This is a genomic window from Stenotrophomonas sp. STEN033, from assembly GCF_056856655.1.
Genome location: NZ_JBXFWM010000034.1, coordinates 1 through 42,982 on the forward strand (window position 1 = coordinate 1; position 42,982 = coordinate 42,982).

At 64.2% G+C, this 42,982-nt stretch carries 36 protein-coding genes and 1 pseudogene; 22 read left to right on the forward strand and 15 right to left on the reverse strand.

Going from position 1 to position 42,982, the window contains the following annotated elements; translation table 11 throughout:
• Positions 1 to 149 precede the first annotated feature (149 nt).
• The 3 genes from AC1VXC_RS12545 to AC1VXC_RS12555 form a co-directional block, all read right to left on the reverse strand.
• Positions 150 to 542: a DUF3037 domain-containing protein gene (locus tag AC1VXC_RS12545; protein WP_313494494.1), complete on the reverse strand. Its 393-nt coding sequence runs from the start codon at positions 540 to 542 to the stop codon at positions 150 to 152.
• Positions 520 to 1,296 (reverse strand): HipA family kinase, encoded by a 777-nt coding sequence (locus tag AC1VXC_RS12550; protein ID WP_481539713.1) that lies wholly within the window; start codon positions 1,294 to 1,296, stop codon positions 520 to 522. The genes AC1VXC_RS12545 and AC1VXC_RS12550 overlap by 23 nt, the downstream gene beginning before the upstream one ends.
• A gap of 146 nt (positions 1,297 to 1,442) precedes the next feature.
• Positions 1,443 to 2,636 carry a GGDEF domain-containing protein gene (locus tag AC1VXC_RS12555; RefSeq protein ID WP_481539714.1) on the reverse strand — a complete coding sequence of 398 codons (1,194 nt, stop codon included), beginning with the start codon at positions 2,634 to 2,636 and terminating at the stop codon, positions 1,443 to 1,445.
• Between the two features lie 125 nt (positions 2,637 to 2,761).
• Here AC1VXC_RS12555 and AC1VXC_RS12560 point away from each other — a divergent pair, with 125 nt between their 5' ends.
• Positions 2,762 to 3,835, forward strand: coding sequence for a DUF1615 domain-containing protein (locus AC1VXC_RS12560; RefSeq protein ID WP_482995052.1), 1,074 nt, complete (start codon positions 2,762 to 2,764; stop codon positions 3,833 to 3,835).
• Between the two features lie 358 nt (positions 3,836 to 4,193).
• Here AC1VXC_RS12560 and fabR read toward each other — a convergent pair whose 3' ends face one another.
• The gene (gene fabR / locus AC1VXC_RS12565; protein ID WP_481539716.1) at positions 4,194 to 4,856 is read right to left on the reverse strand and encodes an HTH-type transcriptional repressor FabR; all 663 of its coding nucleotides are present in this window, start codon (positions 4,854 to 4,856) and stop codon (positions 4,194 to 4,196) included.
• Between the two features lie 93 nt (positions 4,857 to 4,949).
• On the opposite strand from fabR, the gene AC1VXC_RS12570 reads away from it, so the two are divergent.
• Together AC1VXC_RS12570 and AC1VXC_RS12575 are read left to right on the forward strand one after the other, a co-directional pair.
• Complete coding sequence (locus AC1VXC_RS12570; protein WP_313170008.1) at positions 4,950 to 6,002, forward strand: ferredoxin reductase; 1,053 nt, start codon at positions 4,950 to 4,952, stop codon at positions 6,000 to 6,002.
• Between the two features lie 3 nt (positions 6,003 to 6,005).
• Positions 6,006 to 7,133: a fatty acid desaturase family protein gene (locus AC1VXC_RS12575; protein WP_481539717.1), complete on the forward strand. Its 1,128-nt coding sequence runs from the start codon at positions 6,006 to 6,008 to the stop codon at positions 7,131 to 7,133.
• Between the two features lie 59 nt (positions 7,134 to 7,192).
• Here AC1VXC_RS12575 and AC1VXC_RS12580 read toward each other — a convergent pair whose 3' ends face one another.
• Positions 7,193 to 8,386, reverse strand: coding sequence for an acyltransferase family protein (locus AC1VXC_RS12580; RefSeq protein WP_481539718.1), 1,194 nt, complete (start codon positions 8,384 to 8,386; stop codon positions 7,193 to 7,195).
• A 154-nt stretch (positions 8,387 to 8,540) separates the two neighbouring features.
• On the opposite strand from AC1VXC_RS12580, the gene AC1VXC_RS12585 reads away from it, so the two are divergent.
• Both AC1VXC_RS12585 and AC1VXC_RS12590 read left to right on the forward strand, forming a co-directional pair.
• Positions 8,541 to 9,446 carry a LytTR family DNA-binding domain-containing protein gene (locus AC1VXC_RS12585; RefSeq protein ID WP_481539719.1) on the forward strand — a complete coding sequence of 302 codons (906 nt, stop codon included), beginning with the start codon at positions 8,541 to 8,543 and terminating at the stop codon, positions 9,444 to 9,446.
• 266 nt (positions 9,447 to 9,712) lie between these two features.
• The gene (locus AC1VXC_RS12590; protein WP_481539720.1) at positions 9,713 to 12,598 is read left to right on the forward strand and encodes a VIT domain-containing protein; all 2,886 of its coding nucleotides are present in this window, start codon (positions 9,713 to 9,715) and stop codon (positions 12,596 to 12,598) included.
• A 175-nt stretch (positions 12,599 to 12,773) separates the two neighbouring features.
• Here the strand turns inward: AC1VXC_RS12590 and AC1VXC_RS12595 are convergent, their stop codons facing one another.
• On the reverse strand, positions 12,774 to 14,120 hold the full coding sequence (locus AC1VXC_RS12595) for an ABC transporter substrate-binding protein (RefSeq protein ID WP_313170018.1): 1,347 nt from the start codon (positions 14,118 to 14,120) through the stop codon (positions 12,774 to 12,776).
• 110 nt (positions 14,121 to 14,230) lie between these two features.
• The gene (locus AC1VXC_RS12600; protein WP_313170020.1) at positions 14,231 to 15,412 is read right to left on the reverse strand and encodes a pre-peptidase C-terminal domain-containing protein; all 1,182 of its coding nucleotides are present in this window, start codon (positions 15,410 to 15,412) and stop codon (positions 14,231 to 14,233) included.
• Between the two features lie 158 nt (positions 15,413 to 15,570).
• Here AC1VXC_RS12600 and prfB point away from each other — a divergent pair.
• Both prfB and lysS read left to right on the forward strand, forming a co-directional pair.
• A protein-coding gene (prfB, locus tag AC1VXC_RS12605) for a peptide chain release factor 2 (protein ID WP_481539095.1) occupies positions 15,571 to 16,696 on the forward strand; the annotation gives its coding sequence in 2 pieces (ribosomal slippage) (positions 15,571 to 15,645 and positions 15,647 to 16,696; 1,125 coding nt in all).
• Positions 16,697 to 16,796: 100 nt separating this feature from the next.
• Complete coding sequence (lysS, locus tag AC1VXC_RS12610; protein WP_481539096.1) at positions 16,797 to 18,317, forward strand: lysine--tRNA ligase; 1,521 nt, start codon at positions 16,797 to 16,799, stop codon at positions 18,315 to 18,317.
• A gap of 325 nt (positions 18,318 to 18,642) precedes the next feature.
• Here the strand turns inward: lysS and AC1VXC_RS12615 are convergent, their stop codons facing one another.
• Positions 18,643 to 19,671, reverse strand: coding sequence for a YeiH family protein (locus AC1VXC_RS12615; protein ID WP_481539097.1), 1,029 nt, complete (start codon positions 19,669 to 19,671; stop codon positions 18,643 to 18,645).
• Positions 19,672 to 19,798: 127 nt separating this feature from the next.
• On the opposite strand from AC1VXC_RS12615, the gene AC1VXC_RS12620 reads away from it, so the two are divergent.
• The 4 genes from AC1VXC_RS12620 (at position 19,799) to AC1VXC_RS12635 (ending at position 24,256) form a co-directional block, all read left to right on the forward strand.
• A complete protein-coding gene (locus AC1VXC_RS12620) occupies positions 19,799 to 20,704 on the forward strand; it encodes a LysR family transcriptional regulator (protein ID WP_313170028.1) in 906 nt (301 codons plus the stop codon).
• A 35-nt stretch (positions 20,705 to 20,739) separates the two neighbouring features.
• Positions 20,740 to 22,635 carry an ATP-binding cassette domain-containing protein gene (locus AC1VXC_RS12625; RefSeq protein ID WP_481539098.1) on the forward strand — a complete coding sequence of 632 codons (1,896 nt, stop codon included), beginning with the start codon at positions 20,740 to 20,742 and terminating at the stop codon, positions 22,633 to 22,635.
• An 85-nt stretch (positions 22,636 to 22,720) separates the two neighbouring features.
• Complete coding sequence (locus AC1VXC_RS12630) at positions 22,721 to 23,149, forward strand: VOC family protein (RefSeq protein ID WP_481539099.1); 429 nt, start codon at positions 22,721 to 22,723, stop codon at positions 23,147 to 23,149.
• A 579-nt stretch (positions 23,150 to 23,728) separates the two neighbouring features.
• Entirely contained in the window at positions 23,729 to 24,256 is a 528-nt protein-coding gene (locus tag AC1VXC_RS12635; RefSeq protein ID WP_481539100.1) for an SRPBCC family protein, read from the forward strand.
• 3 nt (positions 24,257 to 24,259) lie between these two features.
• Here AC1VXC_RS12635 and AC1VXC_RS12640 read toward each other — a convergent pair whose 3' ends face one another.
• Both AC1VXC_RS12640 and AC1VXC_RS12645 read right to left on the reverse strand, forming a co-directional pair.
• On the reverse strand, positions 24,260 to 24,706 hold the full coding sequence (locus AC1VXC_RS12640) for a barstar family protein (RefSeq protein ID WP_313170036.1): 447 nt from the start codon (positions 24,704 to 24,706) through the stop codon (positions 24,260 to 24,262).
• Positions 24,703 to 25,176 (reverse strand): guanyl-specific ribonuclease, encoded by a 474-nt coding sequence (locus tag AC1VXC_RS12645; protein ID WP_313170038.1) that lies wholly within the window; start codon positions 25,174 to 25,176, stop codon positions 24,703 to 24,705. Before AC1VXC_RS12645 ends, AC1VXC_RS12640 begins: the two co-directional genes overlap by 4 nt.
• A 279-nt stretch (positions 25,177 to 25,455) precedes the next feature.
• Here AC1VXC_RS12645 and AC1VXC_RS12650 point away from each other — a divergent pair, with 279 nt between their 5' ends.
• Positions 25,456 to 26,067 carry a superoxide dismutase gene (locus AC1VXC_RS12650; RefSeq protein ID WP_313170040.1) on the forward strand — a complete coding sequence of 204 codons (612 nt, stop codon included), beginning with the start codon at positions 25,456 to 25,458 and terminating at the stop codon, positions 26,065 to 26,067.
• 226 nt (positions 26,068 to 26,293) lie between these two features.
• On the opposite strand, the gene AC1VXC_RS12655 is transcribed toward AC1VXC_RS12650, so the two are convergent.
• Positions 26,294 to 27,103: an endonuclease/exonuclease/phosphatase family protein gene (locus AC1VXC_RS12655; RefSeq protein ID WP_481539101.1), complete on the reverse strand. Its 810-nt coding sequence runs from the start codon at positions 27,101 to 27,103 to the stop codon at positions 26,294 to 26,296.
• 151 nt (positions 27,104 to 27,254) lie between these two features.
• Between AC1VXC_RS12655 and AC1VXC_RS12660 the strand changes: the two are divergent.
• A pseudogene (locus AC1VXC_RS12660) lies at positions 27,255 to 28,856 on the forward strand (POT-type proton-dependent oligopeptide transporter); the annotation flags it as partial.
• 2 nt (positions 28,857 to 28,858) lie between these two features.
• On the forward strand, positions 28,859 to 29,479 hold the full coding sequence (locus AC1VXC_RS12665; protein ID WP_313170046.1) for a rhomboid family intramembrane serine protease: 621 nt from the start codon (positions 28,859 to 28,861) through the stop codon (positions 29,477 to 29,479).
• Positions 29,480 to 29,601: 122 nt separating this feature from the next.
• On the opposite strand, the gene AC1VXC_RS12670 is transcribed toward AC1VXC_RS12665, so the two are convergent.
• Entirely contained in the window at positions 29,602 to 29,766 is a 165-nt protein-coding gene (locus AC1VXC_RS12670; protein WP_313170047.1) for a hypothetical protein, read from the reverse strand.
• Between the two features lie 197 nt (positions 29,767 to 29,963).
• On the opposite strand from AC1VXC_RS12670, the gene AC1VXC_RS12675 reads away from it, so the two are divergent.
• From AC1VXC_RS12675 to AC1VXC_RS12705, 7 genes are all read left to right on the forward strand, one after another.
• Complete coding sequence (locus AC1VXC_RS12675) at positions 29,964 to 30,257, forward strand: GNAT family N-acetyltransferase (protein ID WP_481539102.1); 294 nt, start codon at positions 29,964 to 29,966, stop codon at positions 30,255 to 30,257.
• 60 nt (positions 30,258 to 30,317) lie between these two features.
• The gene (locus AC1VXC_RS12680) at positions 30,318 to 31,145 is read left to right on the forward strand and encodes a DUF3298 and DUF4163 domain-containing protein (protein WP_313170051.1); all 828 of its coding nucleotides are present in this window, start codon (positions 30,318 to 30,320) and stop codon (positions 31,143 to 31,145) included.
• Between the two features lie 17 nt (positions 31,146 to 31,162).
• Positions 31,163 to 32,278: a cyclopropane fatty acyl phospholipid synthase gene (gene cfa, locus AC1VXC_RS12685; RefSeq protein WP_481539103.1), complete on the forward strand. Its 1,116-nt coding sequence runs from the start codon at positions 31,163 to 31,165 to the stop codon at positions 32,276 to 32,278.
• A gap of 90 nt (positions 32,279 to 32,368) precedes the next feature.
• Complete coding sequence (locus tag AC1VXC_RS12690) at positions 32,369 to 32,863, forward strand: MarR family winged helix-turn-helix transcriptional regulator (protein ID WP_293717323.1); 495 nt, start codon at positions 32,369 to 32,371, stop codon at positions 32,861 to 32,863.
• A 64-nt stretch (positions 32,864 to 32,927) separates the two neighbouring features.
• Positions 32,928 to 35,015, forward strand: coding sequence for an FUSC family protein (locus tag AC1VXC_RS12695; protein ID WP_481539104.1), 2,088 nt, complete (start codon positions 32,928 to 32,930; stop codon positions 35,013 to 35,015).
• Entirely contained in the window at positions 35,005 to 35,202 is a 198-nt protein-coding gene (locus tag AC1VXC_RS12700) for a DUF1656 domain-containing protein (RefSeq protein ID WP_313170057.1), read from the forward strand. The genes AC1VXC_RS12695 and AC1VXC_RS12700 overlap by 11 nt, the downstream gene beginning before the upstream one ends.
• Positions 35,203 to 35,211: 9 nt before the next feature.
• Positions 35,212 to 36,213 (forward strand): HlyD family secretion protein, encoded by a 1,002-nt coding sequence (locus tag AC1VXC_RS12705; RefSeq protein WP_481539105.1) that lies wholly within the window; start codon positions 35,212 to 35,214, stop codon positions 36,211 to 36,213.
• A gap of 418 nt (positions 36,214 to 36,631) precedes the next feature.
• On the opposite strand, the gene AC1VXC_RS12710 is transcribed toward AC1VXC_RS12705, so the two are convergent.
• Positions 36,632 to 38,803: a M3 family metallopeptidase gene (locus AC1VXC_RS12710; protein WP_481539106.1), complete on the reverse strand. Its 2,172-nt coding sequence runs from the start codon at positions 38,801 to 38,803 to the stop codon at positions 36,632 to 36,634.
• 155 nt (positions 38,804 to 38,958) lie between these two features.
• Here AC1VXC_RS12710 and AC1VXC_RS12715 point away from each other — a divergent pair, with 155 nt between their 5' ends.
• Entirely contained in the window at positions 38,959 to 39,441 is a 483-nt protein-coding gene (locus tag AC1VXC_RS12715) for a glutathione peroxidase (RefSeq protein ID WP_313494847.1), read from the forward strand.
• A gap of 22 nt (positions 39,442 to 39,463) precedes the next feature.
• On the opposite strand, the gene AC1VXC_RS12720 is transcribed toward AC1VXC_RS12715, so the two are convergent.
• Together AC1VXC_RS12720 and AC1VXC_RS12725 are read right to left on the reverse strand one after the other, a co-directional pair.
• Positions 39,464 to 41,872 (reverse strand): AAA family ATPase, encoded by a 2,409-nt coding sequence (locus AC1VXC_RS12720; protein ID WP_481539107.1) that lies wholly within the window; start codon positions 41,870 to 41,872, stop codon positions 39,464 to 39,466.
• Between the two features lie 112 nt (positions 41,873 to 41,984).
• Entirely contained in the window at positions 41,985 to 42,767 is a 783-nt protein-coding gene (locus tag AC1VXC_RS12725) for a ferredoxin--NADP reductase (protein ID WP_313170066.1), read from the reverse strand.
• Positions 42,768 to 42,982: the final 215 nt, after the last annotated feature.

Here is a 42,982-nt window from a genome sequence, read left to right on the forward strand (position 1 = left end):
GTGGCCGCGGCGGCGCGCCCCCGCGGGGCGCCCCCGCCCGCCCCCCCCCCCCCCCCCCCCCCCCCCCCCCCCCCCCACTACAGGGGGCGCGTCAGCCGAGCATGGTTCGGCTCTACAGGTTCGATTGGCCTCGCATCCCGCCCGCTGGCTCAGCGCGGCGTACGCACCATGCGTTCGAGCAGGTGCTCGACGATGCCGGCAGGGTTGGCGGTGCGGCCGACATGGGTAACCGAAGTCTGCACCACCGAGCTGCGCTTGGCAGTCAGGAAATGGAAGCGGGCGCGCGGCGGCAATTGTGCGATCGGTCCGGCACCCGGCTCGCCACGGCAGATCGCGACGATGGCATCCAGCCACGGCTGCACGGCAGCGAGATCCAGTTGCGGCGCAAATGCCTGCAAACGCGCTATATCAATCTCGATGGCCGCCTGCAGATGGCCTGCGCTGGGGCAGGAGACGATCACGCCAACGTTGATGAATTCCTCGCGTTCCACCCGCGGTACGATGCGGATGATGGCGTAATCATAGGTATGCAGCGTGGGCACGGATGGCCTCCTGTACGAAGGCTTCACGCAATTGCAGGCGGCGCTTCAGATAGCTGGCGTAAGCGGACCGGTAGGCGCTCGCATCGTCAAAAAAGGGCTCGGTCTGCAGCCAGCTTTCTGGAATCTGCGCGACGATGCCGTCGATGACTGCGTCGGTCAGCAAGGGGGCCAGCGCCGCGTCGGCTTCGGCGATGCGGCTGGCGAACGGCAGCAACACGTGGTCCTTGATCAACGCGAAAGGCTTGCCGCAGGCCTCGCCGGCGTTCTCCCAGTCGTGGTGGAAGTACAGCGCCGCGCCGTGATCGATCAGATAGAGCTGGCGATGCCAGACCATCAGGTTGGGGTTGCGCGCGGTGCGATCCACGTTGCTGGTGTAGGCATCAAACCAGGCGATGCGCGAGGCCAGCTCGGCGTCGGGTTGCATCGCCGCAGGATCGTAGTTGATCGCGCCGGGCAGGTAGTCGCTGCCCAGGTTGGTGCCCTCGCTGGCGCGGATCAGGTCCTGGATCTCCGGGTCGGGCTCGGTACGCGCGAACTCGCGGTCCAGTTCGACCAGGACGATGTCCGGCATCGGCAGGCCCAGCGCCTGTGCAAGCCGCCCAACCACCAGTTCGGCGATCAGGGCCTTGGGCCCTTGCCCGGCACCGCGGAACTTGATGACGTACATGCCATCGTCGTCGGTTTCGATCACCGCCGGCAGTGAACCGCCTTCGCGCAGCGGCGTGATGTAGCGGGTGGCGTGAACTGTTTTCACGGGAATGCACAGTCAGGAAGAAACGCAAGCCTAGCGTAAAGCGGGTGTATCCGGTGGTGCGGCCCTATGCCGATCTCGCGTTGCGCAGCGGGCATGCCGTGTGCAGGCATGCCCGCTGCGGAGTGATCCGCGGCATGGGCTACGAATCAAGGTGTGGCTTGCTGGTCCGGGAGCATGCAGTCGGTGCCGTCCTGCGATGGGCTGAGGATCAAGCGGTTGCGTCCTTCGTGCTTGGCTTGATAGACAGCGAGGTCGGCGCGTTCCAGCGCGCTTTCCAGATCCTGCGCTGTTGCCACCATGGTGACGCCGAAACTGGCAGTGATGGATTGCTTTGCCTGTGAGCAGTGCATCTGGCTGAGGCCGACGCGGATGCGTTCGGCGATGCGCGCAGCGGTGGGCAGGTCATGGCAGTGCACCAGCAGCACGAATTCCTCACCGCCGAAGCGGGCAACCAGATCATCCGGGCGTGTCATCTGCTGCAACAGCACGCCTACCTGGCGCAGGACGTTGTCGCCGGCCGCATGGCCCCAGGTGTCATTGACCTGCTTGAAGTGGTCCACATCGCAGGCGAGCAGGGCCCAGGGCCGGGCGGGATCGTGCTGCAGCCGGTGGTTGGCGATCTCGAAGAAGGCGCGGCGGTTCAGCAACTGGGTGAGCGAATCGTGGTTGCGCTCATGGCGCAGTTCTCCCATCAGCTGCTGGGCCAGCCCGCCCAGCAGCAGAAACAGCAGCCACAGATTGAGCAACAGGTTGAAGGCCAGCATCCACAGCCAAAGACCGGAGCGCGGCAGACCACTGCTGGTGAACCAGCCGGCCAGCAACCAGGCCAGCAGCGGGCGCAGGATCGCGTATGCCACCAGTAGCAGATACGTCCTGCGCAGCAGGCGTTCGAAGAGCGTGTCCGCTTGCTCGCGGCCAAACAGCGCTGGCAACGCCAACGCGAGCAGCAGCCCCATGCCGAGGTTGAGGAAGACGATGCGCGCGCCCAGCACATCATCGAGCCTGGAGAAGCAGAACAGTGCCAACAGCGTAATCAGGCTGATGGCCAGTGCGGCCGGCTCTGACACCCTGCCGCCGGATCTGAGTGCGAAACCCTGCGCCGTGGCCCAGCTGCCCGCGCAGTACATCGCGCCGGTCAGTACTGACCAGGTCGCCATCCGGGCGTTGTCCATCAGGATCTGCGCGGCCAGCGGAAAAGCGGTGCAGATGTAGCCACCGGCCAGCCACAACAGGTAGCGGTGGTCGCGTAATGAACGCCAGCCAGCCAACAGCGCCAGCCCCAGCAGCAGGGAGGTGGCGGGAACCACAAGCGGGAAGTACTGTTCAGCGGTGGCGCTCAAGGGTCAAGCCACGTTCGATGATTTGGACAGACGAGGGTGCGAAGTATATGGGCAGGCTGGCGACTTGCGATGGTTGGAGCAGCGCTGCCCGCGTTTTTCCTGGCGATGCCGGGGACGCGCCGCGGCTGCTGGCGAGCCTGTTGTTGGCAGCGACGCTGGCCGCGTGCAGCACGGTCCCAGCGCCCGCGCCGGGTCCGACGACGGCAACGGTGCAGGATGAAATCGCGCGCCGTATTCCAGCGACGGTCGCTGATCGTACAGGCTGGGCGACGGATATCCGTATGGCGTTGACCGCGCAAGGCATCGAGCCTTCGCGCGAGAATATCTGCGCGGTGCTGGCGGTGATCGAGCAGGAGTCCGGTTATCGCGCCAATCCCGAGGTGCCCAATCTGCCGCGGATTGCCCGCGGCGAAATAGATCGCCGCGCCGCCGCCGTGCATATACCGAAGCTGCTGGTGGACGCGGGCCTGAAGGTGAAGGGGAGTGATGGTCGCAGTTACGGCGAGCAGTTGGCGCGGGTACGCAGCGAACGGGACCTGAGTGAGTTGTACGAGGAAATCATTGGTCGCGTGCCGATGGGGCAACGTTTGTTTGCCGGGAAAAATCCTGTGCAGACTGGCGGCGCGATGCAGGTCAGCATTCCTTTTGCGCAGGCAAATGCGCAGGACTACCCGTACCCTGTGGCGCGCAGTATCCGTGATGAGGTGTTCACCCGGCGCGGCGGCGTGTACTTCGGTGTCGGCCATCTGCTCGACTACCAGACGCCCTATACACAGAAGGTGCATCGCTTCGCCGACTACAACGCGGGCCGCTACGCCAGCCGCAATGCTGCATTCCAGAGTGCGGTGAGCCTGCTGACAGGTGTTTCGCTGGCGCTGGATGGTGATCTGCTGGTGCCGGATGCGCCAATCGACAAGCCGGGCCAGACCGAACTGGCGGTGCGCAGGCTGGCGCCGCGACTAGGCATGGACGACCGTGAGATACGGCGTGCGCTTGCGCAGTCTGATCGCCTGGAGTTCAGTGACAGCGCGCTGCATTCGCAGGTGTTCGCCATGGCGGATGCGCGCGCAGGGAAGGTGTTGCCGCGCGCATTGATTCCCGGCATCCGCCTGGACAGCCCCAAGATCACCCGCGAACTGACTACCGAGTGGTTCGCCAACCGGGTAGACAGCCGCTACCGCCAGTGCCTGCAAAGGTAGTGCCGAGCCGTGCTCGGCAGGGGCTTTACCGATACACAGTCTGTAGGAACGGCGTAATCCGCGAAGCCGGCACCAATGAAGTGCAGGGAGAGCTGCGATCTGGCGGATCATCAGCTTCGCGGCTTACGCCGCTCCCACAACCTCCTGATCCGTGCGTCAGCTCGATGGCCACTAAGGCCAAGGGCGCAGCGTAGTGCCGAGCCATGCTCGGCAGGGGCTTTACCGATAGACAGTTGGTGGGAGCGGCGTAAGCCGCGAAGCTGGCACCAATGAAGTTCAGGGAACGCTGTGATCTGGGCGATCATCGGCCTCGCGGCGCACGCCGCTCCCGCCACCGCGCAACATCGTTTGGCTTGCTTCAGGCCTTTACCGGATGCCGCGCCAGCGCGCGGGCGCCGGTGATGATCATGCGGATCATCTGCGACATCTGTTCGATCAGCTCGGGATCCCGTTCCTCGGGCAGGTCGATCGCGCTGCCGCCCATGGCGAATACCAGCCGGGTGATTGCCTTGGCGGCGAGGGCGGGCTCGTACAGGCTCGCGCCATCGAGCGCGGCCAGGCGCACAAGATCAGCCTTCAGCTCTTCCTCGAAGTAACCCAGTTCGCGGTCCACCGCCTGCTTGAACGCGTCCGAGCCGGCAGTGCCTTCGCGCAGCAGTACATGCATCAGGCGGTCGTCGGCACGCAGTTGTTCCATGAACGTTTCCACCGACAACCGGATCACGCCGCGGTTGCTGTCGGCAGCACGCAACCGGGCCTGGCCGATGATGGTGCGCAACGAGCGCCCGGCCAGATCGATCAACGCTACCGTCAGTTCGTCCATGTCGCGGAACTGGCGATAGAACGAGTTCGGCGCGATTCCGGCTTCACGCGCGACCTCGCGCAGGCTCAGCGTGGATACGCTGCGGTGCGGGCCGATCAGGGCCAGTGCGGCGGCCAGCAGGTCGTCACGCGAGATGGAAGCCTTGCGCGCCGGGTGCAGGTCATCGTTTGCGGGCAGGGGCTGTTCGCGTGCTGTCATGGGGCTCGGGCCGGTCAGGTGCGTGAATCATAGCCTGTACTGCGAATATACAAGTGTATACACAAATGTATGCTCGGCCGTATAGTGCGCAACATGAGTGCTGTCTACCGCAATGCCGCGCCGCCGCCGATCCCCTGGCTGAGCGAAGGTTTCTTTGATTTCTGGTCTACCCGGGTGCATCCACTGTGGACGCTGCGGCGCCCCTTGGCCCGGCTGCTGGCGCGCCATCAGGCCAGCGCCGATGCCGTCACCCTCGAATTGCAGCCCAATCGTCACTTCCGTGGCATGCAGGCCGGCCAGCACATCAATCTTGGGGTGGAACTGGATGGGCGCCTGACCACCCGCAGCTATAGCCCTGCCGCGCTTGAGAACGGGCGTTTGGCGGTCACGGTCAAACGTATTGCCGGTGGCAAGCTCAGCCAGTACCTGTGTGAACACGCGGCCGTGGGCGAGGTGTTCGCGCTGGGGCAGGCGTTCGGTGAAATGCTGCTCCCCGCGGTGCTGCCGCCGAAGCTGGTGATGCTGGCTGCCGGCAGTGGCATCACTCCGCTGCGCGCCTTGCTGCGCCAGTTGGATGTGCAGGGGATGCCGGGCCCGGTCGATCTGGTTTACTGGGCGCGTCAACGCGAGCAGTTGTGCTTCGTCGACGAATTCAAGGCCATCGCCGGCCGCCATCCCGCGTTCCGCCTGCATCTGGCAGTAACCGGCGAGGGTGCGGCGCGCGTGGGAAGCTACGCGCTCGGCAGTCTTGGGGATCTGGCTCCGGCGCATGTGCTGGCGTGTGGGCCTGGCGGCTTTGTGGATGCTGCGCGCAGCCGCCTGCAGGCACGGGTTGCGCACTTCGATTCGGAGGCGTTCAGCGCCCCGCAGCTGGCTGAGGTGGAGCAGGGCAGTGTGCAGATCCAGCTGCTCAGGACTGGCCGCACGCTCAGTGTGCCGCGCGGGGTCGCCTTGTTGCCGGCGCTGGAGGCAGCCGGGATTCAGCCTGCCAGCGGTTGCCGGATGGGCATCTGCAACACCTGTGTCTGCGGGAAAACCTCGGGCATTACCCGCCACACCTTGACCGGTGAATACATCAGCGAGCCGTCCGTGCCGCTCAAGCTGTGCGTCAGCAGCGCCAGCACCGATTTGACCTTGGAGCTGTAACTCATGTCTTCCGTGCACAACCGCGTGCTGTCAGCTGCCGAACTGCAGCGCTTCGGTGACGAACTCGACGCCGTCAAGGCACGCCACCAGGCCTTGTTGGGCGCAAGTGACGCGCGCTACATCCGTCGGATCGTGGCAGCGGTGCGCTGGACCGGCGTGGCAGGGCGGGCGCTGCTGTTCCTCGGAGCCTTCGTGCACAGCCTGTTGGTGCCGGCGTGGATCGCCGGCGTGCTGCTGTTGGGCTTGTCCAAGATCCTGGAGAACATGGAGCTGGCGCACAACGTCATCCACGGCCAGTACGACTGGATGGGCGATCCGCAGCTGCAGGGCAAGACCTACGAATGGGATATCGCCGGTACTTCGGAAAACTGGCGCAAGACCCATAATTTCCGCCACCACACCTATACCAACGTGCGCGGGCTGGACGATGACATCGGCTACGGCCTGCTGCGGATCTTCCCCGAGCAGCGCTGGCACCCGTTCTTCCTGGCCCAGCCGTTCGTGGCGGTGGTGTTCGCGCTGCTGTTCGAGTGGGGCATCGCCATACAGGACCTGCGCATCGGCCGTGTGTTGGTCGGCAAGATGACCCTCAAGCAGCTTTGGAACCAGGCGCGTCCGGTCGGCCGCAAGGCGCTGCTGCAGGTGCTGAAGGACTACGTGCTGTTCCCGGCATTGGCGGGACCGTTCTTCCTGCCAGTGCTGCTGGGCAATGTGGCGGCCAACATTCTCCGCAACGTATGGACCTATTTGGTGATCTTCTGCGGTCACTTCACCGCAGATGCCGAGACCTTCCCCAAGGAGTGCGTCCGCAATGAAGGCCGCGGTCATTGGTATCTGCGCCAGCTGCGTGGCTCGTCCAACCTGACCGGCGGCAAGTGGATGGATGTGATGACCGGCAATCTCAGCCATCAGATCGAACACCACTTCTACCCCGATATCCCCGCCAACCGCTACGCGGCAATGGCGGTGGAGGTAAAGGCCATCTGCGCGCGTTACGGCCAGCACTACAACACCGGCTCACTGCCGCGCCAGTTCGGGCAGGTAATGTGGCGCATCCTGCGTCACGCGTTCCCGAGCAAGCCGGCGCCCGCGCGGCCACTGGTGGCTGCATCCCAGGCCGAGCCGGGCTGAGCAGGCTACGACGGGCGCAGGGCAGGTTTGCAAAGAGCTGTGCTGCGCGATGGTTGGCATCAATCGGTCACGGCGTTCGCCGACGCTGTGCGAGGGGTAATTGCCGGTTCGCGCTGCAGCCCAAACAAGGGTCGCAGCGGCGGGCAGCGCCGGATCAGTGCATAGGCGCCAAGGCACAAGGTCAGGGTTGCCGCGATCAACAGGCCAGCCTCGATGGCGGGCGTCAGCCGCAGCGGTTTGAGCATATGTGCCAGTACCACGATCACGGTCTGGTGCAGGATATAGAGCGGGAACACCGCCAGGGTGAGATAGCGCAGCAGCGGGCTGTCGGCATTGCGCCAGCGGTAGGCGAAACCCAACAAGGCAGCGATCGCGCACCACTGGTTCAGCGCCCAGGCAAGTCGGAGCAACAGGCGCAACTCCACGGGCGGCGGTTGTGCATCGTTGTAGCCGGAGAAGTACCAGACATGGATCAGTCCGGCATAGCAGCCAGCCGCCACAATCAGCGACAGCCAGCGCAAGCGCTGCAATGATTCCCAGAAGCGGGGGCTGAATGCGCCGAGGAAGCCGATCATGAAGACGCTGGCGTACTGGGCATGGTTGTACCAGTCATCGATCAGCGCATGGGTCTGCTCGAAGCGATTGACCAGCAGCAGGCGTGCGACAGCCAGAATCGCTGCCGGGACGACCAAAGCCCCCCAGTGGCCTAGCAGGAAGCCGGTCCATTGGCGCAGGCGCTGCAATGCGGACGTAGGCAGCAGCCGCCACAGCAGCCAGGCCAGAACGGTGTAGCTCCACAGATAGGGCAGAAACCAGAGATGGTTCCAGGTCGGGACGCGCAGGCAGCCGTCGCTGTCACAGAAACCCTGGTAACCGCTGAGATATTTGCCATAGAACGCCCAGTAGGACTCGCTGTATCCGCCGGGTAGTTGCTCGACCACCTGATAGTAGGCCTGCGGCGGCACGATCACCGCCATCCCGAACAGCAATGGCAGCAGCAGTTGCCAGGAGCGGCGGCGCAGCAGCCCAGCGGGGCGGCGTTCGAACATGAAGGCGGTGGCGACGCCCGAGATCAGGAACAGCAGCGACATCCGCCATGGCGAGCTCAGCAGCATGAACGGCTCCTGCGCAATGCTCGCGGCCGGACTTTTGACATGCCAGTCCCAGCTCACGTAGTACATGCCGACGTGGTAAATCACCAACAAGCCGAAGGCGATCGCCCGCAGCCAATCCAGGTCGTGGCGTCTGTGCATTGCGTGTCCAGCTTATGGAGAAGGGCGTCATTGCAACCCGGGACGCGCTCCCGCGGTGCCGGAAGGGCCGATCTGCGGGCGTTTGGGGACGAGTGGCGGGCATCCGGGGATGGGCAGCGAGGGCTGCGGCCTTCGCGCCGTCTAGAATGCGCGGATGAGCCAAGCCGCATCGCCGACCCTGTTGAATCGCTCCACTCCATGGCGGCAAAGCATGGAGCTTCTGTTCTGGTTGCTGCTGGTGTTGATCAACTGCAGCGGCAATGCGATCACCACCTGGATGGATGCCAACCATTCCGGTGCACCCTCCATGGAATGGTGGGAGCCCTGGGTCTGGGAGTTCTCCAGCGGACTGGTCTGGTTGCTGTTGTTGGTGCCAGCCATCGTTTGGTTCAGCAGACGATGGCCGCTGCATCTGGACAACTGGCGCCGACGCTTGCCCTGGTACCTGCTGGCCAGCGTGCCGATCTCCCTGCTGCACGTGCTGGCAATGTTCGGGCTGAGGATGCTCGCCTATGCCGTGGTGGGGGAGCGCTATCAGGTTGGCTCCTGGCCGGAAGAGCTGCTGTACGAATACCTCAAGGACGTGCGCACCTACGCCGCCATCCTGTTCTGCATCGATGGCTACCGCTTCCTGCGTCGGCGCCTGCAGGGCGAGGCGCAGTTGCTGGCCGAGCCGGATGAAGGGCCGCCGGTGGAGCCCATCGATCATCCCGAGCGTCTGCTGGTCCGCAAGCTGGGCCGGGACTTTCTGATCGCAACGGCCGATATCGAATGGGCACAGGCCGCCGGCAACTACGTCAACCTGCACCTGCGCGGGCACGACTACCCGTTGCGGATCACCATGGCTGCACTGGAACAGAAACTGGATGCGACATGTTTCGTCCGCGTCCACCGCAGCTGGCTGATCAATCTGGCACAGCTGGTGTCGATCGAGCCGCTCGACGGTGGCGAGGCCCTGTTGCATATGGCCGACGGCAAGGAGGTCGCCTGCAGTCGGCGATACCTGCCGGCGCTGAAGTCGAAGCTGAGCAACAACATGGAAGCGACTGCCTCGGCCTGAGGCCGATCAGCGTCGGTTTGTTATTCGTTTTGGCTGTTTCAGCCGGTCAAATTCAGGAGGGCGGGCTTCCGCAGGGTGGCGCTCCGGATACGTCCAGGGCTCGCCTCTTGGGGTGCCGAAACACGGCACAATGCCCTTGGGCCGGCGGGCTTGAGTTGGGCTGTCCGATGAAAAGGGGCGCCGATCAGGAAGGGAATGATTGATCCGCCAACCCCGTTCTGGCTGATGGTGCGTTTGATCTCCCAACCCTTGGACGGAGTGCTGTGATGAGCCTGGCTAGCTGGCGGCGTTGTTGGATGGTTTTGCTGATGGCGGGCGTGGCAGCGACGCCGGTCGCCGCGCAGCAGAGCAGGGGGCTGATCCAGCCGCCGGTGCTGATTGCCGTTTCCAAGGACGAGCAGCCAATCGAGCTGCGACGGGCAACCATCGACGGCGAGGTGCAGGCAGGTATCGCCCAGACCCGGATCGAGCTGGTGTTCCACAATCCCAACCGGCGGGTGATGGAAGGCGAGCTGCAGTTCCCCTTGGCCGATGGTCAGCAGATCAGTGGCTTCGCCCTGGATATTGATGGGCAGCTGCGTGACGCGGTGCCGGTGCCGAAGGAGCGTGGGCGGCAGGTATTCGAGGCGATCACCCGACAGGGGCAGGACCCGGCGCTGCTGGAGCAGACTGCAGGCAATCAATTCCGTCTTCGTGTGTATCCCTTGCCCGCGGAGGGCAGCCGCCGGGTGCAGTTGACCATCCGTGAGGCGATGCCCTTGTCCGGCGCAGGCTGGCAGTGGCGTTTGCCATTGCAGTTTGCGGCAGCGGCCGACGAGGTCAGCCTTCGCCTGCGTGCGAGTGGCGCTGACAAGCTTGGCCAGGCACCGTTCCGGTTGATGGCGGGTGCGCTGGATTGGCAGGGCAACGGTCGGCAGTTGCCGGCGCAGCTGCAATGGCAGCTGCCAGCCAAGCCGCAGCCGGCGCTGCAGTCCGCGCGTTACGACGGGCAACAGTATCTGCTTGCACAGCTGCCGGCAGCTACGCCGGTTGCGCGCAGTTTGCCTGCAAAGATCGGCCTGCTATGGGATGCATCAGGCTCGGCGGGTACGCGCAACCGCGCGCGTGAGTTCGCATTGCTGGATCGCTATTTCGCGGTGATGGGTGAGGGCAGCGTTGTATTGACGGTGCTGCGCGACAAGCCGGAAGCGGAGCGTCGTTTCAGTATCCGCAAGGGCGACTGGAGTGGGTTGCGCCGTGTGTTGGAGCAGACCCCCAACGATGGCGCCAGCGCCTTGGCTTCGTGGACGCCCAAGGCAGAGCTTGGTGAATACCTGCTGCTCAGTGATGGCCTGTCCAATTGGGGCGCATCGGCATTGCCTGCCCTGGCGGCAGGTCAGCGCCTGTATGCGATCAATAGTGCGGCGGCGGGGGCCGATACGGCGCGCCTGCGCGGCTGGAGCGAAGCCAACGGCGGCAGTCTTGTGCAGCTGGACTCCGATGACGTGGCTGCGGCGGCAACTCGGCTGCTGGCGACACCTGCCACGGTGGAAGTTGCGCCAGCTGCAGGGCTGCACGATGTAGTGATTGATCGCCGCAGTCTGGAGCAGGGCTGGTTGTGGCTGTACGCACGTACCGATGCGGCGCCGGCCGAGCTGCGCTTGCGCATCAATGGTGGTCAGTGGCAAACGCTGAACATCGTGCCCGGCAGTACCGATGGCGGTTTGATGGCAGGGCTGTGGGCGCAGGCGCGCTTGCAGCAGCTGGCGGTGGACCCGCGTGGCAACCGCGAGGCGATGCAGCGGCTGTCGCAGCAGTTCGGCATGGTCAGTGAGGGCAGTTCCTTGCTGGTGCTGGATACGTTGGATGACTACCTGCGCTATGCGATCCGGCCACCGGCGGCGTTGCGGGCCGAATACGACCGTCGTTTTGCCCGCCAGGTTGCCGACCGTGAGGCCGCGCGCAAGACCCATCTTGATGAGGTGGCCGAGCAATGGCGGCAGCGCCAGGCGTGGTGGGAAAAACCTTGGCCCAAGGACGCGCCGCTGAACGTGGCGCAGGGCTCCGGGTTGGCAAGGCAGCGTTCGAGTGGCGCGCCAGTAGCGGCAATGGCGATGGCGCCACCTCCGCCCGCACCTGCACCTGCTGCAGCGGCGGTTTCGGCCGAGTCCTCGGCGTTGGACAGGGTCGTGGTCACCGGCAGCAGCAATGATGCCGTGGCCGAGGTGGCGGCAGCTGCAGACGGTGCGTCGGTCAACTCCGGCGCGGTGCAGATCCAGCTTGCCGCATGGGAGCCGGACTCAGCCGTTGCGCAGCGCCTGCGCAAGGCCCCGGTTGCTGAGTTGTATGCGTGGTACCTGGATGAGCGTGAAGCCAACGCCAACAGCAGCGCGTTCTTCCTGGATGTGGCCGACATATTGTTTGCCGCCGGACAGCGCGAGCTGGCGCTGCGGGTGCTGTCCAACCTGGCCGAGATGGAGCTCGATAACCGGCACCTGCTGCGCGTGTTGGGGTATCGCTTGATGCAGGCCAATGCACCCGCGCTTGCGGTGCCGGTGTTCGAGCAGGTGCTGCTGATGGCGCAGGATGAGCCGCAGAGCTTCCGCGATCTGGGGCTGGCGCTGGCAGCGGCAGGGCATCCTCAGCAGGCGATTGGTCCGCTCTACCAGGTGGTGCAGCGGCAATGGGATGGTCGCTTTGATGGCGTTGCACTGATCGCGCTGGATGAGCTGACCAACCTGCTTGCGCGCGGTGGCCAGTCGCTGGATGCCACGCAGGTTGACCCGCGCCTGCGCAAGGCGATGCCGCTGGATCTGCGCGTGGTGTTGGCCTGGGACGCGGACAATAGCGACATGGACCTGTGGGTCACTGATCCCGACGGCGAACGCGCGTACTACGGCAATCGTTTGACCCGCCAAGGCGGGCAGATGTCGCAGGACTTCACCGGGGGCTACGGTCCGGAGCAGTTCTCGCTACGCGATGCCAAGCCGGGGATCTACAAGGTGGAGGCCAATTACTTTGGCAGCCGGCAGCAGCTGGTCACCGGTGCGACCACCTTGATGCTCAGGTTGAGTACGCATTGGGGCACGCCGCAGCAGCAGGACAAAGCGGTGACCCTGCGTTTGCAGGACGCCAGCGATACCGTGCTGGTGGGTGAGTTCGAGGTGCGCTGAGCAGCTTGCTGGCTATCTGCCATATGCCATCTGTTTGTGGGAGGGGCGTACGCCGCGAAGCAATGTATGCGTCTGGGCGTGTGTTTGGCAGTGCTGGCTTCGGGGCTTACGCCGCTCCTGCAAAAAGAAAAGGCCGATGCCAGTGAGCCGGCATCGGCCTTTCGGTGCCGCTTGCTTACTTGCGACGTGCCAGCAGGCGGTAGCTGCCGGTGGCGTTCGGATCGAAGCTGTGTGCGAGCACGATGTAACGACCGGCTTCCAGGTCGATCTCCAGATTCGGATCGAGGCTGGAGTCGCTGTCATCCTGCTGGGCAACTTCTTCGCCATTGCGCATCAGGGTGATCATGCCATCCAGGCTGGAGGAGCCTGCGGTCATGCTGATCACGTACTTGCCCTTGCGCGGAATCTCAAGGGTGTACAGGTCACGGTTGCCTGCGCGCAGCTGGCCGGTGACTTCGCGGCCAAGCTTGAGCTCGGGACGGGTCGGGCCATCCGGCGCGGCTGCGGTGGCGGTGGCGAGCTGGAACACACCGCCGCGGCTGTTCACCGAGCGCACCGACACGTTGTATTCACCGGCATCCAGCACCTGGCTGATGCGCGAATTGACACCGCCGCCGCCGTCGTCATCGCTGAGGGTGATATCGCCACCCTGGATGGTGAGCATGGTGTCCAGTTCCTTGCCGCTGGCATCGAGCTGTACGCGACGGCGTTCCGGCAGGTTCAGTACGAAGCTGCGGGTGTCGTCGGCGCCAATGAAGCCGCTGACGGTGCCTTCCAACGGCAGGTTGGTGCCGTCATTGAAGACCAGGCCTTCCGGGAAATCCGACTGTTCGACGCCCAGATAGAACGCGCCGGAAGCCTCACCCAGGCCGCCGGCGGTCAGGGTGTAGCGGCCCGGCTGCAGCGGAGCGACCAGGCGCGAGTTGAGGTTGCTGCCGCCGTCATCGTCTTCCAGATTGAGGCCGTTGCCGCTCAGTTCGAGGCGGGCATCGAACTCGTTCGACTCCAGGTTGATGGTGTACAGGCCCGGCTTGTCGACCTGCAGGACAAAGGTCTTGTCACCATTGCTCAGCCAGTCGGTGACCCGGCGGCCAGCCGTCAACGGCTTGCCGTCATAGGCAACGATGGGTTCGGCGGACAGCTGGAACGGGCCGAAGGCACGTGCATCGGCGCCGCTGACGGCGACCAGGTACTGGCCGGCCTTGTCGGCACGCATGCTCAGCGTGGTGCTGCCTTCGCCACCGCCGTCGGTGCGGGACACCAGCACGTCACGATTGAATACGGCCAGCGCACCCTTGAGTGCGCCTTCCAGCTTCAGCGATACCGCCTGGCCGGCGCCCATCTGCAACGAGAACAGCTGGCTGCGGGTGCCGTCGCTGTAGTTGACCGGGCTGGAAGAGGTGATTTCACCAGAGACGTCGCCGTCGATGGCGAGCGCGCGGGCCGGGCCGGCGGCATACGCGGGGGCGTGCACGGCGGCGGCAATGGCAAGGGACAGCAGTCCGGCTGCAAATCGCTTCACTTGAACTCCTTGATGTGGGAAGCAGGGGTAAAAAGCAGCCACGCTGCCTGCGGGGGCAGGCAGCGTGGCGGTGGGCCCATCACGCCCGCGGGCGCGGTGGGCGGTGTGGCTTAGTGGATGACGGCGGCAGCTGCGTCGGCGGCAGCGGCAGCGGCTTCCTCGGCAGCATCCTTGCGGTTGCTGTTGGCCGGCGCAGCGACATCGCCACCGCCAAGATCGGTGGTTTCCAGTTCGAACACGCCTTGCTGGCTGCCCAGGCTGCTGACCGCAACGATGTAACGGCCGGCGCGCAGGTTCAGGATCAGCTGCGCGTTGGTGCCGTTGCCGCCGTCGTCGTTCTCTTCGTCAACGCCGGGGCCGGTGATCTTCAGTACCGAGTCGAAGTTGTCGGCGATGGCGTCGAACTGGATCTGCTTGGGCGCATCCAGGTTGAGCACGAAGGTGCGACGGCCACGCGAGTCCATCATCGACTGCGCGGTCTGGCCGACGGTCAGGGAGGTGCCATCGCGGGTGACCAGGCCATTGGGCGTCGGCGTCAGCTTGACGCTGAGCTTGAAGGAGCCGGTGCTGCCGTTCACCGAGGAGGCGGCGATGGTGTAGTCACCCGGCTCCAGGTAGGTCTGGATGCGGGCATTGAGGCTGCCGCCGCTGTCGTCGTCTTCCAGTTCGACGTTACGGCCGTTCAAGCGCAGGTAGGAGTCGAACGCGCTGGAGTCGGCGGTGATGGAGTACAGGCCGGCCTTGTCGATCTTGAGCTTGTATTCCTGCTTGTCGCCCATCAGCCAGTCGGTTGCCTCGCTGTCGGCGGCCAACGGCTTGCCGTCGTAGGGCACGACCTTGGCGGCCTTGAGCTTGAACGGGCCGAAGGCGTCGGCGCTGGCGCTGTTGACCGCGACCAGGTAGGTGCCGTCCTTCGGCGCGCGGAAAGCAAGATTGACCGCGCTGGCCGTGGAGTCGCCTTCGCTCATTCCGGAGGAGGACGCGTTGGCGATCATGTTCTGGCCATCGAATACCGCCAACTGGCCGCTGAGCGAGCCGCCCAGTTCCAGCGAGACGGCTTCGCCGCTCTTCATGGTGACTTTGTAGCTCTGGTGACGGCTGCCGTCGTTGTAGTTCAGGGTGCTGGAGGAGGTGATCTCACCGGAGACCGTTTCCCCGACGGTCAGGCTGGGCGCCTTGTCGGCGCCGCTGGCGGCAATCCCGCCCAGCTTCTGGCAGGCGGTAAGTGCCAAGGTCATGGTGATAGCAGCAAAGAGGCGAGCGTGGCTGGCGTTCAAGCTTAGGTCCTTCATGGTCAGTTATGTCTCCTTTCCCCGTCTTCGCGGGTCAGGCGGCGATTCTAACGTTAAGTTGTGTCTATTCAGCGAGAAAGGGTTCCGCGCCGGGGTGACCGATACAGGGCCCGGCGGGGTGCTAGAATTGACAGCTTGTCTGCCTTATTAGACCGACCATGATCGAACTGAATCCCATCCGCCAGCGAATCACCGATCTGACTGATCGCGTGGTATCGCTCAGGGGGTATCTTTGACTACGACGTCAAGAAAGAACGTCTCGAAGAATTAACCCGCGAACTCGAAAATCCGGACATCTGGAACAATCCCGAGTATGCCCAGACCTTGGGCCGCGAGCGCTCAGTGCTGGACAAGACCGTCACCGGCATTGCCGATGTACTGGATGGCCTGTCCGAAGCCACCGAATTGCTGGAGCTTGCCGAGAGCGAACAGGACGAGGACACCGCGCTGGCCGTGGTGGCTGACCTGGACAAGTACCAGTCGCACATCGAGAAGCTCGAGTTCCAGCGCATGTTCTCGGGCGAAATGGACAGCTGCAACGCCTTCGTCGACATCCAGGCCGGTGCCGGCGGTACCGAAGCCCAGGACTGGGCGGAAATGATGCTGCGCATGTACCTGCGCTGGTGCGAATCGCGCGGCTGGAAGACCGAGCTGATGGAAGTGTCCGGCGGCGACGTCGCTGGCATCAAGTCGGCTACGTTCCGGGTGGAGGGCGAGTTCGCCTACGGCTGGCTGAAGACCGAGATCGGCGTGCACCGGCTGGTGCGCAAGTCGCCATTCGACTCGGACAACCGCCGTCACACCAGCTTTACCTCGGTATTCGTGTCGCCGGAAGTCGATGACAACATCGAGATCGACATCAACCCGGCCGACCTGCGCACCGACGTGTACCGTTCCTCCGGTGCCGGTGGTCAGCACGTCAACAAGACCGAGTCGGCGGTGCGTATCACCCACATCCCGACCAATACCGTGGTCGCCTGCCAGACCGGCCGCAGCCAGCACCAGAACCGCGATACCGCGATGAAGATGCTGGCTGCCAAGCTTTATGAGCTGGAAGTGCAGAAGCGCAACAGCGAGCGTGATGCGCTGGAAGCCACCAAGTCGGACATCGGCTGGGGCAGCCAGATCCGCAACTACGTGCTCGACCAGAGCCGTATCAAGGACCTGCGCACCGGCGTTGAGCGTACCGATACGCAGAAGGTGCTGGACGGCGACCTGGATGAGTTCATCGAGGCCAGTCTCAAGTCGGGCCTGGAAGCCGGCGCCAAACGCAGCGACGCGTGATCCGGAATGGCCCTGCGCGGGCCATTCCCTTGTTGTACGGTGCGGTTTCACCCGGCGGTGGCCGCACCTTGGTTAACTCCCCCAAATAGAAATCAAAGCCATGACCGAACAGACCCCTGAAACGCAGCAGCCCCCCGTCGACGAGAACAGCCTCATCGCCGAGCGCCGCGCGAAACTCACGGCACTGCGCGGGCAGGGCATCGCCTACCCGAACGACTTCCGTCGCGAAGACTTCGCCGGCAAGTTGCAGGCAGAGTACGAGGATGCCCAGACCTGGACCAGCGAAGCGCTGGAAGCCACTGGCCGCACGGTGAAGATGGCTGGGCGCTTGATGGCCAAGCGCATCATGGGCAAGGCCAGCTTCGCCCAGATCCAGGACGAGAGCGGCCGCATCCAGCTGTTCCTGCAGGCCACCGCGCTGGGCGACATCTATGCCGCGTTCAAGGGCTGGGACGTGGGTGACATCATCGCCGTCGAGGGTGGCCTGACCCGTACCAAGACCGGCGAGCTGTCGGTCAAGGCGACCAGCATCCGCCTGCTGACCAAGTCGCTGCGCCCGCTGCCGGACAAGTGGCACGGCCTGGCCGACGTCGAGCAGCGCTATCGCCAGCGTTACGTCGACCTGATCGTCACCCCGGAATCGCGCGAGGTCTTCATCAAGCGCTCGAAGATCATCGGTGAGATGCGCAAGTGGTTGGAAGAGCGCGGATTCCTCGAAGTCGAGACGCCGATGATGCATTACATCCCCGGCGGCGCCACGGCCAAGCCGTTCACCACGCACCACAATGCGCTGGACCTGGACCTTTACCTGCGCGTTGCGCCGGAGCTGTACCTGAAGCGCCTGGTGGTTGGCGGGCTTGAGCGCGTCTACGAAATCAACCGCAACTTCCGCAACGAAGGCGTCAGTACCCGCCACAATCCGGAATTCACTATGATGGAGCTGTACGAGGCTTACGCCACGTACAACGAAGTGATGGACCTGACCGAAGGCGTGATCCGCGACGTCGCGCAGAGCGTGCTGGGCACCACCGTTGTTGAATGGGATGGCGCGCAGATCGACCTGGCCCCGGCGTTCCGTCGCTGGCGCATGGACGAAGCCGTGCGTCACCACAACCCGGAGATCTCGGCCGCCGACTGCACTGATCGTGATGCGCTGCTGCGCCATTGCGAACGCCTGAAGATCCGCGTCAAGCCGAGCTACGGCTGGGGCAAGCTGCTGCTGGAGATCTTCGAGGCCACGGTCGAGCACACCTTGATCCAGCCGACCTTCATCACCGATCACCCGGTCGAGGTCTCGCCGCTGGCCCGCGCCAGCGATACCGATGCTGGTTACACCGACCGCTTCGAGTTGTTCGTCAACGGCAAGGAGCTGGCCAATGGCTTCTCCGAGTTGAACGATCCGGAAGACCAGGCCGCACGTTTCCAGGCTCAGGTCGAAGCCAAGGACGGTGGTGACGACGAAGCCATGCATTACGACGCCGACTACATCCGTGCGCTGGAATACGGCATGGCACCGACCGGCGGCCTGGGCATCGGCATCGACCGCTTGGTGATGATGCTGACCGGCCGCGCCTCGATCCGTGACGTGCTGCTGTTCCCGTACATGCGCCCGGAAGCCTGATCGAGCTGCAAGCGAAAGTGCAAAGGCCTTCCCGTAACCGGGAAGGCCTTTTTTGTTTCTGAAATGTAGTGCCGAGCCATGCTCGGCAGAGGCGTTACCAGCGAAAAGCGCCCCTCACCCCAACCCCTCTCCCGCACGCGGGAGAGGGGCTAAAGCCACCGCGGCCCCAATCCTGTAGTGCCGAGCCATGCTCGGCAGGGGCTTTACCAGCGAACAGCTGGCCTCACCCCAACCCTCTCCCGCATGCGGGAGAGGGGCTAAAGCTGTCGCGGCCCCAATCCTGTAGTGCCGAGCCATGCTCGGCAGCGGCCTTACCAATAGCGCCTCAGCCCAGCACAGCCCGCACTCCAAGATTGATCAGCATGCCGCCAGCCAACAACCAGACGAACAACAACAAAGCCAACAACATCGGCTTGGCACCGGCCTGACGCAGCGCCGAAGCATGCGTGGTCAGGCCAAGCGCAGCCATCGCCATGGCCAGCAGCACGGTGTCCAGATCGATCAATACCTTCACCACCTCGGCCGGCAACAGCTGCAGCGAGTTGAAGCCGACCATGGCGATGAAGCCAAACGCGAACCACGGAATGGTGATCTTCGAGCGCTCGCCATTGCTGCTGTTCTGGCCGCGGGCCAGCAAGGCAGACAGGCCAACCAGGAACGGTGCCAACATCATCACCCGCACCATCTTGGTGATGACGGCCGCATCGGCGGCAGGTTCGCTGACCGCACGGCCAGCCGCCACTACCTGCGCGACCTCATGCACGGTGGAGCCGGTAAATACGCCGAACGCGGTCTCATCCAGCGGCATCCAGCCCGCCGACACGCCCCACTGGTACAGCAGCGGGTACAGGAACATCGCGATCGTGCCGAACACCACCACCGTGGCCACGGCAACGGCGACCTGTTCGGCGCGGCCCTTGATCACCGGTTCGGCTGCCATTACCGCGGCAGCGCCACAGATCGAGCTGCCAGCGCCGATCAGCAGGGCCGAGTTGCGGTCCATGCCCAGCAGCCTGGTGCCCAGCCACCAGGCCAGGCCGAAGGTGGAACACAGCACCAGCGCATCGATCGCCACGCCGGCAACGCCAACCTGGCCGATATCCTGCAGGGTAAGACGCAGGCCGTAAAGAATGATGCCGGCACGCAGCAAGGTCGCCTTGGAGAAAACAACGCCTGCATCGGCGCGCGTCGCCAGGCTGCGGTAAACCGTGTTACCCAGCACGATGCCGATGACGATGGCCAGGGTCAGCGCGCTGATGCCGTGGTTCTGCATCCACGGCAAGGTGCCCAGCCAGATTGACAGGCCGGCGACGGCGGCCGTCAGCAACAGGCCGGGGAGGCGGGAAAGGGGCATCGAGGTCAGCCCTTGGGTCGAGGTGTTCATAACATTGGGTTATTAGAAGATAGCCCATGCTGCACCCCTGGTTATTACCTGTAAAACGGATAATATTGGTTGAATCAACCTATTTGTGAGATAGGTCATGCATCTATCGCTGCGTCAGCTGCAGATCTTTTCTGGCATTGCCGAAGCCGGTACCACTACAGCGGCAGGTGAGTTGCTGGGCCTGTCGCAATCAGCGGTCAGTGCTGCCCTGGTCGAACTGGAGAACCTGCTCGGGCTGGCCTTGTTTGACCGGATAGGCCGTCGACTGGTGCTCAACGGCCACGGCCGGGCCCTGTTACCGCAAGCGCGCGCCTTGCTGGCGGGTATGACCGATATCGAGCGCCGGTTCCGTGCCGACAGCCAGACCGGTGCCGCGGTGCGTTGGCAGGTCGGCGCCAGCACCACCATTGGCAACTACCTGATGCCGGCACGTATCGCCGACCTGCAGGCCTCCAATCCACACGCCCATGTCGAGCTGGTGATCGGCAATACCCGCGAGGTCACGACTGCCGTGCAGCGGCTGGAGGTGGATGTCGGCTTGATTGAAGGGCCCAGCCACGAGCCGGGGCTGGAAGTGGCGCACTGGCAGCAGGATGAACTGGTGGTGGTGTTTGGCGAACGCCATCCGCTGGCGACGCAGTTCAGCAAGGGAGCGGACCTGGCGATGTTGCGGCAAGCGCGCTGGCTGTTGCGCGAACCCGGTTCAGGCACGCGCGAGGCGGCCGAGCAAGCGTTGTTGCCGCATCTCCATGGCTTCGCGGAAGTGCTGCAGTTGGGCGGCACCGAAGCGATCAAGCAGGGGGCGGTCGCCGGGTTGGGTCTGGCCTGCCTGTCACGGCATGCGGTGGCTGACCTGGTGACGCTGGGCAAGCTGCAGGTGTTGGCGACGCCCTTGCCGCCTTTGCAGCGTCAGCTATGGGCCGTGCGCCATCCCGGCAAACGCATCCCGGCCAGCCTGCGCCAGTTGCTGGGCCTGCCGGCGGACGTGTTTAGCGACGATTGAGCGCGGTCGACCGCCAGAGCCCGTACAATACGCCCATGCCTTTGATTACCTTGCAGAACGTCGACTACAGCGTCGGCGGCCCGTTGTTGCTGGAAAAAGCCGAACTGTCGATCGAGACTGGCGAGCGCATCGCCCTGATCGGCCGCAACGGCGCCGGCAAATCCACTCTCATGAAGCTGATGGCTGGCGAGCTCAAGCCCGATGACGGCGAGGTGCGCGTGCAGCAGGGCGTGCGCGTCACCCGGCTCGAGCAGGAAGTGCCGCACGGCGCTGCCGGCAGCGTGTTCGACGTGGTCGCCGATGGCCTCGGCGAGCTTGGCCACTGGTTGGCCGAGTTCCACCGCCTGAGCCACGCCGAGGTCTTCGATGGCGAGGCCATGGGCAATGTGCAGGCCAAGATCGACGCCGCCGATGGCTGGGGTCTGGACCAGCGCGTCGAGGAAACCCTGACCAAGCTCGACCTGGATGGCGACGCTGAGTTCGGCCGTCTGTCCGGCGGCATGAAGCGCCGCGTGCTGCTTGCGCGTGCGCTGGTCGCCGGCCCCGACGTACTGCTGCTGGATGAACCAACCAACCATCTGGACATCGAAGCCATCGATTGGCTGGAAACCTTCCTCAAGGGCTGGAACGGCTGCGTGGTGTTCGTCACCCATGACCGTCGCTTCCTGCGCGCCCTGGCCACCCGCATCGTCGAGATCGATCGCGGCCAGGTGACCAGCTGGCCGGGCGACTGGGACAACTACGAGCGCCGCCGCGAAGAGCGCCTCAATGCACAGGCGGCCGAGAACGCCCGCTTCGACAAGTTGCTGGCGCAGGAAGAAGTCTGGATCCGGCAGGGCATCAAGGCCCGCCGCACCCGCGACGAAGGCCGCGTGCGTCGGCTCAAGGCGATGCGCAACGAGCGCAGCCAGCGCCGCGAACTCAGTGGCAACGTCAAGCTGGAAGCCGCCGGTGCCGAGAACTCTGGCAAGAAGGTCATCGACATCAAGAACATCTCCTTCGCGTTCGGTGAGCGGGTGATGGTCAAGGATTTCGAAACCACCATCCTGCGTGGTGATCGCATTGGTTTGATCGGCCCCAATGGCAGCGGCAAGACCACCTTGCTGAAGCTGCTGCTTGGGGACCTGCAGCCTGATACCGGCGAAGTGCGGCAGGGCACCAATCTGCAGATTGCCTACTTCGACCAGTACCGTGCCACCCTGCGCGAGGACTGGAGCGCGATCGAGAACGTGGCCGAAGGCGCGGACTTCATCGACCTCAACGGCAAGCGCAAGCACGTGCATGCCTACCTGCAGGACTTCCTGTTCACCCCGGAACGCGCACGCGCGCCGATCACTCGCCTGTCGGGCGGTGAGCGCAACCGCCTGCTGCTGGCCAAGCTGTTCGCGCAGCCGTCCAACCTGCTGGTGATGGACGAACCGACCAACGACCTGGACGTGGAAACCCTGGAGCTGCTGGAAGAGCTGCTGGCCGACTACACCGGCACGCTGCTGCTGGTCAGCCATGACCGTGACTTCCTCGACAACGTGGTCACCTCCACCCTTGTGCTGGAAGGCGAGGGCAAGGTGGGCGATTACGTGGGGGGTTACAGCGACTCGCTGCGCCAGCGCCCGGCACCGACCCAGACCGCGATGGCGGTGGCCAAGGCGTCGGCGACCGCGGCACCTGCACCCGCCGCGGCAGCGGTGGCTGCAGCACCAGCAGCGGTGCCCAAGCGCAAGCTCAGTTTCAAGGATGCACGCGAGCTGGAGCAGCTCCCGGCCAAGATCGAACAACTGGAACTGGATGTCGAAGGCCTGACCTCGGCGATGAACGACCCTTCGTTCTATACGCGCAGCAGCGCCGAGGTCACCGCGCATACCCAGCAGCTGGGCAAGGTGCAGGCCGAGCTGGATGCTGCCTACGCGCGTTGGCAGGAACTGGACGTCTGAGGCGGCTCTGGCGGCCTGCATTTGCTTCACCTGCCGTCCTCGCGTAGGACGGCAGGATGGTGTCCCAGGATGCTGCGAGGTGATGATGAAACGGCCGTTCGACGTCGCACGTATCGATCATGTGGTGTTCCGGGTCGGCGACCTGGAGCGTAGCGTTGCGTTCTATTCGGCGGTGCTGGGCTGTGAGGTGGTGCGACGACGTGACCATCTCGGCCTGGTGCATCTGCGTGCAGGTGTGTCGATGATCGACCTGATCAGTCTGGATGGCGCGCTGGGTGCGCGCGGCGGCAGTGGCCCGGGGCCGGAAGCGCGCAACGTTGATCACCTGTGTCTGCGCATAGCGCCTTTCGATGAAGCGGAATTGGTTGCGTATCTGTCCGAGCACGGTGCAATGCCGTTGGCGGCAGCCGAGGTGAATTTCGGTGCTGAAGGTGACGGGTTGTCGTTGTACTTCAAGGACCCGGACGGCAACACCATCGAGCTGAAGGGGCCGGTTTCAGCGGACTTGGGCTGATGCTCTGTTCCCTCCCTTGCATCGCAGGTGCAGGGGAAGGTTGGGGAGGGGGGCTCTTGCAGGTTTTGCGGCTTACAGCTGGCGCGCCGATGGATTGCCGGGACGGCTTTTGCCGAGCATGGCTCGGCACTACAACCCCTGCGCCGAAAGCGTGGGGGGAGGGGGTTCTCGCTGTACCCCTGCAGTCGCGCAATAGGCGAAGATCAAAAGGACCCCTCCCAACCCTCCCCTTCGCTGCGCGAAAGGGAGGGCTCGGCCGCTAGGCAGAAGGGAGGGCTTTCGCTCCCTCCCTTGCACAGCGGGTGCAGGGGAGGGCTGGGGAGGGCTGGGGAGGGGTGCTTCTTGCTGTACCCCTGCAGTCGCGCAATTGGCGAAGATCAAAAGCACCCCTCCCAACCCTCCCCTTCGCTGCGCGAAAGGGAGGGCTCAGCTGCTCGGCCGAAAGGAGGACTTTCGCTCCCTCCCTTGCACCGCAGGTGCAGGGGAGGGCTGGGTAGGGGTGCTCTTGGCCATGAGCCCAGCGCTTGCGGCCCAACCACGCTCCGCGCATGCTCATGTCATTCAACAGGAGCAGCAGCCATGCACCGCAGACTCAATACGCTCCTGCTGCTCGCAACAGCCAGCGCCTTGCCCGCGCACGCAGAAGTCAAAGATTCCACGCGTGCAGGCTTCACCGTCGAAAACAGCGTCCTGATCGCAGCCGAACCCACGCGCGTATGGCAGGCGATGACGGCCGATATCGATCAGTGGTGGCCTAAAGACCACAGCTGGTGGGGCAAGGCTGCCAAGCTGTCCATCGACGCCCGTGCCGGTGGCTGCTTCTGCGAAATCGCGGGCGCACAGCAGGCACAGCATCTGCAGGTCGTGTTCGTCGATCCGCAGAAAACCCTGCGCATGACCGGCGGACTTGGACCAATGCAGGGCATGGGCCTGCACGGCGTCGCCGAGTGGACCTTGCAGGCAGAAGGTCCGTCTACCCGGGTGACGTGGCGCTACCGGGCTGGTGGCTATAGCCCAGACGACCTCGGCGCCTTGGCACCGGTGGTGGACAAAGTCCAGGCACAGCAATTGGACGGCCTGGCACGCTGGCTGCAGGCCGCCCGCTGAGGATCATTCTTCCTCGTCGGCAGGCGCTTCTTCGCCACCGCCCGGCAGCTCCAGGAAGGCCCAGAACGCCACCCTGTCCTCGGCCCAACTGGCCGAGGCTTCGGATAGCAACTCCAGCAAGGTATCAAAGTCGGCTGGGCTGCCCTGGCGCAGGTCGTTGGCGTCACTGAACAGCAAGGCATAGCCGTTGGCTGGCAGCCAGGACAAGTCGCGCAATCCATCGGACAGCGCATCCCAGTTACGACTCCAGCCGGTTGGAAAATCGAGCTGCGTGCCGAGCCGCATCAACAGGGTGCGCTTGTCGGTGCAGCCTTCCAGGTCGATGCGGCATACGCGCAGCCCGGCATCGCGGGCTACCGCCGCCAAGCCGCCAAGGTCACCGTCGCCTACACCGTAGACGCCGGCCTGGCTGACGTCTTCCAGTCCCATGTCGAAACCGCTGTCACTCATGGCGTACTCCTGGCGGGGACTTCAAAGCTGCGGAAGCTTTCGTAGTGATCGTCGGTGTAATACCAGGCATCCGGCGGCTCGCCACCGGTCACGATGCGCCTGGCGCCACGGTGATTCAGTCCCGGTGTGTCCACGGTGTATTCGCGGTAATAGCCGCGCGGCCGCTGCGGCAGCTGGCGCTCGCGGTTGCCGAAGGTGCTGCCATCCTGGCGATGCGGGTAGGGTCCGCCGCGCTGGATCAGGGCAATGGTCTGGCGTGCTTCGGGCGGCAGGAACGCTGGGAGCGGGTCGCGCGGCGTTGCCGCGCGGGATTGCGCTTCTGCAGCGGCCTGCGAATTGCCGCCGGCGCCGGGGTCCATACCCAAGGAAGGCGCGAACTGCGGCGGCGGTGGCTGCTGCGCGACGCGCATGCCCCACAGGCCTGCAACCAGAAGGACTATGGCTATAACCAGAAGGTAGGGCTTGCGCATCAGAGCGAGCAATCAGCAAAGGAAAGGAGAACGATTATCACGCCGTCAGCCGGAGTTTGTTGAACGGGCGATTCATGCGCTGTCCGCGCGTGTTGGTTCACAGGGCGATAACAATGGCAGCGCATTACCTTGAAATGCAGTCGATCCCGACGGCGGGACAAAGTTTCCTTTACATCGGTCTTGGTAAGTTGGGCATTCCTGCCTACCATTCACTGCTGTATCTGCATCGCCCGGGTTTTCCGGGCACAGACCCCAGGCATATACCCAAGGAGATTTGTGATGGCCTATACCCTGCCCAAGCTGCCTTACGCTTACGACGCGCTGGAACCGTACATGGATGCGGCCACGGTCGAGATCCATTACTCCAAGCACCACCAGACCTACGTCAACAACCTCAACGCGCTGGTCGAAGGCACCGAGTACGCCGACCTGCCGATCGACGAGCTGCTGCGCAAGGTCAAGACCCTGCCGGAGAACCTGCAGCAGGGCGTGCGCAACCAGGGTGGTGGCCATGGCAACCATTCGCTGTTCTGGGACGTGATCGGCCCGAACGCCGGTGGCACCCCGGGCGGCGCCTTGGCCAAGGCCATCGATGAGCAGCTGGGTGGCTTCGACAAGTTCAAGGAGGCCTTCACCAAGGCTGCGCTGACCCAGTTCGGTTCCGGCTGGGCATGGCTGAGCGTCACCGCCGACAAGAAGCTGCTGGTGGAGAAGAGCTCCAACCAGGAAAGCCCGCTGATGGAAGGTCGCACCCCGGTGCTGACCATCGACGTGTGGGAGCATGCGTACTACCTGAAGTTCCAGAACCGTCGCGCCGAGTTCATCGAAACCTTCTACAGCCTGATCAACTGGAAGGAAGTCGAGCGCCGCTACCAGGAAGCCATTGCCTGAGTGCAATGAAATGCAGCGGCGGCCCCAACGGCCACCGCTGACGCAAAGGCCGGGCATTGCCCGGCCTTTGTTGTTTCAGGGCTGTCCGGCGGCGCGCAGGCTGCTTCCTTGTGGGAGCGGCGTGAGCCGCGAAGCAGATAGATCGTCAGATGGCACGCATGCTTGCAGCTTCGGCAAACCCAGCCTCGTGGCTTATGCCGCTACTGCAGGCGAGCTCGGTGCTACTTCAAGGCTGGTCGACGGCAGCGGCCTCTGGAATCCGGGTCATGCGCAGCGTCGCCATCATGCCCAGCGGCTCAGGCGGGGATTGCGCATCGCTGGCAGGCAATTGAATCGCTTGCTGGGTGATGTCGGCGAAGCTGCGCACCTGGTACAGCACATCCATGCCGTGCTGGGTGTCGGCGGACAGGCGCGCGTCGCCGTGGCGGGTGGAGGGGTTCCTGCGCGCTGGCTGGTAGCCCGGCAGCTGCCGCACCAGTTCTTCGGTGGGGGCGGCAAAGTCGCCGATGATCAGTGACGGCAGGCCATCTGCGGTGGCATCCATCCATGAGCGCAGATCGGCCGCCTGGTGGCCCCGCGAGACCGCGCTGTTGTCACGCGGACACATGCTGGCGGCATAGATATTCAGTTGTGCCTGTTGCAGCTGCAGGCGTTGCATGCCGGCGGCGGTAGGTGCGCTGTCACCATGCAGCAGGGTGATGCCATCCTGTTGCGCGCTGAGGCGCGTCAGCACCGCATTGCCGCGGCGTATCGGCTGGCTGGGGCGGTCGGCACTGATGAAATCGCAGCTGTACTTGAGGCGGCTGCCCAGCCAGCAGGCGGGGTTGGGGGTGTTGGCCAGTTGGCGCACGTCCTGGACCACGATCACGTCCGGGCGCAGGGTTTCCATCAAGGTGGCGATCCTGTCGCGCTGGCTGGTCCAGGTCTCGCCGCTATCGGGCAGGCGCAGGTTGGCGACCTTGATGACCGGCACCACCGGCTCGGCCATGACAGCAAATGACAGGACCAGCAGTCCAAAACAGCCCCAGCGCAGCATTGCAACGCCTCAAGATGAGGGACTGTCATCGTAATGCTTTCCGCGTAGAAGGGGCGTGCAGGCTTATCCGATAAGGTTTTGCCGTTGCAGGCGATAGGCGTTTTACCGGTGCGAACCGGTCTGGCGGGCGGCATGATGCGTTACGCTTGCAACCTTTGTATCCACGGATCGCCCGCAGATGACGACCAGCCACGTAGCAGCCACACCCGCGCCCAAGGGGCGGATGCCTCGCCAAATCCCCTACATCATCGGCAACGAGGGCTGCGAACGGTTCAGCTTCTACGGGATGCGCAACATCCTGGTGCAGTTCCTGATCACCTCGACCCTGCTGCAGCACATCCTGGATTCGGGTGAACGGGCACTGGCGGCCAAGGACCTGATGCACACCTTCATGATCGGTGTGTACTTCTTCCCGTTGCTGGGTGGCTGGATCGCGGATCGCTTCTTCGGCAAGTACAACACCATTCTGTGGTTCAGCCTGGTTTACTGCCTGGGGCATGCCTTCCTCGCGGTGTTTGAAGACAACCGCATGGGTTTCTTTGCCGGCCTTGGGCTGATCGCCTTTGGTGCCGGTGGCATCAAGCCACTGGTCGCGTCCTTTGTTGGCGACCAGTTCGACCAGAGCAACAAGCACCTGGCGAAGAAGGTCTTCGATGCCTTCTACTGGATCATCAATTTCGGCTCCTTGTTCGCATCGCTCACGATGCCGCTGTTGTTGGCCAGTTATGGCCCGTCGGTGGCGTTCGGTATCCCGGGGCTGCTGATGTTCATCGCCACGTTCGTGTTCTGGCTGGGTCGCAAGAAGTACGTGCTGGTCAAGCCGGACATGGCCGATGACCCGCACTCCTTCAGCAAGGTCATCCGCACCGCGCTGTTCGCGCACAAGGCAGGCAAGGGCCGGCCGGGCCTGCTGCTGGCCGGGCTCGGCCTGGTGGCGGCGGTGGTCTCGCTGGCCATGACCCCGGTGCTGGGCTTCGTGATCGCCGCCTGTATCGCACTGGTGGTGGTGATCGCCTTCATCGGCGGCGGTGCTTGGCTGCAGTTGGACCGCGCCCGTGGCATTCACCCGGACGCCGCCGTCGACGGCGTGCGCAGCGTGCTGCGGGTGCTGGTGATTTTTGCCCTGGTCACCCCGTTCCACTCGTTGTTCGACCAGAAAGCGTCCACCTGGGTCATCCAGGGCGCGGAAATGACCAAGCCGGCCTGGTTCCAGGCGGGGCAGATGCAGGCCTTGAACCCGGCGCTGGTGATGATCCTGATCCCGTTCAACAACCTTGTGCTGTACCCGATGCTGGCACGGATGGGCTGGGAGCCGACCGCATTGCGGCGGATGACCGCAGGTATCGCGTTCAGTGGCCTGGCCTGGATCGTCATTGGCGGCATCCAGGTGGTCATGGATGGGGGTGAGCCTATGTCCATCGTCTGGCAGGTGCTGCCCTATGCGCTGCTGACCCTCGGCGAGGTGCTGGTCTCGGCCACTGGTCTTGAGTTTGCCTACAGCCAGGCGCCGCAGTCGATGAAGGGCGTGGTGATGAGTTTCTGGAACCTGACCACCACCATCGGCAACCTATGGGTGCTGCTGGCCAATTTCGCGGTGCGCAACGATGCGGTGAACGGCAGCATCGCCACCACCGGTCTGAGCGTCACTGCATTCCAGATGTTCTTCTTCGCCGGCTTCGCGCTGTTGGCGGCGTTGGCTTTCGGCTGGTATGCACGGCGGTATAAAGTCGTCGACAACTACCGGGCGGTTTGACCATGCAAGGACCGATAACCCTGATCCTGATCGCCATCACCGCACTGGTGTCGTGGATGGCGTTCAACAACCGCAAGCTGGCGGACCGGCTGATCCTGTGGCCGCCAGCAATCGACAAGCATCGGCAGTACGACCGGCTGGTGACCTATGGGTTCATCCATGCTGATTTCGGGCACCTGCTGTTCAACATGGTCACCCTGTATTTCTTCGGCCGCTCGATCGAGGTCATCATGCTCGGCATCACCGGGCAATGGTGGGTCTATCCCCTGTTCTATCTGGCGGCGCTGGTGGTATCGATCCTGCCGACCTACCTGAAGAACCAGAAGAACCCGAACTACCTGAGCCTGGGCGCCTCAGGCGCGGTATCGGCGGTGCTGTTCGCCTACATCCTGATTGCGCCGTGGAAACTGATCCTGGTGATGTTCATCCCGGCCCCGGCCATCGTCTATGCCGCGTTCTACGTCGGCTACAGCATCTGGATGGACAAGAAGGGCGGGGACAACGTCAATCACAGCGCACACCTGGCCGGTGCCGCGTTCGGCGTGATGTTCATGCTGTTCATGGAGCCGGAGCTGCTGCAGCACTTCCTGCAGAGCCTGATGAATCCTACTTTCAGCTTCTGACCGCCGCCGGATGGGGCGGCGACGGGCTTGCCCGTCCAGGCAGGGGCCGCGCCAATTGTGTCGTCGCGGCCCGCCTCCTTCCCGGCTGTGGCGTGGGCTGCGCGCCAGCTGCAGGAATGGACTCAGGCGGCGTAGCTGTCAAGGAAGCGCGAATAGACTTCGCTGTCGATCTTCTTGAATTCCCAGCCCTGGGTGTCACCGGCAACGGTCAGTTGGAACAGGCCTTCCAGCAGGGTGGCGTCATGGTCGTTGGAAGGAATCTGCATCGTGTGGTCGTTGTCGAACATGGCGCACCTCGCTTGCTGTCTGTTTTGCCAATAGACACAGCAAAACCCGTGCCAGCTTTTGAGACGCAGTCCATGGTTTGATCGGGCTGGCGCCGGCGGCGCGGATGTCGGAAAGTGACGCAATACGGCGCTTGTGATTGGCCCGGCACGTCATCACGGCGCTTTCACCGAATTCGTAGGCTTGTGCAGGAGGATCCATGACGTTGAATACACCAACGGTAACCGGCATCGAGCACGATGCTGCCGCCCACCGGTTCCAGACCGTGGTCGATGGTCAGCGCGCGGTTCTGGACTATCAGCTGGATGCAGGGGTCATGGTCATCACCCACACCGGGGTGCCGCAGGCCATTGGTGGACGCGGCATCGCCGCGCAGTTGACCCGCTACGCGTTGGATCATGCACGGGCCGTCGGCTGGAAGGTGGTGCCGGCCTGCACCTACGCTGCGACCTTCATGCAACGCCATGGCGAATATGCCGACCTGCTGGGATAATTTGCCGGCATGGCCAAGCCTGATCGGGCGGCCGCACATACTTCCAAGGGATGAAAGGGCATGAACAGGTTGGTACGGGGATCGTCTGCCGCAGCGGTGTTGCTGCTGGCATTGGCCGGTTGCAAGCAGGATGAGCAAGGTGCGCCCGTCGCACCGGCCGCGGAACCGGTGCAGGCACCGGTTGCGGTCGCACCTGCGGCAGCTGATCTGCGCGATGTGATTGAGAACACCCCAAGCTATGTCATCGGTATCAGCTACCCGCCGGCGGCCGCCAAGTACCCGGGCCTGGCCAATGCGCTGAGCGATTATGCTGGCCACGCCAAGGCCGACCTGTTGAAGTCGGTGGCCGAGCTGGGCAACGACAAGCCGACCGCGCCGTACGAGCTCTCGCTTGCCTTCGACATGCTGGTGGAAACGCCGGCAGTGGTGGCCGTGTCGGCCGATGGCAGCAGCTATACCGGTGGCGCCCATGGCCAGCCGCTGGTGGCGCGTTTCGTGTGGCTGCCCGAGCAGCAGCAGCTGCTGAAGGCGGAAGATCTCATCAGCTCGGCCAAGGGCTGGCAGGCGATCAGCGACTTCACCGAGGACAAGCTGCTGGAACAGGCGACCGTACGCGCGCAGGGTGAAGACCTGTCGCCTGAGGAACAGCAGGCCCAGGTCCGCAACCTGTCCAAGATGATCGATGAGGGCACCGCGGCCGATGCCACGAACTTTGGCCAGTTCCAGCCGGTGATGGATGCGGCGGGCAAGATCTCGGCCCTGCGTTTCGTGTTCCCGCCGTACCAGGTGGGGCCGTACTCGGATGGCACGCAGACCGTGGATGTGCCGGCTGCGGTGTTGTTGCCGCACGTTGCGGCGGACTACCAGGGGTTGTTCGCGCGCCCCTGAAACATGGGAGGTCAGTGATGGATGCGGGGCTGCAACGACGTGTGGAAGCACTGCTGCAGGAGGCCGATATCCGCCCCGGCGGTGATCGGCAGCAGGACCTGGACATCCTCGACCCGCGCTTCTACGCGCGGGTGCTGGCCGATGGCTCGCTCGGTCTGGGCGAGAGTTACATGGAGGGCTGGTGGCAGGCGCATTCGCTGGATGGCCTGCTCACCCATCTGCTCGACGCACGCCTGGACGAGCGCGTGCATGGCGGTGGCGAGGTCTGGGATGCACTCAAGGCCAAGCTGTTCAACCTGCAGAGCGGGCAGGGCAGCTACGAGGTCGGCAAGCGCCACTATGACCTTGGCAACGATCTTTACCGGGCCATGCTCGGCAAGCGCCTGGTCTACAGCTGTGGTTACTGGCGCGACGCCGGCAATCTGGACGACGCGCAGGAAGCCAAGCTGGACCTGATCTGCCGCAAGCTGGGCCTGCAGCCTGGCATGCGTGTGCTCGATATCGGTTGCGGCTGGGGCGAGGCGCTGAAATTCGCCGCCGAGCGCTACGGCGTGCAGGGGGTGGGGGTGACCATCTCGCAGGAGCAGGCGGAGTTCGCGCGCGAACTGTGCGCCGGGCTGCCGGTCGAGATCCGCCTGCAGGACTACCGCGAGCTGGACGAACCGTTCGACGCCATTCTGTCGGTGGGCATGTTCGAGCATGTCGGGGTCAAGAACTACCGCACCTACTTCGAGGTGGCCCGGCGCTGCCTGGCCGAACAGGGCCTGTTCCTGCTGCACAGCATCGGCACCAATATCAGCCGCGATCGCACCGACCCGTGGATCGCAAGGTACATCTTCCCCAACTCCATGCTGCCGTCGGCTGCGCAGATCACCCATGCGATGGAAGGGCTGTTCGTGCTGGAGGACTGGCACAACTTCGGTACCGACTACGACCGCACCCTGCGGGCATGGCGCGAGAACGTGGAGGCGGCATGGGATCAGCTGGATGCACGCTATGACGAGCGCTTCCGGCGCATGTGGCGCTTTTACCTGGCGGGCTCCATGGCCACCTTCCGCACCCGCCACTCGCAGCTGTGGCAACTGGTGCTGTCACCGCGCGGGGTGCGTGGCGGCTATGTGGCGCCACGCTGAACGTAGAACGCTGTAACCCCGAAACTGTTTTATAAGTTTATATTACACATGTGTATTATCTGCCTCATCCTTGGATGAGCCGGATAGGCCATGAGCAGCTTCGACGCGACAGAAACCCGGATTGATGCCACCTGCGCCCGCTGGCCGGGATTCCCGCGCGAGCCCGCGGTGCTGGTGCGCCTGGTCAAAGGGATCTACAAGACGGTCCATGACCGTGCCAATGCGGTGTTGCGCGAGTTCGAGCTCAGCCACGCCGAGTACAACATCCTGATGATGTTGTACGGCACGCCGGATCATCCGCTGACCCCGTCGGAGTTGGCTGAAGCGGCAACCGAGAAGTCGGCCAACATCACCCGGCTGACCGACCAACTGTGCAACAAGGGCCTGTTGGAGCGCATTCCGGACGCCCATGACCGGCGCAAGCTGGGCCTGCACCTGACCGCGAATGGCCTGGCCTGCATCCAGCGGCTGCTGCCCAAGATGGCGGAGCTGTTGGTCATGCAGGTGCAGGGCCTGGATGGGCAAGAGCAGCACCAGCTTGAGCGGCTTCTCAAGAAGATGCTCGATGGCATCGAGGCGAACTGAGTCCAGCATGCCCGCCATCCCATCATCGGTGAGCACGCCGACAGCCACGCCCTGGTACGCGGGAATGCGGGTCTTTCTGAAAGGCGAGGCCGATACCTGGCTGTTCGTGCTGCGTACCACCGTGGCCTTCTTCCTGACCGGCTGGCTGGCGATGCGCCTGCAGCTGCCGCAACCGGGCACGGCGATGATGACCACGGTCATCGTCATGCACCGGCAGAGCGGCATGGTGCTGGCCAAGGCCTTCTATCGCGTGCTGGGCACCTTGGTGGGCGCGGCGGCGGCGTTGTTGATCGTGGCGCTGTTCCCGCAACAGCGCGAACCCTTCCTGATACTGATGGCGTTGTGGATTGCCGGCTGCACCGCAGGGGCCACCCTGCATCGCAACTTCAAGTCCTATGCCTTCGTGCTGGCCGGCTACACCGCCGCGATCATCGCCTTGCCGGTGATCGCTACCCAGCCGGGGCAGGTATTCGACTCGGCGGTCGCGCGTATCAGTGAGGTGCTGCTGGGGCTGCTGGTCACCGCGGTGATCAGCGACACGATCTTCCCGGTGCGGCTGCGCGATACCCTGCGCACGGCGGTCAGCGGCCAATATGAGAACTTCCTCGGCTTCATGCGCGGCGCGTTGCTGGGCGAGATGCCGCGTGAGCAGATGGAGCAGGCCCACCTGCGCGTAGTGCGCGATGCGGTGACGCTGGAGGACCTGCGCAGCTCGGTGATCTTCGAAGACCCGGACGCGCGGGCGCGCAGCGCCCACCTGCAGCGCTTCAACCAGCGCTTCATGGCGGCTTCGACCAGCTTCCAGTCGTTGCACCACCTGATCAATCGCCTGCTGCGCCAGCCTGCGCCCGCGGCAGGGCAGGCACTGCAGCAGCTGTACCAGCCCCTGGGCCTGGCTCTGCAGGGCAGTGAGCAGGACCCGGCGCAGTTGGCTGAGCGCATCCATGAGGTACGCCGGCAGCTCGCGTCGCGCGCAGCTGGGCTGCGCGGCGGTTTGCAGGGGGCGGCGCAGATCGAGGATTTCGATGTCGGTACGCAGCTGCTGCGCCGTTTCGTGAAGGAGCTGGAGCAGTACGTGCATGCGCGGCGACAGCTGACCGCGCAGGTGGCGCCCACCGAGGACGATGCGCGTGCGCACTTCGTCCGCGGCAATGACTACCTTGGTGCGGCCGTGGCATTTGCCCGTACCGCGATCACCATGTTGTTGCTGGGCGCGCTGTGGGCGGCCAGCGGTTGGGCCATGGCGATCAACGTGATGCTGCTGGCGACGATCTTCTCCGGCCTGTTCGCAACCGTGCCCAATGCCGCGCGGATGACCGGCAAGGTGGGCTGGGGCTATCTGGTCGGCTTGCTGGCGGCCTATGTCTGCAACTTCACCGTGTTGACGCGGATGGAGGGCTATACGCTGCTGGTCGCCGGTCTGCTGCCGTTCTTCCTGGTGGGGCCCTATATGGTCAGCCGGCCGAAGCTGTCGGTGTTCGGGCTGGGTTACACCATGGGCCTGGTCAACATCCTGGCCATTACCAGCGTGCATAGCTTCGACCCGACGCGCTTCTTCAACGAAGGCACCTCGCACATGATCGCGATGGGTGCGGCGGTACTGAGCTTCGCGCTGATGCCGCCGCTGGTAGGCACGGCCTGGTTGCGCCGGCGGCAGATGGCCGGCCTGCGTGCGCAGGTGGGTTTGGCGGCGCAGGCACCGCTGCGTGGCCTGCAGCACCGTTTTGAAAGCAGCAATAGCGACCTGCTGCATCAGATCGTGGCGCATACCGCGCCGGGCAGCGAGGAATCACGTGAGCAGCTGGCCTGGGCATTGGCGGTCAACGAGACCGGCCGTGCGCTGATCCACCTGCGCCAGGATGTTGCCCACGAACCGGTATCGACAACGCTGCATCAGGGTGTGGACGCGGTGGTGCGGGCGTTGTCGGACTTCTTCGCACTGCCCGACAGGGCTGCCTGGCTGCGCGCCGATGCAGCGCTGGCGGCCGCCATCGACGTTGCCCGCGCCCAGGCCGGGGAGGGTGGCGTGGCCGCACGCGTGCTGCTGCACCTGCGGCTGGTGCGGCTGGCGATGGTGGACGACCGCTCGGTGATGGCGGCCTACAACACGGCCGCGGATTCAACCCTGGAGACCGATCCCCATGCCCATTGAAATCGCCTTCGCGGGAACCCTGTTTCCCGGCCTGCTGTTGTTGTTCCTGTTGGTTTGCGTGCTGTTGTGGGCGCTGGACGCGGTCGCCGGCCGGCGTGGCTGGTACCGCCATGTCTGGCATCCGGCCTTGTTCCGTACCGCGATCTTCATCTGTCTGTTTGGTGGCTTCGGCCTGCTGCTGTTCTGAGAACTCTCCATGACCCCCAAAGTCCAATCCCTGCTTCGTTTCTCCCTCACCGCGGTGGTGGTGGTGATTGCTGCCCTGGTCGCGATGGCGATGTGGCGCCACTACATGTATTCCCCCTGGACCCGCGAGGGCCGCCTGCGCGCGGAGGTGGTGCGGGTAGCGCCGGATGTGTCCGGCCCGGTGAGCGCGGTGGCAGTGCGTGACAACCAGTTGGTGAAGCGCGGCGATGTGCTCTACCGGATCGATCCGGCGCGTTATCGGAACGCGTTGAATCAAGCCCGCGGCAATCTGGCGGCGGCGCAGGCCTCGGCGCGTGCGGCCGGTGCCAGCATCCAGGTCGCCGCGGCCGGCGCTGCACAGCAGAGTGTCAACGCCAGTCGTTACGAGCTGCAATACGAACGCCGCCAGCGCATCACCGGCAGCCTGATTTCGGAAGAAGCACGCACCGATGCGCTCAGCGCCGCGCAGGCCGCACGTGCCGGCGTTGCCCAGGCACAGGCCAGCCGCCAGCAGGCAAGTGCCGCGCAGCAGCAGGCATTGGCCGCGGTGGAGCAGGCGCAGGCAGCATTGGATACGGCCGAATTGAACCTGGAGCGCACCGAAGTGCGTGCGCCGGTGGATGGTTATGTCACCAACCTGGAAGTGCGGCAGGGTGATTACGCTACCGCCGGTGCGGCCAAGCTGGCGGTGATCGACACCGACTCGTTCTGGGTCTACGGCTATTTTGAAGAGACCAAGCTTGGCCAGCTGCATGTGGGCGATGGCACGCGCGTGCAGCTGATGAGCGGGCAGGAACTGCATGGACATATCGAGAGCATCTCGCACGGTATTACCGATGCGGACAGCCCGACCGGCAGTGATCTGCTGGCCAATGTGAACCCGACCTACAACTGGGTGCGGCTGGCGCAGCGGATTCCGGTGCGGATCAAGCTCGATGCTGGCGCGCTCGCAAACGGGGTGGTGCTTGCCAACGGCATGACTGCGACGGTGATTGTGGAGCAGGGGCGATAAGGCTGGGTCGGGTTTGTTCGCTGCTGGCTGTATGAAGTTCGAAGTGGAGCCTCAGAGTCTCGTCCCTAAACTCTAAATTCAAAATGATAAAAGCTAAAAGATAAATGTTAAAATATATAATATAAAAGCTAAAAGCCCCCTAATCCCCCGCCGGCGTGCGGGGGGGCAGGCTCTCCGGGCACCTTCTCCCCCTCGCGGGAGAAGGGAATGCAGGCTGCTGCTTGAGCTGAGAGTTGCCGCGCAATGCTGAGTACCGGCAATACGTCAGAGCCTCGTAGCGCCGACGCGCTCCCTTCTCCCGCGAGCGGGAGAAGGTGCCCGAAGGGCGGATGAGGGCCGCTCTTGATCTGCCTGCACCACGCAAAAGAAAACGCCCGGCAAAGCCGGGCGTTTTCATTCCATCAAGACCAGTAACTGCTTACTTGGTAGCAGCACCGGTGGTCAGGCCGCGCTTCTCCAGCAAGGGCTCGATCTGCGGCTCGTGGCCGGCGAAGTTGCGGAACAGCTCCATCGCATCCACGCTGCCGCCCTTGGACAGCAGGGTCTTGCGGAAATGGTCGCCGTTGGCACGCGACAGCCCGCCATGCTCGCGGAACCACTTCTGGGTGTTGGCGTCCAGCACCTCGGACCAGATGTAGGCGTAGTAGCCCGCCGAGTAGCCGCCCATGATGTGGCTGAAGTACGGGGTCTTGTAGCGCGGCGGAACCGGCGCGTAATAGATGCCGTCCTTGACCAGTGCTTCATGCTCGAACTTCATCACGTCCTTCGGCGCCGGGATCTGGCCAACACCGATCTGGTGCCAGCTCTGGTCCAGCATCGCCGCACCCAGGTACTCGGTGGTGGCAAAGCCCTGGTTGAACTTGGACGCGGCAATCACCTTGTCCAGCAGCGCCTGCGGCATCGCCGAGCCGTTCTGGTAGTGCTTGGCGTAGTTGGCCAGGATGGTCGGCTCGTCGGACCACATCTCGTTCACCTGCGAGGGGAACTCGACGAAGTCACGCGGCACTGCGGTGCCGGCGAAGTAGGGGTACTTCACGTCCGAGAACATGCCGTGCAGCGCATGGCCGAACTCGTGGAAGGTGGTGGTTACTTCGTCCCAGGTCAGCAGGGTCGGCTTGCCGGCCGGCGGCTTGGGGATGTTGAGGTGGTTGGCCACCACCGGCTTGTCACCGGTCAGGCCCGACTGCGACACATAGGCGTTCATCCACGCACCGCCACGCTTGGACTCACGTGCATACGGGTCGAAGATGAAGATCGCCAGCTGGCTGCCATCGGCGTCGAACACGTCATAGACGGTGACGTCGTCGTGGTACACCGGCAGGTCGGTGCGCTGTTTGAAGCTCAGGCCGAATTCCTTGCCGGCGGCAAAGAACACGCCGTTCTCCAGCACGTTCTTCAGCTCGAAGTACGGCTTGAGCTGCGACTCGTCGAAGTTGTACTTGGCTTGGCGCACCTTTTCGCTGTAGAAGGCCCAGTCCCACGGCTGCAGTTCAAACGTCGGCTTGCCGGCGGCCTTCTGCTCGCTGTCGATCATCGCCTGCAGGTCGGCGGCTTCGCGCTTGGCATTGGTGACCGCAGCCGGGGCCAGCTGGCCGAGCATGGCGTTGACCGCTTCCGGGGTCTTGGCGGTCTGGTTGCCCAGCGAGTAGCTGGCGAAGTTCGGGAAGCCCATCAGCGCGGCCTTCTCGGCACGCAGGGTCATGATGCGCGAGACCAGGGCGGTGTTGTCGTACTCGCCGCCCTTGCTGCCACGCGACACCGAAGCTTCGTAGATCTTCTGGCGCAGCTCGCGGTTGGTCAGGTTGGTCAGCGGCGGCTGGCCGGTGGTGTTGAGCAGGGCGATGACGTACTTGCCGTCCAGCTTGCGGGCCTTGGCGGCCTCGGCGGCGGCGGCGATCTGCTCATCGGACAGGCCGTCGAGCTGCTTGACGTCGTCCACTACGATATAGGACGCGTTGACCTCGGCCAGCACGTTCTGGCTGAACTTGGTGCCCAGGTTGGCCAGCTCGGCGTTCATCGCCTTGAGCTTGGCCTTGTCGGCGTCGGACAGCTTGGCGCCGGCGCGGACGAAATTGTCGTAGTACTTCTCGACCAGGCGCAGGCCTTCAGCGTCCAGGCCCAGCTTGGCGCGGTCGTTGTACAGGGTCTCGATACGCGAGAACAGCTTGCCATTGAGGTTGATGGCATCGCCATGCGCGGCAAATTTGGCCGAGTAGTCGGCCTGCAGCTTCTTGCGCGCGTCATTGGTGTCGGCGCCGATCAGCGAGAAGAACACGGTGGTGGCGCGGTCCAGCACGGCACCGCTGTTTTCCAGCGCGATCAGGGTGTTTTCAAAGGTCGGTGTGGCCGGGTTGTTGGCGATCGCCTCCACTTCCTGCAGCTGCTGCGCCATGCCAGCGTCGAAAGCCGGGGCAAAATCGGCGTCCTTGATCTTGTCGAACTGCGGGTAGTGCAGCGGCAGCGGGCTTTCAGCGAAGAACGGATTGGCCTGCTGGGCCGACTGGGTGGTCGCAGTGGTTGCGGCCTGGCTGTAGGCCGGCAGGGCAAGACCCAGGGTCGCGGCAAGGGCGAGGGCGAGACGGGTGTTCAAGGCGGAAACTCCGGTAAAAAGACTGATTCTTTCAGGGTACCTGCAGGCGCGCCTGTACGGGTGTGTCGAATGGCATGGTTGCGCTGAAAGGCCACATTTTGCATGCCGTTCGTGCCGTGATGTCGTAGGCTGGCCGTTCTGTCAGGAGCCGTGCCATGCCCAACGCCTTTGATTTCGAGTTGACCGCACTGGATGGCCGTCCGCTGCCGCTGGCCGCCTTTGATGGCAAGGTGCTGCTGATAGTGAATACCGCGTCCAAGTGCGGCTTCACCCCGCAGTATGAAGGGCTGGAGCAGCTATGGCAGGAGCTGGGCCCGCAAGGGCTGGTGGTGCTGGGCTGTCCCTGCGACCAGTTCGGCCATCAGGAGCCGGGCGATGCCGCCGCCATCCAGGATTTCTGCAGCATCAATTTTGGCGTCAGCTTCCCGCTGTCGGCCAAGCTCAAGGTCAATGGCGTCGACGCCGATCCGCTATGGCAGTGGTTGCAGCGGCAGAAGCGCGGCGCGTTGGGCATCGCCGCGATCAAATGGAACTTCAGCAAGTTCCTGATCGGACGCAATGGGCAGGTGATCGCCCGCTACGCGCCCACTGCGCGCCCGGATGCGCTTGAAGCGGATATCCGGGCGGCGCTGGGCTGAGCCCGGAGTCCTCAGGCAGCGGCTAGACCGGATCGGTCGCCGCTTCGTCCAGCAGGTCTTTCTGCTGCAGCTGCACCTTGGTCGGGTCGCCGTGTTCGGCCATGGCCCGTTGCAGGGCGCGGCGGGTGGCGGCGGTGACCAGTGACTGCAGGTCGCGGCCGGAGCTGCCTTCGGTGGCGGCTGCCAGGGTGCCCAGCACCTCGTCCACGGCAAAATCCAGCGGCTTGCCGGCCAGCTGCAGGCGCAGGATGGCGGCGCGCGCGTCGATGTCGGGCAGGCCGATCTGGATCTTGCGCTCCAACCGCGACAGCAGGGCGCTGTCGATGGCGTCCAAATGGTTGCTGGCGGCAAGCAGGAATACCTGGCCTTGTTTGGTGCTGATGCCGTCCAGTTCCTGCAGCAGCTGGGCGACGATCTCGGCGTTCAACTTGTCCGAGTTGCCACTGCCACGCGGCGGCGCGATGGTGTCGATCTCATCGAGGAAGACGATGCACGGTGCCTGCGCACGGGCTTTTTCGAACAGCTGTTTGACCCGTGCGCCGCCATCGCCGAGGAACTGGCCCTTGATCTCCGCCGAGGAGGCGGCGATGAAGGACAGCCCGGACTGGCTGGCCAGTACGCGCGCGATCTGGGTCTTGCCGGTGCCGGGGGGGCCATACAGCAGGATGCCGCGTGGCACCGGGATGTTCATCCGCGCCAGTTCTTCGGCATGCAGCAGTTCCTTACCGAGGCTTTCGAACTCGGCGCGGGTGCTCACCGGCACGATCACATCGTCCCAGCCCAAGGCCTGCACCGAGGTCGAGCTCTTGCCGCGCAGGCGGGCAATGGCGGTGCTGAAGTCGGTCGCGGCCGGGCGTCCGGCTGGATGGGTGGCCACCACACTGGTGACCAGGGTGGACAGGTCGCGGCCGGACATGCCGGCAGTCTCGCGCACCAGTGCTTCGGTCACCGGCAAGGAAAGCTGGGCCTTGCCGAACTCGGCCAGCAGGATGCGCTCGCGTGCTTCGGCATTGGGTGCGGCCAGTTCGATGGAAACGGTGAAGCGGGACAGCACCGCATCATCGATCAGTTCCTGACGATTGGTGGCACCGATTACCAGCACGTTGCCGCTGCCCTGATTGAAACCGTCCCATTCGGCAATGAAGGTTTGTACCAGTTCATTGCCGAAGTTGTCGGTGTCGCGGCTGCCGCGGCGGGCGAAGGCGCTTTCGCATTCGTCCACGAACAGGATGGTCGGGCCCTTGCTGCGTGCGTTCTCCCAGATCTTCTTGACCTTGGGGCCGGTGTGGCCGATGTGTTCGCCCTTGAGGTCGGCGATGGTCACCGCAACGAAATTGCAGTCCACGTGTTCGGCCAGCTTGCGCGCGATCAGGGTCTTGCCGGTGCCGGGCGGGCCCCACAGCAACATGCCCTTGGGCAGTGGTGGGGTACCGGCGGCAAAACGGTCCACCAGCTTGATCACCTGTTCCAGGGTCTGCTCCGGGATGGCGACGTCCTTCCAGTTGGCTTCCAGCTTGTCCAGCGAGGCTAGCCGGGTCAGCAGGGACTTCTGCAGTTGCAGCTCACGCTCGTAGGGTGCGCTCAATGCCTGCAGTTCGACGATGGGCTGCGCCAGTGGCGCCAACATTGGCGCCAGCTCGGCGGCCAATGGCGTCCAGGTCCCGGAATGCTCATCCACCTCGGCGCGGACGCGCACAAAACCGCCAGGATGGCCATTGAGCGGCAGGCGGATGAAAAAGTCCGGATCCTTGTCGCTGGCGATATCGGTGTTCATGCCGACCATCACCGCATTGGAGTTGTCGTGTTTGTCGCCGAGCTGCCAGTTGTTGCCGAGTTTCTCCACCGAGGGCGCGGGCGCGCGGACCACAGGATAGGGATGGCTGCGGCTGTCGTCCTGCTTCCTGCCAAATGCGTGCAACTGCAACTGGCGCTTGCTCAGTGCATCGATGGAGGCCAGCCCGGCTGCAGCGTTGCGCTTGGACAGACGGTAACGGCCCAGCCAGACCAGCCCTGCATAGAGGATCACGGCCGGTGGAATGTAGACGAACAACAGGAACAGCAGGCTGACGGGAAAGGGCAGTGTGTACGATAGTTGGCCGCAGAAGCTCCGAACCGGCCCATACAGCACCAGGCTGCCGAGCAGCAGCAACCAGGTGATGTTGCGGACCCCGCCGGTGCCCAGGCTCGCGCGCAGACTCAGGGCAGCGCCCCAGGTGCCTTTGCGGCCTTTTTGCAAGGTATTGCGGCGCGCCTGCGCCAGCCCCTCTTCGAAAACCGGGCGCATGGATTGTGTTGCCTGGCAGGCGGCGGGATAGGCAGCGCCCATCGCCTGCTTGGCGGTCTCGGCGCGTTGCCGGCATTGCGCCAGCTCGTCGAGCAAGACGCTGCGCTGATTGTCGATGAAGCTGTTGCGGGAACTACTTGAAACCATGAATCCTTTCCCCTGAACTGAAAACGGCCGGATCAGTGTGATCCGGCCGTTACGCTACGGCATCATTGTCCGGGTTCATAGCCGCCAATGGTCGGTAAAAACCCTACAAGCATTACTTCTCGACGAAGGCGCGCTCGAACACGTAATGACCCGGGGTGCCGATGCGTGCGGAGACCTCAAAGCCACGCGCGTCGAGCACGCTGCGCAGGTCCGCCAGCATCTGCGGGCTGCCGCAGATCATGAAGCGATCGTTGGCGGGATCCAGTGGCGGCAGGCCGAGTGCTTCCTGCATCTGCCCACTCTCCATCAGCGAGGTCAGGCGCCCTTGGTTGGGGAAGGGTTCGCGGGTGACGGCCGGGTAGTACAGCAGCTTGTCGCGGACGATGTCGCCGAGGATTTCGTCGTTCGGCAGTTCCTGTTCGAAATACGCGCGGTAAGCCAGGTCCTTCGCAAAACGCACGCCGTGGCAGACGATGACCTTCTCGAAGCGCTCGTAGGTTTCCGGGTCCTTGACCACGCTCAGCCACGGCGCCAGGCCGGTGCCGGTGCCCAGCAGGTAGAGATGCTTGCCGGGATGCAGATCGCTGATCAGCAGGGTGCCGGTGGGCTTCTTGCCGACCAGCACCTTGTCGCCGGGCTTGAGGTGCTGCAGGCGTGAGGTCAGCGCACCTTCCTGCACCTTGATGCTGAAGAAGTGCAACTGCTCTTCCCAGTTGGCGCTGGCGATGGAATAGGCACGCATGACGGGGCGGGCGCCTTCGTTTTCCAGCCCGATCATCACGAACTGGCCATTCTCGAAGCGGAAGCCGCTGTCGCGGGTGGTGGAGAAGCTGAAGTAGGCGTCCGTCCAGTGACGGACCTCAAGCACCGTTTCGGCGCCAAAAGCGGAAGACATGCCGTGATTCGTAAATTGGAGACCTTCCTATTCTAGCCGATTTCCTTTAAATAGGAATGAATCTCATTTGAAGGGTTCAATTGTAGTGGGGGGGCCCGGTGGGGGGCGGGGGTGGCGGGGGATCCCAGGACGCGGGGGGGGGGGCGGGGGGCCCGCCCCCCACGAGCGGCCCCGCCCGCCGGCGGCGGGGGGGGGGGGGGGGGAGGGGGGAGACG

What these genes read in the sequence shown, in the direction of transcription:
- AC1VXC_RS12645 (WP_313170038.1), bottom strand. Translation starts at nt 25,176, where the DNA reads ATGCGCAAGCCCTACCTTCTGGTTATAGCCATAGTCCTTCTGGTTGCA.
- AC1VXC_RS12640 (WP_313170036.1), bottom strand. Translation starts at nt 24,706, where the DNA reads ATGAGTGACAGCGGTTTCGACATGGGACTGGAAGACGTCAGCCAGGCC.
- AC1VXC_RS12615 (WP_481539097.1), bottom strand. Translation starts at nt 19,671, where the DNA reads ATGCCCCTTTCCCGCCTCCCCGGCCTGTTGCTGACGGCCGCCGTCGCC.
- AC1VXC_RS12625 (WP_481539098.1), top strand. Translation starts at nt 20,740, where the DNA reads ATGCCTTTGATTACCTTGCAGAACGTCGACTACAGCGTCGGCGGCCCG.
- AC1VXC_RS12570 (WP_313170008.1), top strand. Translation starts at nt 4,950, where the DNA reads ATGAGTGCTGTCTACCGCAATGCCGCGCCGCCGCCGATCCCCTGGCTG.
- AC1VXC_RS12585 (WP_481539719.1), top strand. Translation starts at nt 8,541, where the DNA reads ATGAGCCAAGCCGCATCGCCGACCCTGTTGAATCGCTCCACTCCATGG.
- AC1VXC_RS12725 (WP_313170066.1), bottom strand. Translation starts at nt 42,767, where the DNA reads ATGTCTTCCGCTTTTGGCGCCGAAACGGTGCTTGAGGTCCGTCACTGG.
- AC1VXC_RS12630 (WP_481539099.1), top strand. Translation starts at nt 22,721, where the DNA reads ATGAAACGGCCGTTCGACGTCGCACGTATCGATCATGTGGTGTTCCGG.
- AC1VXC_RS12650 (WP_313170040.1), top strand. Translation starts at nt 25,456, where the DNA reads ATGGCCTATACCCTGCCCAAGCTGCCTTACGCTTACGACGCGCTGGAA.
- AC1VXC_RS12690 (WP_293717323.1), top strand. Translation starts at nt 32,369, where the DNA reads ATGAGCAGCTTCGACGCGACAGAAACCCGGATTGATGCCACCTGCGCC.
- AC1VXC_RS12590 (WP_481539720.1), top strand. Translation starts at nt 9,713, where the DNA reads ATGAGCCTGGCTAGCTGGCGGCGTTGTTGGATGGTTTTGCTGATGGCG.
- AC1VXC_RS12665 (WP_313170046.1), top strand. Translation starts at nt 28,859, where the DNA reads ATGCAAGGACCGATAACCCTGATCCTGATCGCCATCACCGCACTGGTG.
- AC1VXC_RS12575 (WP_481539717.1), top strand. Translation starts at nt 6,006, where the DNA reads ATGTCTTCCGTGCACAACCGCGTGCTGTCAGCTGCCGAACTGCAGCGC.
- fabR (WP_481539716.1), bottom strand. Translation starts at nt 4,856, where the DNA reads ATGACAGCACGCGAACAGCCCCTGCCCGCAAACGATGACCTGCACCCG.
- AC1VXC_RS12700 (WP_313170057.1), top strand. Translation starts at nt 35,005, where the DNA reads ATGCCCATTGAAATCGCCTTCGCGGGAACCCTGTTTCCCGGCCTGCTG.
- AC1VXC_RS12580 (WP_481539718.1), bottom strand. Translation starts at nt 8,386, where the DNA reads ATGCACAGACGCCACGACCTGGATTGGCTGCGGGCGATCGCCTTCGGC.
- AC1VXC_RS12670 (WP_313170047.1), bottom strand. Translation starts at nt 29,766, where the DNA reads ATGTTCGACAACGACCACACGATGCAGATTCCTTCCAACGACCATGAC.
- AC1VXC_RS12600 (WP_313170020.1), bottom strand. Translation starts at nt 15,412, where the DNA reads ATGAAGGACCTAAGCTTGAACGCCAGCCACGCTCGCCTCTTTGCTGCT.
- AC1VXC_RS12675 (WP_481539102.1), top strand. Translation starts at nt 29,964, where the DNA reads ATGACGTTGAATACACCAACGGTAACCGGCATCGAGCACGATGCTGCC.
- AC1VXC_RS12620 (WP_313170028.1), top strand. Translation starts at nt 19,799, where the DNA reads ATGCATCTATCGCTGCGTCAGCTGCAGATCTTTTCTGGCATTGCCGAA.
- AC1VXC_RS12705 (WP_481539105.1), top strand. Translation starts at nt 35,212, where the DNA reads ATGACCCCCAAAGTCCAATCCCTGCTTCGTTTCTCCCTCACCGCGGTG.
- AC1VXC_RS12635 (WP_481539100.1), top strand. Translation starts at nt 23,729, where the DNA reads ATGCACCGCAGACTCAATACGCTCCTGCTGCTCGCAACAGCCAGCGCC.
- AC1VXC_RS12655 (WP_481539101.1), bottom strand. Translation starts at nt 27,103, where the DNA reads ATGCTGCGCTGGGGCTGTTTTGGACTGCTGGTCCTGTCATTTGCTGTC.
- AC1VXC_RS12715 (WP_313494847.1), top strand. Translation starts at nt 38,959, where the DNA reads ATGCCCAACGCCTTTGATTTCGAGTTGACCGCACTGGATGGCCGTCCG.
- cfa (WP_481539103.1), top strand. Translation starts at nt 31,163, where the DNA reads ATGGATGCGGGGCTGCAACGACGTGTGGAAGCACTGCTGCAGGAGGCC.
- lysS (WP_481539096.1), top strand. Translation starts at nt 16,797, where the DNA reads ATGACCGAACAGACCCCTGAAACGCAGCAGCCCCCCGTCGACGAGAAC.
- AC1VXC_RS12680 (WP_313170051.1), top strand. Translation starts at nt 30,318, where the DNA reads ATGAACAGGTTGGTACGGGGATCGTCTGCCGCAGCGGTGTTGCTGCTG.
- AC1VXC_RS12720 (WP_481539107.1), bottom strand. Translation starts at nt 41,872, where the DNA reads ATGGTTTCAAGTAGTTCCCGCAACAGCTTCATCGACAATCAGCGCAGC.
- AC1VXC_RS12695 (WP_481539104.1), top strand. Translation starts at nt 32,928, where the DNA reads ATGCGGGTCTTTCTGAAAGGCGAGGCCGATACCTGGCTGTTCGTGCTG.